Source organism: Bhargavaea cecembensis DSE10 (assembly GCF_000348905.1).
Classification (GTDB): domain Bacteria; phylum Bacillota; class Bacilli; order Bacillales_A; family Planococcaceae; genus Bhargavaea; species Bhargavaea cecembensis.
The window spans coordinates 1-57671 of the sequence record NZ_AOFT01000014.1 but is presented as its reverse complement, the minus strand read 5'-3'; the positions used below and the strand labels follow the sequence as shown (position 1 = coordinate 57671).

Below are 57671 nucleotides of genomic sequence, written 5' to 3'. Positions count from 1 at the left end.
CGTCGTGACCGCCCGCGCGGTCGCACGCCTTTCGGTACTTGCCGAACTGTGCCTCCCGCTTGTAAAGGAAGGCGGCCGCTTCATCTCCATGAAGGCGGCGGCTGCCGGTGAAGAAATGCGGGAAGCGGAATACGCCGTGAAACTCCTTGGCGGCCGCCTGAAGGAATCCCATTCGTTCCTGCTGCCGGTCGAAGACAGCGAGCGCAACATCTTCGTCATTGAGAAAGTTGCCCGCACCCCGAAAAAATACCCGAGGAAACCCGGCACCCCGGGCAAACTTCCGCTTGTTAAGCAATAGAATTGATGGTTCCGCGTGAATAGCATTCTGTGCTGTTCCACGTGGAACATTTTTTATATATTCTTACATTTGGACTCTCCGGGAAGGAATTTCCGGTCCCGCATCGAATTGTCTTGTAGTAGGATGTCCATAAGGGGGTGCCCGTTTTGAAAAGCACTTTCTCGCGCTTTTTCGGGAACAGCGATAAAGATGAATTATTTGAAGCGAGCGGGGCGGAACGTTCCGAAGACGTGATCAAGGTCCGCCTGGCCGATATCATACCTAACCGTTTCCAGCCGAGGACGATCTTTGATGAAGAGAAGATCGACGAACTGGCACGGACCATCAATATCCACGGCGTGATCCAGCCGATCGTCGTCCGCCCGATCGAAGACGGCAAGTTCGAGATCATTGCCGGCGAGCGGCGATACCGGGCGATGAAAAAGCTGAAGTGGACGGAAGTGCCGGCAATCATCCGGGACATGGACGACAAAGAGACTGCTTCCGTCGCCCTGATCGAGAACCTGCAGCGGGAAGAACTCACTGCGATCGAGGAGGCCATGGCGTACGACAAACTGCTGAAACTCCATTCCCTCACGCAGGAAGCACTCGCGCAGCGGCTCGGCAAGGGTCAGTCCACCGTTGCCAACAAGCTCCGGCTCCTGAAGCTCCCTGAACCGATCAGAAGGGGCATCCTTGACCGTGAGATTTCCGAACGGCATGCGCGTTCTCTGATTCCTCTCAAGGAAGAGGAACTGCAGCTTCAGGTTTTCGAAGAAATCAAGGAACATCAATATAACGTCAAGCAGCTGGAAGCAAGGATCCAGGAAATCCTGAATCCGCCTGAGGAAGAACCGGCACCCGAACAGAAGCCGAAAAAGCGGCGTAAGGCGGTCAGCAAGGACGTCCGCATCGCGCTCAATACGATCCGGCAATCCCTCTCCCTCGTCAACCAGAGCGGCATCCGCCTGCAGACGGAAGAAGAAGATGAAGAAGAGTTCTACAAAATCACAGTCCGGATCCCGAAACAGAAGTAACCGTCTCTTGCCGCTTCGGCAAGAGTTTTTTCTGTCGGCCGAAAGACCGTCACAAGGAAATTTGATAGAATATAAGAAACGGCCCGCTCTTTGCGGGCCCGGCCAATACCGCAACGAAGCAGTTGGAAAGCAGGTGCATTGTGGGAAGAATCATATCGATCGCCAACCAGAAGGGCGGAGTCGGCAAAACGACGACCTCTGTCAATCTGAGCGCTTGCCTCGCACATGTGGGCAGGAAGGTGCTGCTCATCGACACGGACCCACAGGGGAACGCGACGAGCGGGGTCGGCATCAACAAAGGCGATGTCCAGAACTGCATATACGATGTCCTGATCGATGACGCCGATGTCCGGAGTGCGGTCATGCCGACAAAGGTGGAAGGCCTAAGTGTCATTCCGGCGACCATCGCACTTGCCGGCGCGGAAATCGAGCTGGTCTCCACGATATCCCGTGAAGTGCGCCTCAAGCATGCGCTGGATGAGCTGAAGGATGACTATGATTACATCATCATCGACTGTCCGCCTTCACTCGGACTGCTGACGCTGAATGCGCTCACCGCATCTGACGGACTTATCATCCCGGTCCAGTGCGAATACTACGCACTGGAAGGCCTGAGCCAGCTTCTCTCGACCATCCGGCTCGTCCAGAAGCACCTCAACCAGGACCTGATGATCGACGGCGTTCTCCTGACGATGTTCGATGCGCGTACAAATCTCGGCATCCAGGTCATAGAGGAAGTGAAAAAGTACTTCCAGGACAAGGTGTACCACACGGTCATTGCCCGTAATGTCCGGCTGAGCGAGGCACCGAGCCACGGTGAACCGATTATTGTCTACGATCCGCGGTCGCGCGGAGCGGAAGTATATCTAGAATTGGCGAAGGAAGTGATCCGCAATGGCGAAGGGGCTAGGTAAGGGGCTGAACGCGCTCTTCCCCGGAGAGTCGCTCAAGCAGTCCGAACAAGTGGAACAGATCGACCTGAAACTTCTGAAGCCAAACCCGTACCAGCCAAGAAAAGTGTTCGAGGAGGAAAGCCTCAAAGAGCTGACCGAATCGATCCGTGAACATGGCATCCTCCAGCCGATCATCGTCCGGAAAAAAGGCCGGAAGTATGAAATCGTCGTCGGCGAAAGGAGATTCCGGGCTTCCGGAGAAGCGGGACTCGAGTCCGTGCCGGCAGTGGTTCGCGACATGACCGACCAGCAGATGATGGAACTGGCGATCCTCGAGAACCTTCAGCGCGAAGACCTGAATCCGGTCGAAGAGGCGGAAGCCTATAAGCAGCTGATGGATACACTCGGCCTGACACAGGAGCAGCTGGCCTTCCGTCTCGGAAAAAGCCGCCCTCACATCGCCAACCATCTCCGCCTCCTTTCTCTTCCGGAAGAAGTCCGTTCCATGCTTTCGGAGGGACGGCTGTCGATGGGCCACGGACGTGCGCTGCTCGGAATCAAAAAGAAAGCGCAGATCGGACCGGTCGCCCAGAAAACTGCAGCTGAAGGCCTGAATGTCCGGCAGCTTGAGGCGCTTGTCCAGCGGATGAACGAAGATGTTCCACGTGAAACAAAGAAAGAAAAGAAAGACATTTTCATCACCGAAAAAGAAACGGAGCTCCGGGACTTTTTCGGCACGAGCGTCAATATCAGGAAGACGAAAAACCGCGGCAAGATCGAGATCGAGTTTTTCTCGGATGAAGACCTTGAACGGATCCTCGAGCTTCTTGACCAGCAGCAATAACCACCTGCCCTTTTTCTGCGGAGAAAAAGGGCGGTCTATTTTTTGCAGAAAGGGGGATCCTTATGGCATTATTCGGCACACTGGTGAACGTGCTGCTCATCATCATCGGTTCGGTCATCGGCCGATTTCTCGGAAGGATACCCGAACGGATCAGGGAGACGGTGACCTACGCCATCGGCCTTGCGGTCATGGTCATCGGCATCCAGATGAGCTTCGCCACTTCCCAGATCATCATCGTCATCATCTCGATCGTCGTAGGGGCGGCCATCGGCGAATGGCTCGACCTCGACGGACAGCTGAACCGCCTCGGCCGCTGGATGGAGTCCAAGGCGGGCAAGACTCCGGGAGAAGATGGCCAGGGCGGCATCGCACAAGGGTTTGTCACGGGGACCCTCATCTTCGTGATCGGCTCGATGGCGGTCATCGGGGCGATCGACAGCGGGCTCCGCAACGATCATGACGTCCTGATCGCAAAAGGCATCATCGACGGGTTCACGGCACTGATCCTGAGCTCGACACTCGGCATCGGTGTCATCCTGTCCGCGGTGCCCGTCTTTCTCTACCAGGGTGCGATCACGATGCTCTCTTCCGTCATCAGCCGGTTCATCCCGGATGACATGCTGCAGTTTTTCATTGAAGAAATGACGGCGACCGGCGGCCTTATGATCATCGCGATCGGTCTAAACCTGATCGGGCTGACGAAGATCCGGGTGGCAAACCTCATCCCGGGCATCCTTGTCGTGGCTCTCGTGACCGGACTCCTGTACGGGTTTGGTCTCATGCCTGCAGCAGGCGAGTGAGATCGCCCTTGCAGTCACTCGGCTCATCATGAACGGAAGGTGGAGCCGGGTATTCTGGAGGACTTCCTGGCTGTTGGGCGCCGCGGCGTTGACAACTCCCTTGATCGACAGGTCCCCGATCGGCGGCAGCGTCTTTCCGACAGCCCGGCCCGGAAACAGCGGCCGGTCCTCGATGACAATCTGCCCGATATGCTCGGCTTTTCCGAGACAGGCATCGATTGCGACGGTGAATACATCTTCCCCGGCTTCGGCGATCCGCTGCAGGTTCAGCGCATGGACCGGCCTGTCGAGCGTTCCGAGGATCGGATGGCGGATGCTCCCCTGCTCGGTGAGCGAGGTGCCGGTCAGCGGACCGTAGGCGTCTCCTGTCGACCGGTCCGTCCCGATGCAGACAAACCGGATCGGCCGCTCGCCGAACGGTATGTGGCGGAGAAGGACGGTGGCGATCCTCCAGGCAGCCCCCGCCTCCGCGTAATGGAAACGTCCCTGTTCAGAACTCGTCCCGATGCGGATCATATGAACCTCTTTTCTATGCGTGTTTTTGGAAGTATACGCTGGAATCTGAGAGGATATACAGGAAACAGAGGAGGTGGGCACAGTTATGGCTGCCGAAAAAACGGAAATACCCGTAACAGAAGAACTCAGTGAGGAAATTCAACGTTCCTTTGATTTATTTGGAAAGGCTAAAGATGCGCTTCTGAGCGAGGCGCTCTGGATAAATGTCGGCCTGGTGGCCCTGAAGATTTTGCTCATCATCATCCTTGCGGGACTGGTCGTCCGGATCGGCAAGGCGGTTCTCCGGAGGGTCTTCAGCGTCAGGCTCAAGCGTCCGCTGTCAGACCGGAGGGAGCGCACGCTGCTCAAGCTGCTGGAGAACGTCATTTCTTACGTCGTCTACTTTGCGGCGATTCTTGCCATCTTGTCGACGTTCAATATCAATGTGGCCGGCCTTATTGCCGGTGCCGGGGTGCTCGGCCTGGCCGTCGGTTTCGGTGCGCAGAGCCTTGTGAAGGACGTCATCACCGGGTTCTTCATCATCTTCGAGGATCAGTTCTCTGTCGGCGACTATGTCCGGATCGGCGAAGCCGAGGGTACCGTCGAGGAGATCGGCCTCCGCACGACCAAGATCAAGGTCTATACGGGGGAACTGCACATCATCCCGAACGGCAACATCCAGGAAGTCGTCAACTCGTCCATCTACAATTCATTGGCGATCATTGACGTCAGGGTCTCTTATGAGACAAACATTCCGAAAGCCGAGTCACTGATCAAAGAATTCCTGGCGGGCCTCATGGATGATGAGAACTACGGTGACCTGCTGGCCCCGCCTGAACTGCTCGGCGTGCAGGCACTGGAGCCGAACCACGTCATCATGCGGATTTCCGCGGAAACCGCCCCGATGATGCATTTTGGCCTGGCGCGCCGGCTGCGCATGGACCTGAAGCAATTCCTTCAGGAAAACGGAATCGAGATCCCGTATCCGAAAATGGTCATGGTGGATTCGAAACCGCCGGAATGACATGTTAGAATCAGAGGAAAGCAATATCCCGGAGGTGGTCCCGGTGGAGCCGAAAGAATACGGCATCGGAGACGTGGTTGAGATGAAAAAGCCGCACCCGTGCGGCACAAATGCCTGGAAGATCATTCGTTTGGGAGCGGACATCCGGATCAAATGCACCGGATGCCAGCATAGCGTCATGATCCCCCGGCGGGACTTCGAGAAAAAGATGAAAAAAGTGCTTGAACGCGCAGAGGCAGGGGAATGATGGACATCCCTGCCTTTTCTTCTTATACTTATAAAGTTGTAGGGATTGAATCAGACTGTTTAATTATTTTGGATATAGATTGAAAGGTTGTGGAAACCCATGGCATTAACTGCCGGAATTGTCGGGCTCCCGAACGTCGGGAAGTCGACACTGTTCAACGCCATCACCAAAGCCGGAGCGGAAGCGGCCAACTATCCGTTCTGTACGATCGACCCGAACGTCGGGATCGTCGAAGTGCCGGACGCGCGCCTCGACAAACTGACAGAACTTGTCAAACCGAAGAAGACAGTGCCGACCGCATTCGAGTTCACCGATATCGCGGGTATCGTCAAAGGCGCCAGCAAAGGCGAAGGCCTCGGCAACAAGTTCCTCTCGCATATCCGCGAAGTCGACGCGATCTGCCAGGTCGTCCGCTGCTTCGCCGATGAAAACATCACCCACGTCTCAGGCAAGGTCAATCCGATCGATGACATCGAAGTCATCAACCTTGAGCTGATCCTCGCCGACCTGGAAAGCGTCGACAAGCGCCTGACACGCGTGTCGAAGATGGTCAAGTCGAAAGACAAGGAAGCGCTGCTTGAAGAGCCGATCCTGAAGCGCCTGAAAGAAGCGTTTGAAAGCGAGAAGCCGGCACGCTCGGTTGACTTCACCGAGGACGAGCTGAAGGTCATCAAGGGCATGAACCTGCTCACGATCAAACCGATGCTGTACGTTGCAAACGTCTCGGAAGACGAAATCTCGGATCCGGACAACAACGAATATGTCCAGCAGGTCCGCGAATTCGCAAAAGGCGACAATGCCGAAGTCATCGTCGTCTGCGCGAAAATCGAGGAAGAAATGGCAGAACTCGATGAAGACGAGAAAGCGATGTTCCTCGAGGAACTCGGCATCGAGGAAGCCGGTCTTGACCAGCTGATCCGTGCATCTTACAACCTGCTCGGACTGGCCACCTACTTCACGGCCGGCGAAAAAGAAGTGCGCGCCTGGACGTTCCGCAAGGGCATGAAGGCCCCGCAGTGTGCCGGCGTCATCCACACTGATTTCGAACGCGGGTTCATCCGTGCGGAGACGGTCTCCTACGAAGACCTGCTTGAAGCCGGATCGATGCCCGCTGCCAAGGAAGCGGGCAAGGTCCGCCTGGAAGGCAAGGAATACGTCGTCCAGGACGGCGACGTCATGCTGTTCCGCTTTAACGTCTGATTACACAAAAAAGCCCCGGCTCCGCTTATGATGCGAAGCCGGGGCTTTGGATTTGGCGGACATTTATAACCATACCGGGCAACGGTGCCGAATGACCAGGCAATGGCGGGCGGTCAGTCAGTCAGCTTTCATGAGTTGTGCCGTTTTCATGCGGCCCATCTTCTGTCCCCCCGGGTTCATCCGGTGTTGCCTCCTTTTCTTGCGGATCATAGGCATACAGCTTTGGCTTCTCGGGGTCATCCCGGATCAGCCAGTTGTCCGGAAGCTTCCTGAGCTGGCGGTTCATCTCCAGATCGCCTGCCGCCCCGCCGATCAGAAATGCCGACAGCAGAATCAGGAGATGGCTGTCCAGCCAGATGCCGATGATGCCCGGCAGGATTCCGGTGAGCCAGAGCGGCAGGAGCAGCGCGTCCCGCATCGGCTTGTTCCGGAGCGGGATTTCGGTCGTCGCATAAGCGATGCCCATCTCCAGGTTCACCCCGTAGGCCATTTTCCGGAACGGCACGCCGCCGAAAATCCGGAAACCGAGAAGGTGGCATGCCTCATGCAGCACGATAAGCACGACGTAGCCGACGGTGAACAGCAGCAACCCGAGCATAAAGCCCCCGAACGAGACGGATAACGAAATCTCTCCCCGGATGAGAAAACTGACCAGATAAAGAACAGCTGCACCCCCGCCCGTCAGCCAAAGACTCTGTTTCATCACCCGCCGGAGATCCAAATCAATCACCCGATCCGGCTCCCGCGAATCCAGTTCTTCTAGATTCAAATTGGTCATCCCCCTGAAATGATGTTTATTTAATTTCAAAAGATTTTGAAGTTGATTAGAGCAGAGGGCATAGCCCGAGGAGGCTCGCGAACCGCCCGCGGAAAGCGAGCGCCCGGCGCGTAAATCAACCTGCCCCATACAACAAATTATACGCCAACATCACTCTCCGAGCTTTCCATAGAAAATAGTTGAAACCGGACAGGCACCGTGGTAGAATAAACCGATGTGAGTAAGTATTGAATATTTTACTCCTTGCCTGCCGCATCGCGGCCGGCCACAAGTCCACAAGGAGGTGACATCTTGATGAACAAGTACGAAATCATGTACATCATCCAGCCAAAAATCGAGGATGAGGCCAAAAAAGCACTCGTTGAGCGCTTTGATGGAGTCCTCACTTCTGAAGGTGCGGAAATCATCGAGTCGAAAGAGTGGGGCAAGCGTCGTCTCGCATACGAGATCAACGACTTCCGCGAAGGGGTTTACCACATCGTAAAAACCAACGCGCCTACAACTGCGATCGATGAATTCACACGTCTTGCGAATATCAACGAAGACATCATCCGTCACATCGCGATCCGCGAAGACGAGAAGTGATTCTCCGTTAAACAGAATCCACAAAAGGGGGTTGTTGTCTGATGATTAACCGTGTTGTCCTGGTCGGCCGACTAACGAAGGATCCTGAACTGAAATACACGCAGTCGGGCATCGCCGTCACCCGCTTCACCCTTGCCGTGAACCGTCCGTTCACGAACCAGCGCGGGGAGCGGGATGCGGACTTCATCAACGTGGTGACCTGGAGGAAACAGGCAGAGAACGTGGCCAACTTCCTGCGGAAAGGCAGCCTCGCGGGTATCGATGGCCGCATCGAGACGAGCAGTTTCGACGGCCAGGACGGAAAGCGCGTCTTCATGACGGAAGTCGTGGCAGACAGCGTCCAGTTCCTCGAACCCCGCGGAGCGGGCGGCGACCGCGGCCAGCAGGCACCGCCATCCTACGGCGGTCAGCCTCAGCAGAGCCAGCCGTCCTACAACAATAACAATTATCAGGGGCAATCCCCGAATCAGAATAACTATACACGCACGGATGATGATCCGTTCTCGCCGGGCGGCGGACCGATCGAAGTATCGGACGACGACCTGCCGTTCTGATCATCACGCCGGTAAATCCACAAACAAAGGAGGCGAACCAGTATGGCACCACGTCGCGGACGCAGACGCCGTAAGGTCTGCTACTTCACGTCCAACAACATCACGCACATCGACTACAAAGACGTCGATCTGCTTAAAAAATTCATCTCCGAGCGCGGGAAAATCCTCCCACGCCGTGTGACGGGTACTAGCGCAAAATGGCAGCGCAAGCTTACAGTTGCCATCAAGCGTGCCCGGATCATGGGCCTTCTTCCATTCACAGCGGAAGAACGCTAATCATGAGAACGAAAGACGTTCCGGCCCTTGCCGGAATGTCTTTTTTTCTTTCGGGGGACAGGCACCGCGGGCAGCCGCCGGAGGCCCGTCCCTTTTTGGTCCCTGCAGCAAAACATGATACAATGATAGGAAGATTCCACTTGGAAATCCGGTGGATATCCTATCCGAAAGAAGGCTGACCATGGGTAATGACAACGCGAGAAGACTGACCTTCGGCGCGATGATGGCCGCCTTGTTCACACTGCTTACGGCCATCACTTACTATGTGCCGGTCCTCGGTGTGCTCACGGTGTTCTTTATCCCGCTTCCGGTGGCGCTCTACAGCGCGCGCTACAGCCGCGGACCGTCACTGACGGTGACGGGCGCCGGGGTCATCCTCTCCCTCCTGATCGCCGGTCCGGGCGGGCTGATCCTGGCCCTGCTCAACGCCCCCGTAGGATTCATCATCGGGGACGGCGTGAGGACCGGCAAATCCAAACTGTATATTTTCATGGCGTCGGGTCTTGCGGTCCTCATTACCGGGGTACTGCAATACGCAGCTGCCGCACTGTTGATGAACATGAATATCATCTCCGAGCTGACCGGCCAGATGCGCGAGATGTACGCGCAGGCAGGCGAGCTGATGGACCGCATGGGCCAGAAGCCGCCGGAATATGATGAGATGGTGTCTGACGCGCTTCTGCAGGTGCAGACGCTCATTCCTTCCGCCTTTATCTTCGTCTCCTACGGGACCGCCTTCGTGACGCTCGCCATCCTCTTCCCTGTCATGCGGAAGCTGGGCACGGCGGTGCCGAAGTTTGCCCCGTTCCGCGTTATGAAGCTGCCGGCGGTACTTCTCATCTATTACGTAATTGTCCTGATTGCATCACTGGTCGGGGAGTTCGAGCCCGGTTCGACGGGTTATCTGATCGTCATGAATGCGATGCTTATCCTGCGGACGCTGTTTTTCCTGCAGGGCCTGTCACTGATCGCATATCTTCTCCATGCCTCCGGCAAACCGGGCTGGCTCCTCGTGTTTGCAGTCTTCCTGGCGCCGCTGCTGTTCCCGATCATTTCTTTGCTCGGGATCATCGACATCGGCTTCAAGCTGAGGGGGTACATTACGGGAAGCAAAGGAAAGTGAGTGGCTGACGAATGGGAAGTTTTTTCAGACAACGGCCGATACGGTCACCGCTTGCGGTCCTGACGGTGATTGTTCTCGGGGCGACCGTCCCGATATGGCTTTACAATGAATGGGTGGCGGCAGCATGGCTGATCGTTGCCATCCTGGCGCTTGCAGCAGCATGGCGCACCGAGGCAAGAACTTATGCCGAGACCGAAAAGCATATCGAAAACCTGTCTGTCCGGATGAAGAAGGTCGGCGAGGAAGCCCTTCTCGAGATGCCGATCGGGATCATCCTCATCAATGACCAGTTCACGATCGAATGGGCGAACCCGTACATGTCCCAGCTGCTTGAGCACGATACGCTCATCGGCGAAGAGCTGTTCGGGCTGTCCGAGGATTTCCGCTCCTTCGTCAAGGAAGGCGCGGATCCGGAAGGGGTCATCTCCCTTGGCAACAGGCAGTACAAAGTCATCTATAAGCCGGAAGAAAAGCTGTTCTACCTGTTCGACATCACCGAACAGCTCGAGATCGAAACGCTCTACTATGCGGACCGGACGGTTCTCGGCATGATCCTGGTCGACAACTACGATGAACTCTCATCCGGAATGGATGACCAGACGAAAAGCCGCCTGAACAGTCTTGTGACCACACGGATCAATGACTGGGGAGCCGAATACGGCATTTATGTGAAGCGGTTCAGCTCGGACCGTTTCCTCGCCGTCCTGAACGAGTCAATTCTCCATGAGCTGGAAAAGGACAAGTTCCGGATCCTTGATTCAATCCGCGAAGAAACGGCTCGGGAAAGCTCGGCCCTCACCCTCTCCATCGGGATCGGGGCGGACTCGAATTCCCTTCCGGAACTCGGTGAACTTGCCCAGTCCGGCCTTGACCTCGTCCTCGGGCGGGGCGGCGACCAGGTCGCCATCAAGCAGCCGAGCGGCCGCGTGAAGTTCTACGGCGGCAAGACGAACCCTGTCGAGAAGCGGACCCGCGTCCGCGCGCGCGTCATTTCGCATGCCCTGCGCGACCTGATCCAGGAAAGCGACCAAGTGGTCATCATGGGCCATAAGCTTCCCGACATGGATGCCATCGGTGCGGCCGTCGGTGTGCGCAGGATGGCCCAGCTGAACGGCATCGAGGGCTATGTCGTCATCAACCCGGATGAGCTTGACGCAAGCGTCATCCGCCTCATGGAGGAAATCCGCTCGGAGCCCGACCTGTTCAGGCACTTCATCACGCCGGACGAAGCGCTTGGCATCATCACCGACCGGACGCTCCTCGTCATCGTGGATACGCACCGGCCGAATTTTGTCGTTGATGAGCGGCTTCTCGGCAAGGCGGAAAAGACGGTTGTCATCGACCACCACCGCCGCGGCGAGGAGTTTATCGAGGATACGCTTCTTGTCTACATGGAGCCGTATGCCTCCTCGACGGCCGAGCTCATCACCGAACTCCTGGAATACCAGCCGAAAGGCGAAAAAATCTCGCCGCTCGAAGCCACGACGATGCTTGCCGGCATCGTCGTCGATACGAAAAGCTTTACGCTCCGGACCGGCTCGCGAACATTCGAGGCCGCTTCCTATCTCCGCTCAAACGGTGCCGATACGGTGCTGATCCAGCGGTTCATGAGAGAGGACATCGGCACGTACCTTGAACGGGCGGACATCATCCGGACCGTCGAAGTACTGGAAGGCGGCATCGCGATCGCTTACGGTGCGGACGGGGAGCCCCACAGCCCGGTTCTTGTCGCCCAGACCGCGGATACGCTTCTTACAATGAAAGGCGTCGTCGCTTCGTTTGTCGTGGCGCTCCGGCCCGAAGGACGGGTCGGCATCAGCGCCCGCTCGCTCGGCGATCTGAATGTCCAGCTGATCGCCGAGCGGCTCGGCGGCGGCGGACACCTGACCAACGCCGCCGCGCAACTTGATACGGACTCCGTCAGAGAGGCACTTGTCCAGCTCAGGGAGACCATCAGTGAAATGACAGAAGGGGGAACTGAAGAATGAAAGTGATCTTCCTTAAAGACGTAAAAGGCAAAGCAAAAAAAGGTGAAATCAAAGAAGTTTCAATTGGTTATGCACAGAACTTCCTGTTCAAGAATAACGTCGCGGTCGAAGCGACGCCTGCAAACCTGAGCAAGCTGGAAGGCCAGAAAAAGCGCGCCGAAAAAGATGCCGCCCAGGAACTGGCCGAAGCAAAAGAACTGCAGGAAAAACTCGAGCAGCTGACCGTCGAGCTCAAGGCAAAATCCGGCGAAGGCGGCCGGCTGTTCGGCTCGATCACGTCGAAGCAGATTGCATCTGCGCTCGAGAAGCAGCAGGGCATCAAGATCGACAAGCGGAAGATGGACCTGCCGGATGCAATCCGCGCGCTCGGCTATACCAACGTTCCGATCAAGCTCCATCCGGACGTCACCGCGACGCTCAAGGTGCATGTGACGGAAGAATAAGGAGAGAACGGAATGGAACAGCAGTTTGACCGCATCCCGCCGCACAGCAATGAAGCCGAACAGTCGGTGATCGGGGCGATCTTCCTCGAGCCGCAGGCACTCATCACGGCGGCGGAGACGCTAGTGCCGGAGGATTTCTACCGGGTATCCCACCAGAAAATCTTCCGGACGATGGTGACGCTCAGCGACCGCGGTGAAGCGATCGACGTCGTCACCGTCACAGAAGAGCTTTCTGCGAAAAAAGAGCTCGAGGACGTCGGCGGCATCTCCTACCTCACGGAGATTGCCAATGCCGTCCCGACCGCGGCGAACGTCGCGTATTATGCGAAGATCGTCGAGGAGAAGGCACTTCTCCGGAGACTGATCCGGACTGCAACGGGCATCGTCGAGGATGGCTTCACCCGTGAGGATGAGGTCGATGCGGTGCTTGCCGAGGCCGAGAAAAAGATGATGGAGGTCGCCAGCCGAAAAAACGCGGGCGACTTCAAGCACATCAAGGATGTCCTCGTCCAGACGTACGACAATATCGAACTTCTCCATACACGGAAAGGCGAGGTTACCGGCATTCCGACAGGATTCCGCGACCTTGACCACATCACGGCGGGCTTCCAGCGCAACGACCTGATTATCGTTGCGGCACGGCCGTCCGTCGGGAAAACGGCCTTCGCGCTGAACGTTTCGCAGAACGTGGCGACGAAGGCCGGCGAGAATGTTGCCATCTTCAGTCTCGAGATGGGCGCCGACCAGCTGGTCATGCGGATGCTCTGCGCGGAAGGCAACATCGACGCGCAGGTGCTCCGGACCGGGGCGCTTGAGGCCGAAGACTGGCGCAAGCTCACGATGGCGATGGGCAGTTTGTCGAACGCCGGCATCTATATCGACGACACGCCGGGCATCCGGGTAAGCGAAATCCGCGCCAAATGCCGCCGCCTCAAGCAGGAGCACGGTCTCGGCATGATCATGATCGACTACCTGCAGCTGATCCAGGGCAGCGGAAAACCCGGCGAGAACCGCCAGCAGGAAGTTTCCGAGATCTCCCGCTCACTCAAAGGGCTTGCCCGTGAGCTGGAAGTTCCGGTCATCGCTCTGTCACAGCTGTCACGTGGTGTCGAGCAGCGCCAGGACAAGCGTCCGATGATGTCCGACCTTCGTGAATCGGGTTCGATCGAGCAGGATGCCGATATCGTCTCATTCCTTTACCGCGAGGATTATTACGATAAAGAGACCGAAGACCAGAACATGATCGAAATCATCGTCGCGAAGCAGCGTAACGGCCCGACCGGCACGGTAAAGCTTGCATTCGTGAAGGAATACAACAAATTCGTCAATGTCGATTGGAGCCAACATGAGGCACCGCCGGCATAACTTTAAAACCCGAACGTTCGATGCTGGAATGCATCCATGCGTTCGGGTTTTTCTTGACCCATTCTCGGATCATTGGTACACTATATCTGTTTGAAATCGGACGTGAACAATAGACCGTCCATCGGAGGTGCAGATCTATGCCATCAGTGGTGGTAGTCGGAACGCAGTGGGGAGACGAAGGTAAAGGGAAGATCACCGATTTCCTATCGGAAAACTCGGAGGTCATCTCCCGTTATCAGGGCGGTAACAATGCCGGTCATACGATCATTTTCGGCGGTGAGACATATAAGCTTCACCTGATTCCGTCGGGGATTTTCTATAAGGATAAAATCTCGGTCATCGGCAACGGAATGGTCGTTGATCCAAAGGCGCTTGTCACCGAGCTGGATGGGCTCCATGCACGCGGGGTGGAGACGGACAACCTCCGTATCTCAAACCGTGCGCATGTCATCCTGCCTTACCACATCAAGCTGGACGAAGTCGAGGAACTCCGCAAGGGCGACAACAAGATCGGCACGACCGGCAAGGGAATCGGCCCGGCCTACATGGACAAAGCCGGCCGGATCGGCATCCGGATCGCCGACCTTCTCGACAAGGAAGTGTTCGAGGAAAAGCTGACCCGCAACCTGAAGGAGAAAAACCGCCTGCTTGAGAAGTTCTATGAGACGGAAGGCTTCAAGGTGGAAGACATCCTCGACGAATACTACGAGTATGGACAAAAGATTGCACAATATGTGACGGATACATCAAAAGTGCTGAACGACGCGCTGGACGAAGGCCGCCGTGTCCTCTTTGAAGGCGCTCAGGGCGTCATGCTCGATATCGATCAGGGGACGTACCCGTTCGTCACGTCGTCGAACCCTGTGGCGGGCGGCGTCACAATCGGCGCGGGCGTCGGCCCGACGAAGATCGACCACGTTGTCGGCGTCTGCAAAGCCTACACTTCCCGTGTCGGCGACGGTCCGTTCCCGACGGAGCTGTTTGACGAAACAGGCGACCGCATCCGTGAAGTGGGCAAGGAATACGGCACGACCACAGGCCGTCCGCGCCGCATCGGCTGGTTCGACAGCGTCGTTGTCCGCCATGCGCGCCGCGTGAGCGGACTGACCGATCTGACGGTCAACTCCATCGACGTGCTGACAGGTCTCGAGACGGTCAAGATTTGCACCGCCTACCGCTACAAGGGTGAGCTGATCACCGAGTACCCTGCGAACCTCCGTGTCCTCGACGGCTGCGAGCCGGTCTATGAAGAGATGCCGGGCTGGAGCGAAGACATTACAGGTGTCCGTTCCCTTGACGAACTTCCTGAAAATGCACGCCACTACCTGGAGCGGATTGCCCAACTGACAGGCGTCCAGATCTCCATCTTCTCGGTCGGTCCTGACCGCACGCAGACCAACGTCATCAAGAGCGTCTGGCGCTAAGCCGCCGCTTCCGGCCACTCTCCGTCCAGGAGAGTGGTTTTTTGTGCTTCCATCGGAATTCCTTGCCTGTTTCTGTATTTCCTGCTGCTGTCACGGCTGTCACTTTACCGAAATAATCAACGAATATTTTGGAATGTTCGCTGGGTATTGGGTCCCACTTTACATTTGCATTACAAACGGCCCACATTTCTTGTACCTATATATATGAACTGTTAAAGTGGCTAAGGCTGAGTTTATAAATACAGAGATATAGATAGAGAAACACAGAAAGGACAAGGAAATGAGATGCAAGGAAACACAGATAAATCCAACATAAATTCTCCATCCTCCGGACACAGAAGGCTGGGTAAAATAAGGAAAGTATCGTTGGCGGTTCTCATGGGTTCCCTGCTCTTCACCGGGACGGGCTTCGCAAGTGAAAGCCTCCATAACCAATACCACGTCTATGAAGACGGCGAATACATCGGGACGGTCAAAAGCCCTGAAGTCATCGACCATGCGGTGGATGAGAAAAAAGCGGAGGCGGAAGCTGTCCATGAGGACCTTGACCTCGTCGTCGGCCGTGACCTCTCCGTCGTGAAGGAGAAAGTATTCGGAAACCCCAAGTCGGCCGACGAAGAATCCGTGAAGGAAACACTGGATGAGTCGCTCGCTGTCGAGGCGAAGTCGGTCGCTGTCCAAGTGGACGGAGATACCCTGTTCCATCTGAAGGATACCGGGGCATTTGACCGGCTGATCCGCGGTGTCAAGCTGACCCATATGACCGAGGATGAACTGTCGGCTTATGAAGCTGCACGGGAAGCCGGTGAATTCCCGGAGCCTGAAGCAGGACAGACACAGGTGACCCATCTTTCCCTGAAGGCGGACCTGCAGGCGAAAGAAGTGTATACCGACCCGGAGAACATCAAAACGGAAGATGAGGCTCTTGATCTCCTGCTCTCCGAAAGACCGGTTGAGCAGGATTATACCGCGACAGAAGGCGACACGCCTGAGACCGTCGCCAAGGAGCATGGCATGACCGTGGACCAGCTGCTCGGTCTGAACGACGGGATGGACGCACAGGGGCCTCTTGCAGCCGGTGACACGGTGAAGGTCCTTGACGAGGAACCTTTCGTGGAGGTCACCGTCACCCGGAAGCACCGTGAAGCTTCACCGATCGCACACGAAACGGTGACGAAGGATGACGATACGATCCTGAAGGGTGAGAAAAAAGTCGCCCAGGCAGGAAAAGATGGCCGGAAAGAAATGCTGTCGGTCACGGAAACCGTGAACGGGGAGAAAGTATCCGAGAAGGTACTGGAAGATCAGGTAGTTGAAGAGCCGGTTGACGAACTTATCCTGAACGGCACGAAAGCGGTGCCTGGCGTTGCCACCGGCAATTTCACATGGCCTGCACAGGGCGGCTACATTTCGAGCAAGAAAGGGCCTCGCTGGGGCCGCCAGCACAACGGCATCGACATCGCCCGCCCGAGCGGAAAGGCGATTCTTGCGGCTGATGCAGGGACCGTCACGGCAACAGGCCCTCAGGGCGGTTTCGGCAACCGGGTCGTGGTTGACCACGGGAACGGCTATACGACGCTGTATGCCCATCTTGCCTCAATCAGCGTCAAGCCGGGGCAAAAGCTTGCTCAGGGACAGAAGCTTGGCGTGATGGGGAACACAGGAAACTCCACCGGTGTGCACCTGCACTTTGAAGTGCGCAAGAACGGACAGCTGATCGATCCGCTCACCGTTGTGAGCCAGTAAACGAATGATGAGACGAAAGGACGGCAGGCCGGCGGGCTCGCCGTCCTTTTCGAACATGCGACATTTCCCGGCATATTCTCGGGAAATATGTCGTCCGGGGGCGATTATTGCCCGGGAAATGATGCAATTATTTCCCGGATTCGACATCATTGTCCGTTGTTATGCGAGTTCCGGACGGCGGACAGTTAAATAGGTTGAGACCTGACCTCACAAAGATGCGGAACTTGCAAACTCGTGATAGCATAAGGAAAACAGGAACGAACCTGATAATGAGAAGGGAAGACCATCATGGACAAGACGATTCTTGTAGTGGATGATGAAAAACCGATTGCGGACATCCTCCAGTTTAATCTGAAAAAAGAAGGCTACAACGTCATCACGGCCTACGACGGCGAAGAAGCCCTTGAGCGTGTGGAAGAAACTGTCCCGGACCTTGCGCTTCTGGATATCATGCTGCCTAAAAAGGACGGCATGGAAGTTTGCCGCGAGCTGAGGAAGAAATATGATTTTCCGATCATCATGCTGACCGCGAAGGATTCCGAGATCGATAAAGTCCTCGGACTGGAACTCGGCGCGGACGACTATGTCACGAAGCCGTTCAGCACCCGGGAACTGATTGCGCGGGTAAAGGCCAACATGCGGCGACACCAGGCTGCGCCGGCCGAGTCGGAGGAGGAAGTGTCCAACGACATCACTGTCGGCCATCTGACCATCCAGCCGGACGCCTACCTCGTCCAGAAACGCGGCGAGCAGATCGAGCTGACCCACCGGGAATTCGAGCTGCTCCACTATCTGTCCAAGCACATCGGCCAGGTCATGACGCGCGAGCACCTTCTCCAGACGGTCTGGGGCTATGATTACTTCGGTGACGTGCGGACGGTCGACGTGACGATCCGCCGCCTCCGCGAGAAAATCGAAGACAATCCGAGCCACCCGGCATGGATTGTGACACGGCGCGGCGTCGGGTACTACCTGCGCAATCCGGAACAGGAGTAACGTCCGATGCAGAAAGTCGGCTTTTTCCGGTCCATTCACCTGAAGTTCGTTCTGATGTACGTTCTCCTCATCCTGATCGCGATGCAGGTCATCGGCATTTACTTTGCCCAGGAACTTGAGCAGACGCTGGAGAAGAACTTTCAGGAATCGATTAAGGACCGGGTGAATCTCCTGGAATTCAGCGTCAGGGAGGAAATGACACGGCAGAGGACCGAGGAAGACCCCTCACCCGAGGAAAGTCTAAAATCGGTCCTTTCGGGTTTTTCCTCTGATGACATCCTTGAAGTGAGGATCATCGACTCCAAAATGCGGATCCTCGCCACATCCGAATATGAAAACCAGCAGCTGGTCAACCAGCCAATGGTGGATGAACTTGTCCAAAACTCGATTCAGTCCGGTGCCCAATACTCCAAAACGTATCTGAATGAAGATTCACAGCGGAGAATCTGGGTGCTTGCGATGCCGGTCATATCCGGAGGCGAGGTGATCGGCTCACTGTACATTGAATCGAACATCGAGAAGGTGTACAGCCAGATCAATGACATCAACCAGATTCTCGCCGGCGGGACAGCATTTTCCCTCGGGATCACGGTCATTTTGGGCATTCTCCTCGCCCAGACGATCACCCGTCCGATTGCCGATATGACCAAGCAGGCGAGCGCCATGGCCAAAGGAAACTTTGCCCGGAAAGTCCGGGTGTACGGCCAGGATGAGATCGGCGACCTGGCCAAGGCATTCAACCATCTGACGACGCGTCTCCAGGAGGCGCAGTCATCAACCGAATCCGAACGGAGAAAATTGGCTACCGTCCTCTCCAACATGACGGACGGTGTCATCTCGACCGACAGGAAGGGCCGCATCATCCTGATCAATGACACGGCGCTCGGCATGCTCGGCGTTCCCCGCGAGCACGTGCTGAACCGCCCCGTGCCGGCTGTGCTCGGCCTTGAACAGGAGCACACCTTTGAGGACCTGGTCGATATGCAGGATCCGGTCACAATCGACTTCAGTGATGAGGAACGGCCATATATCCTGCGGGCAAACTTCTCGGTCATCCAGAAGGAGACCGGGTTTGTAAACGGCCTGATCGTCGTCCTGCACGACATCACCGAGCAGGAAAAGATCGAGATGGAGCGCAGGGAATTTGTGTCTAATGTTAGCCACGAGCTGCGCACTCCGCTCACTTCGATGCGGAGCTATCTGGAAGCGCTGGCGGACGGCGCATGGAAGGACGAAGAAATTGCGCCTTCCTTCCTGCATGTCACGCAGACCGAGACGGAGCGGATGATCCGTCTTGTCACGGATCTCCTTCAGCTTTCACGGATGGACAGCCGGGAATATGAGCTGAACACCGACATCGTGGACTTCGTGAAATTCTTCCACCGGATCATCGACCGGTTTGAACTCATGAAATCGAAAGACGTCCAGTTCGTCAGGCTGATTCCGCCGGGCCCGCTGTACACGGAGCTCGACATGGACAAGATGACCCAGGTCATCGACAACATCATCTCCAACGCCCTGAAATACTCCCCGGACGGCGGCAATGTCCGGTTCAGTGTACAGGCGGAGGATGACCATATCAAAGTGGCGGTCTCTGACCAGGGGATGGGAATCCCGGAAGCGAATGTGAAACGGATCTTCGAGCGGTTTTACCGTGCGGACAAGGCCCGCTCGCGTGCGATGGGCGGAACGGGCCTCGGGCTCGCCATCGCCAAGGAAATGATCCAGGCGCACGGCGGCCACATCTGGGCGGAGAGTGAGGAAGGCAAGGGGACAACCATCTTCTTCACGCTTCCATTCGAGGTTGTAGAGGCGGGTGAATGGGATTGAAATTTGTAGAACCTATCAAGTCGGCAGTCCTCATCCTCCTGATCCTGATCAGCATTACGCTGACATTCTCGATCTGGACATCCCGTTCCAATTATCAGCCGATCGAATCGGCAACAAAGGCAGACGTCAAAATCGCGGATAAACAGACTCTGAGTCAGGTAATCCGGCCATATAAGATCCTCGCCATTTCTGATGACGGCCTGTCCGGAACCACGGACAAAGAGGACATCGAGTCACTGATGGACTTCATGAAGACATGGTCGTTCCAGAACCTGGCTGAGGCGGACAAGGAAGTCACTGCGGATGAGGCAGACGAAATCATCAGCCAGCCTGACTCCGTCACGCTCTTTTTCCGGTCCCCAATCCCGTTCGGAGTTGTGGACAGCCTGTTCCGGTTCGGTGATTCGGTGACTACGGAATCAAGCTTCAGCCAAATGGTCATCGAAACACAATCGGACATTGGCCGTGTCCACTTTATCGGTCAGGATGGCGGGAGAAGATTTACTGCGCATGCGACGAATGTAGATCCGGAACGGCTGAACAGTCTGCTGGAGGGATCGGAAGAGTTCGAGCCGTATGCGGCCATCGGGCGTGAAACAGCCAGGACCCTTTTCGTGCCATCAACAAGCAGAACGGTCAGTTATATGACGTTTTTCCAGCGGGAAGTCAGCCCTTCCGAGTTTATAAAGGCGCTGTTCCCCGACAAAAACAATGTCCAGCGAATACCGACCGGCGAGCATTCGCATTCGGAAAGGTACCATGACATCAACTGGCAGTTGAATGTCAATACGGAGATGAAAACACTTAGATTCAGAGATATGAAAGGAGACAGCAATGATGGCGTCTCCATCCCCAGTGAACTGCTTGTGGACAGTCTGGACTATGTCAATGAACATAGCGGATGGACCAATGACTTCGTCCTTTCCTCAATGGACCCGCTCCGCAAACAGATCAAATACCGGATGGAGGTAAGGGGTTATCCCGTATTCAGTGACAGCGACCTCACCCTGACCGAAATCACCCAGATCTGGGGCAACAGCCGGATCTCCAGCTATTCAAGGCCCTACTACCAGCTGAATGAACCGCTTCCGGAAAACACGGATAAGCGTCTTCCGGCAGGTACGGATGTGGTGGAAGAACTCCGCGCGAATCCGGAAGTTGAATTTAGCGAGGTAGACGACATTGTCCGCGGGTACGAACTCAAGCAGACCCAGCGAAACGGAGAAACGCTGTATGCGCTGGAACCGGCGTGGTTCTTTGAGGAAAGCGGGGAATGGCGTTCCGTGAAAAAAGCCGGAACAGGAGGTGGCATGGGTGGACTGGAGTAAGACAAAGACCATATTTATTGTCGTATTCGCCATTCTGAATGTTTTCCTGTTCTCACTTTATATGAACCGGACCAATGAGGATCTTGAGGTGCGTGGTGAAACGAGCATCGAAGACCGGCTGAAATTGGATGACATCACTTACGGCAATCTGCCGGACACCAAGGAAGCCTTTCGTATTTCCGGCGAATTGATGCCGGTCAGTTCCACTGGTCTGAGGGAACTGGAAGGCCAGACACCCAGAATCACAGGAGAACATACACTCATCTCAGAGATTGAAGAGCCGTTTGGACTGGAAGACAGTGAAGGCAAGCTGGATTTTGAAGAGTTCCTTGAGGAATACGTGACGAACGGCAAGGACTACACGCTGTGGGAAGTGGATGAAGAAAAGCGGACTGCGACTTTTTTCCAGCAGTTCGACGGCAGGACGATCTTCTACAACGAGCATTCGATGCTGACCGTCCATTGGAACGAAGAACGGGAAGCCATCCGGTACGAGCAGAGTATGCTGTTTAATCTGAAGGAAACGAATGAGAAAAGAAATCTCTACTCACCTATACAGACAATCAGCCTGCTGGTCCGGTCGGGCAGTGTGCAGCCGGGCTCCAACGTCAAGGAAGTAAAGCTGGGCTATTCTCCGCTTATCCAGCTTACACAAACGCAAGTGCTGGTACCAACCTGGCATATTCATGTAGAATCGGAGGATGGGGCTAAAACCGACCACTTCGTTAATGCAGTGGACGGCAAGATCCTGGACAAACTTTCCGAACCAGACACCGAAGAAGAACAGTAGGAGGCCGAAACGTGAGATTCAGTGTATTGGCCAGCGGCAGTACGGGCAATTCCATTTATATAGAAAACGACGAGCATGCCTTCCTTGTGGACGCGGGCCTGAGCGCCAAGAAGCTCGAGGGGCTTCTCGGAGGCATCGGCCGCAGCATGAAGCAGGTCGACGGCATCTTCGTCACGCACGAGCACAGTGACCACATCAGGGGACTGGGCGTGGCAGCCAGGAAGTACGGCATGCCGATCTACGCGAACGAAAAGACATGGAAGGCGATGGATGGCCTGGTCGGAGACATTCCGGTCGGCCAGCGGTTCACCTTCGACATGGAAACAGTGAAGTCGTTCGGCAGCCTGGATATCCAGTCGTTTGCGGTTTCGCACGATGCCGCTGACCCGATGTTTTATGTATTTCATGACAGCGGGCGCAAACTTGCCCTCATTACCGACACCGGCTATGTGAGCGACCGGATGAAAGGCTGGATTTCCGGAGCGGACGCATTCGTCTTCGAAAGCAACCATGATGTCGGAATGCTCCAGATGGGCCGCTACCCGTGGAACGTCAAACGGCGCATCCTGAGCGATGTCGGCCACGTATCCAATGAGGATGCGGCGGTCGCGATGAGCGAAGTGGTGGAGCAGAAGGAAACCCGCATCTACCTTTCCCACCTGTCGAAAGACAACAATATGAAAGACCTTGCGAGGCTGAGTGTTTCGCAGACGCTTGAAACGTGCGGCGTCCGGCCCGGCGAATTTGTGCATCTGTATGACACTGATGCAGCAGAACCGACCGAGCTGGTCACGGTCTGATCAGAATCCGTCCCCATAATGGGGGCGGATTTTTTGTTTCGGAAACACTCACTGATTCCGTGCTGTGTTCAATTTCCGTCAATCGGGTAGATTAACCGTAAATGCGGCTTTTTTCATGAAGAAAGGGTGGATCGGATGGTCAACTTGGAACCGGGAAAACGGAGACTGCGTTTTGCGGGCACGGCAGGCATCCTGTCGGCGGCGCTTCTCCTTCAGGGCTGTCTCTCGCCTGAACAGGAAGCGGAAGGCGAAGAAAACAATATCAATGCGGTTGCGGACACGAATGCAGCAGAGGGAGAAGAAAACGGGGAAGGCAGCAACGCGCCTGACACGGCGCTTGAACTCCAGGAAGGCATCGTCGGGGCGGTTGAAGAGGCATCGGCCGCTGTTGTCGGCGTGACCAATCTCCAGACCGCCGGAAACTACTGGACAGGCCCTGAAGAGACCGTTCCGGCAGGTGTCGGATCAGGCGTCATCTACAAGCAGGAAGAAGGCAAAGCGTACGTCGTGACAAACAACCATGTCGTAGAGGGCGCGTCGCAAATTGAAATCACACTGGAAGACGGCACGAAAGTTCCCGCAAAGCTGCTCGGTGCGGACATCTGGACCGACCTGGCCGTCGTCGAAATGGATGACGCAGACGTACAGGATGTCATTGAATTCGGGGACTCAGACGAACTGAAACGGGGGCAGACGGCAATCGCCATCGGCAACCCGCTCGGCCTCGGATTCTCGGGTTCGGTGACGGTCGGCGTCATCTCAGGGAAGGAGCGGTCCATTCCGGTCGATCTGAACGGGGACCAGTCGGTCGACTGGAACGCAGAAGTCCTGCAGACCGATGCCGCCATCAACCCGGGCAACTCGGGGGGCGCACTTGTCGATCTGAGCGGCCGGCTAATCGGGATCAACTCGATGAAGATTGCGGAAGCATCGGTCGAGGGAATCGGCCTGGCCATTCCGATTAATTCCGCTGTGCCGATCATCGAAGACCTGGAGCAGCACGGGGAGGTCCGCCGTCCTCAAATGGGTGTCACGCTGTTTGACCTGATGGACATCCCGGCTGTGTACCAGCAGCAGGAACTGAACCTTCCTGAGGATGTCAATGAAGGCGTGGTCGTGGACCAGGTGATGCAGGGCTCCGCGGCACAGGAAGCCGGCCTGCGCCAGTATGACGTGATCACGGCAATGGACGAAGAGCCCATCGCGAATTTGATCGACTTGCGGAAGTACTTGTATAATGAAGTGAAACAGGGAGACACGGTCAGGCTCGAGGTCTACCGGGGCGGAGAAGCAACGGAGATCGAGATCAATTTCTAGCAACTTGCAACTAAATAACTGAAATTTTGGTCTAGTGTTACAAATATAACTATCCACAAGGGGCAGCTCGGGAAGATTTCAACCGGCTGCCTGTGTTTTTTGGAGGAATAATTGCAATTGTCCACTAATGTGGATAACTATTTGCAAATGTTTATAACTTTCTGGAGTGGAAAAGGAGGGATCTGGATGGAAAACGTCACGAAAAAAGCGTGTGAAACCCATATATACCGGGCTTTGGACGAAGTAACTGCCAAAACAGCAGCCTTCCCGGTAATGGAAACAATCAACAATGACGAGGAGTTATCCACACCCTGTGACTATTGCCAACAGGCTGCAATATATGTGGTATCGAACATGCAGTCGCCCACCATATCTTGATTTCATCTGTGGATATGTGCATAATTCCTGTGAACAACCGATTTGGTAAAGGTGGACAAGCTGTGAATATTACAATTGTTACAGTCGGAAAGCTCAAAGAAAAGTATCTGAAAATGGGCATCGAGGAGTACGAAAAACGGTTGCGCCCCTATGCGAAAATCCAGCTGGCCGAGGTGCCGGACGAAAAAGCACCCGAGCAGCTGAGTGACGCGGAGATGGAAATGGTGAAGAAAAAAGAGGGAGAACGGATCTTGTCGAAGATCCCTGCCGATGCGCATGTCATCGCACTCGCCATCGAAGGCAAGCAGCGGTCATCGGAAGAGCTCGCGGCAAACCTGGAATCCCTGATGACCTACGGCAAGAGCAAAGTTGTATTTGTCATCGGAGGCTCCCTCGGCCTGCATGCAGATGTCCTGAAGCGGGCTGACGAAAAGCTGAGCTTTTCCAAGATGACCTTCCCCCACCAGCTAATGAAGCTGGTGCTGATGGAGCAGGTCTACAGAGCTTTCCGGATTATGAAGAATGAGCCATACCATAAATAATTGCGATGATATGAAAATAAAACCAAAGACGTAAGCGTTGATTACAAATGATGACACTGCTATATTTAGTTTGAATTAAAGATAATAGTAAAAGGTGGAGAGATCATGAAAGGTTGGCAGTTTACTAAAACACATGAACCACTTCAACTCGTAGAACTAGAAGATCCGAAAGCGGCTCCAGGACGTGTAGTGATCGATACAAAGGCAGTAGGCCTGTGCCACTCTGATGTTGGGTCTCTCGAGGATGAGGGCTGGATGGCATTGATGGATGCACCAGTCATTATGGGCCATGAGAATGCCGGAGTCATATCTGAAGTAGGCGAAGGCGTTACTGATTTTAAGGTTGGGGATCGTGTCGCGATATGCCCGACCGGACCATCCGGAACAGCTCCAGGATATGTTTATGATGGTGGTTTCGGGACCAAAATTCATGCGCCTGCAGAAGACTTGGTCCGTGTTCCGGATGAACTTTCCATGGAAATGGCCGCTTCGGCGACGGACGCGGGAATGACTTCTTACTCTGCATTATTTAATGTAGGACAAGCAAAACCCGGCATGAACATTGCCTTGATTGGTATCGGCGGACTTGGACAATTCGCACTGCAAGCGGCCGTAGCAAAAGGGAGCAAGAATATTTATGCTGCGGATGTAAGTGAGAAAGCGCGTGAATTGGCCAAGGAAATCGGGGCCGCGGAAGTGGTATCCGATATTAAAGATTTGGCAGACAAAGACCTGGACCTGATCGTGGATTATGCAGGATTCGGAGTGACCACTTCCGATGCATTGGAAGTAGTCAAACCAGGCGGAACAGTTGTATTGGTGGGTATGGGGAAACTGGAAACTACGATCAACACGACTTCGTTTATCACAGGCGCCAAGAGATTATTGGCGAATGTGGGTGGAACACCTCAGGATATTGCCGATATTTACGAATTGATGGCCGCGGGCAAACTGAATCCAAAACTCACGAAGATTAAATTTGAGGATATCCCTGAAGGCATTGAGAAACTAAAAGCCGGAGAAGTACAAGGCCGTTTAGTAGCTGTGTATGACGGGGATGAATAAATAAGGTAAATTAAAAGTCTCATGACATTTGCTCATGAGACTTTTAATTATAAAAGATGTAGCTGCCAGACTAAAATGGGCAGATCCTGCTTGATCGAATTGAATACTGCCTGCCCAGTTCACCCATGATGAGCTTTAACAAATAGGCAATTAAAAAGGATGTGATGAGATGCGATACAGCAAAACCGTCATGACAAAACTGATCAACCAGCACCGCGATTTGCATGATGAACTAAAGAAGATCAAAGTTGAAATGGGCCTGGAGAAAAACTTGGCCATCAAAGCGCTGTATCATTCAGCCGTAGCGGATGATGGCCCGTATATGAAGGAATACCAAGCTTTGGATCGCCAGCACGGGGAGTAAAGGCAGGCGGCCAAAAGAAATGATCATCGGATTTGTCCCTTTGACTGGACAAGGATCCGATGATCATTTTGTTTATTACGCCATTACCATTCTTTCGGCTCGTAATCCAGCTCTCTGAATAATGCAGTCCGTTCTTTTTTGGACAGGTCTTCCATTATTAAATGGAAACATAGTAAAAGATATTATATGAAATTTTTGAACTCGCTATGGTATTATTAGGAATAACAATGTTTCTAAAGGAGCACAGGATGAGCGGAATAAGAAGGATTAGTAAGCAGAAAATAGATAGTGTATTACAAAAGAATGAGAGACAGTATTTAGTGGGAAACTTAAAAACACCACAAGTTTTGCAACACATTCATGATGAAAATGTGGAGGTAGGGCTGTCTTATTATAAACAATTCACAGCTGATAAGCCCCATATACATAGAGAGGTAACAGAGTATCAAATGATTTTAGAAGGATATTCAGAGATCTTGAACCTTATAACGAATAAAGTTACTAAACTAAATGCTGGAGATTTTTATATTGTTGAAAAAGAAACTCCATATGCGCAAAAATCAGCAGCTAATACAAAAATCCTTTTTTTTAAACATCCTAGCGTAAATGATAAAAAAGTCATCGAAGCATCAAACGAATTAAAGGAATGGTTAAAAACAAAAATATAATAAGGAGTATTTATTGATGAATAAAATACTTAGAATCCCAGCGACAAGATTTTTTCTAATGATAAGCCAGTGGAGTTTGCTATTTTTTTTATTCAATATTTTTCGTGGCTATTTAAATGGGGATATACTGTCATTCGTGAAATATATTCTTTTTCTGTTTGCCGTAGGAATAGGTATTTATCACACGAAATCTGCAATTGAAGAATTAGTTAATCATTACCGTTTTAAGAAGAGTTATTCAAAAACTTTTTCAGGAAAAAAAGTATCAATAGGATATGAAGTAGGGTCTTTTTGGAAAGTTGTTGATAGGTATAAAGACAAAGAAAAAGTAGCAGTAATTATAGGTGTAAATAATCGTTTTTGTATTGATAGAAATTATATTAACCCTAATAGTTTAATTAGTGACTATATCTCATCAGTCTCAAAAAAAGAGGTGGATGAGATAAAAACAACAATACATAAACAATTAAATCATTTAAACACAAAACAAGATCATTTAATACATACTTACTATTTATTGTAGTTGTCGGAGCAATAATGCTGTTTGCATTTAGACATAGAATTAATTTTATGAGGGATTGGATATATAAAATCAGAAATGAATTTACCATGATAAAGGCACGTTACAATACTAAGAAATACAAAAATAATGGGAAATATTAAAAAGTATAAGAACAAACTTCTGGTGTTAAAATAACCGGAAGTTTTTTAATAAGTTTTTAACTTCTTCATCACGAATACCGGTATACGCTTTGTAGTAGCCTGATTGGAGTAGTGATTAAACACTTCCACTAGCGTTGCTACGTCTTTCGTGCATTGGTACCACTTCCTGTTTCAGCCCTTACTTTGGGAGCACTGAAATGGCGCTATCGCTTACGAACGAGAATTCCAATGTGTAGAAGATCATTAACATTGGATGAAATAACCGTTCCCCTTTTGTCTATTCAAGAACTTATATACACTTATACTTGCGAATATAAGTGTAATTGCACTTGTAAGTCTCTGCTTATATTCATTGATAGTTCTCTTCCCATTAATACTTCCATTAACCGGATATTAAGAAGTGAAAAAATAAGTTGGCATTCCTGTTTTATCCTTGATAGAATAAACTGACTCATTCATTGATGAGTATCAATCTTACCTTTGGACAGGCGGTGCATTTTCCTTACTGATGCCTACATACGGAATTCGGGTTCCGCTTGGAAGATAGTGTTTCTAAGCGATTGGGATGCCTGAGTTTTAGGCTTCACAAAGTACTTTAAATTGGATGTTAACTGAAAGGGTTGTCGGGATGATTTTAGATCCCGCTATTTTTTATGCATTTTTTACGCCTACTAATGATTTCCAAGGGAGAATGAAATGAATCCAACCAAACGATTAATAGCAGTATTAGTGGCGTTGTGTCTGATGATCAGCTCAATGCCATTCTATGGAATCGAAGCAACAGCGCAGAAACCGGAAGAAGTGGGAAAATCTTTGGAGAATAAATTCCAAGGGGATAACCAAAAGAATCTAAAAGAAATTCCTTCCATGCGGAACCGGCACGCCAAAGTGTTTAGTGATGAAGAAGGAATCTACTATGCGGAAGTTTACTTAGATCCGATTCATTATGAAGATAATGGTGAATGGGAGGAGATCGATAATACATTAATTGATTCAGAAACGGGAACGCACTATGAAAATACGGATAACGAGTTTTCTGTCGGGTTCCCCAAAAAGCTCTTCGGGGACACCTCAGAGCTTCTGACCTATGAAACAAGCGGGCATGTAATGGAATTGTCGCTTGTTACCGAAGAAATAGATGAAAAACAATTTAGTGAACCGCAGGAAGTCCTCCCGGTTATTGAAGAGAATCAATTGACGGCGGAAGAAGTATTTCCAAATGTCACAATGGAATACATTGTAGACGGCAGCAAGGTAAAGGAAAATATTATCCTGCATGAATATGAGGGGAAAAACCAGTTCCAATTTCATCTTAGGATCTCTGATGCGGACGCAAAGAAACAAGATGACGGAAGTATTCACTTCTTCGATGCAAACGGGGAATTTCTATTCTTGATCGAAAAGCCCTTCATGTATGACTCTAACCCTGACGTTGGTCCAGGAGGCGTTGTTTCCCAGGACGTGACACAGGAAATTGAGAAGGTGGATGATGGCTACACGCTCACGATCACTGCGGATGAAGCGTTTCTGGAAAGCCCTGAAACTGTCTATCCTGTGACCATCGATCCGTGGATCGATGTCTTTCAAGGAGAGGACACCTATGTGGCAAGCGGGACTCCCTATAACTACCACAACAACGATCACCTATTTGTTGGAAACCATTCCGCGATCGGAAAAACCCGTTCTCTCTTGAAATTCAGCCTTCCATCTGTTCCGAATGGCGTGGTAACCGGGGCTTCACTCGGCCTTTATCAGATAGCTGCCGGAAATGCCTCGCAGGTAGATATTCATCAGTTGTCTTCCACTTTCAATGCGACAACTGTGAACTGGACTAGCCAGCCATCTTATCAATCATCGGTACTTGCTTCATCTAAGCAGTCGACCGTAGGGTATCAGTACTTCACGGTTACCGATGCCGTCAAAGATTGGTATGCAAATCCTTCAACCAATTTTGGGTTGTTGGCCAAATACCCGGACAGCATCGAAGGAACAGCTGCGCGCAAAAGCTTCTACTCGTCTGAAGTGGTAACTGCTGACGGAAGTCCATTCGGAAAGCCGAAACTGTATATCGAATTCAGGCCAACTGAGTTGCTTGGTCTTACGGACTACTGGACTTACACGCCGGATGTGTTCCAAGGAGAAGGGACGGCAGTCGTCAACGTCATCAATGGCAATATGGTCTACGATCTGTCACTAATCGATGTAGCCGGACTGACCGAAGCATTTGATCTTGGGCTCACCTATAATAGCCGATCGAACTATAATACTCATTTCGGCACGGGCTGGATGTTCAATTCCTATGAGTCATTGGCTACTAACAGTGACCAATCGATCATTGAATACCGAACGGGTGGCGGGGTCCGTTATCATTTCGCTAAGCAACAGCATGATGACGAGATGACCTATAGCTCCCCGGAAGGTGTGGAGTATGAACTGATCCGGACGTCTTCGGGCTATGAACTGCGTGATACATCCGAAACAGTGAGGTACTTCGATCATTCGGGCCGTCTTTATGAGATCAAAGACGAAAAAGGGAACCAGGTGCTTTATACATTCGATGGCTCCTCAACACGCATTACAAAAATCACTGAGAAGACAGGCGCCTCGGTGCGAAGCATCGAACTGACTTATGATGTCAACGGCCGGCTGGATACAGTTAAGGATTTCAAAAACACTCCGGTAAAGTTTGCTTACGCAACCGTCAACAATCAGCCAGTCCTTCAAAAGATCACATTTGCGGTCGGAACGACTGCCGAGAAAACAGTCGAATTCGGCTATGATCCGACGACTGCCCGCCTGACTTCTGTTAAGGATGCCAACGGGAACACCGGCAAGATCGAATATGACAAAGTAAATAACCGGGTCACCAAACTGATTGACCCGAGAAGCTCATCCATCTATTCACAGCTGATTTATGCAAACCAAAAAACCACCTATGTGGATTCAAAAGGGAATAAGACGGAGTATACGTATTCAATTCCGGAAGCCCGCACAGTCAATGTGACGCAGATCATTGAAAATGCCGGCGGAGCCAATCAGAGCACCACTAAGTATGAGTGGAAAAACAACCTGCTTGAAAAGGAATATGAGCCGGATAAAGACACGGGTGCCGCTGCGACGGCCACAACCATCACTCAATACGACAGCAAGGGAAATGTCACCGGTGCTTCCACAACCGGCAACCAATCGTTTACCCAGACAATTGATGCCAAAAACAATGTGGTCAGTTCGAAGGAGTCCAGCGGTATCTTCGAAAACAATATATACGATGCCGTCAGCAATCTGATCTCCAGCACAACCAACTTTAACCTGACCGATTATAGCCAGTATGACAAGTTCGGCAACGTTACCCGGAGCGTTAGCCCAACCCGCGACATTTATAACCGGCTGGCCAACAGCCAGTTTGAAACTGCCGATGCTTCCGGGCTGCCTTCCGGATGGATACGTTTTTCAGCGTCCAATGCGGGCAGCCACACATTGTCAACCGACAGTAAGTTCGGCCAGAAAGCTGCGCAAATCAGCTTGTCCGGAACCGGAGATGCGGGTTACTTTAGACAGCAATTCAAGGTAGACCCTGCAGAATCCCAGCGGATCTACACTGTCTCAGCTCGTGTGAAGACGATTAATCTGACAGGTGAAGGCGCCCGTATCCGGATTTATCCGCTGGATAGTGCCAATGTCAACCTTAAAAACACTGACGGTTCCATCTATCAGGAGATGAGCGCCCCGCTGACTGGGACAACTGATTGGACAGAACTGTCCAAGACCGTCACTTTACCGGCAGGGACTGCAGCGGTTCGTGTGGACTTGCTGGCAAAGGGCCAGGGTACGGCACTGTTTGATGGGGTTCAGGCAGTTTACGGCACGACACTGCCGGAATACTCCGCCAATGAAAACACCGGTTTTGAAGCAGGGGCTTCTGCTTCCTTAGACGGCTGGACCTTGAATAACTTAGGGACAGGAGACGGTCCAAGTACTGTCGTCAAACAGTCGGGCGCTTCCAGTGTGCGTGTTACCGGCAATGGAACCCAGCGTTATGCGGGCCAGTATGTCGAAGTGAAGGGGAAGCAAAATGATCCGATTACATTCTCCGGCTGGGCGAACACGACAAGTGCCGCGGCCGCAGGGGATCTGAAGCTCCGGCTCTGGCTCACTTATACCGACGGAACTTCTGCTTCGTTCGACCTTCCGTTCATGAGCGGCAGCCATGCCCACAACAAGTGGCAGTTCGCCAAAAATACGATCCGTGCACCGAAAGACTTTAAACAGGCCAAAATCTATGCCATCTACAGCAAGACCTCCGGATATGCCTATTTTGACAACATCAAAGTCGAGCCGACCGGCTCTTCCGTAGGGAAGACATACGATGCAAATGGCGTCAACATGACATCGGAGACAGATGCTTTCGGCAACACGACCACCTATGTCTACGACGCAAACGGCAACGAGACGAAAGTCACCGATGCGGAAAACCGGGTGAAAGATCGTCAATACGACCCGATGAACCGGGTCACTTCGGTCAGCCTGGGCCCGACGAAAGGCATCCAGACGACCTATTCCTATGACAAGCAAGGCAATCTGCTCTCAAGGATTGATCCTCGCGGCAACAAAACATCGTTCTCATATAATGCCATTAATGAGGTAGAGCGAGAGACGGACCCGCTCGGGAAGTTCTATAGATACGAATACGATGGCGAAGCCAATGTCACAAAAATCGAGCGTGGCCAAAACACCACAGTCTCTTCCACGGTGACATTCGGCTATGATGCAAAAAATAACGAAGTGACCAAATCTGTCAACGGCGCGAAGCTTTATGACAAGACTTATTTCAAAAACAATCTTCTGAAGTCCATCTTGACGCCGGCCGACGGCACCTATACATTCGACTATGATTCAAGCCAGCGCTTGACCAAAGCCGTGTCGCCGGGGTATACAATCGAAAACATCTATGAAACAGCGTCGAGCAATCCGGCGAACGGGCTGAGGACCAGCTTTAAGGAAACACTTGGCACCAGCGTCTTTACAACGCGCTATGCCTACGACGGCAGTCAGCGTCTGACGACGCTGACTGCGCCGGACAACACAGCATACAACTACTTCTTCAATGAGAGAAGCCAGCCGGTCCGGCAGGAAAGTCCGAATGTTGTCCAGCTTCACGAATTTGATGAAGACGGGCAGCTCACCGCCCAGACGGTTCTTGGCCAGTCCTCTGTCCAATATCGCTACAGCTATGACCGAAGCGGACAAGTCATTTCATACGCAGCAGGCAACAAGACCCACCGGTACACGTATGACGAGTACAATCGGCTTGTGAAGTGGCACAATGGTTCAAAGGAGACTTCCTACCGCTACGACATTGCGGGCAATCTGGAGAATCCGCAAGGCCGCACCCTGTCCTTCAACACAGCGAACGAAGTGGCTGGCTTCACCTATGACTCGGAAGGCAACCTGTTGGACGACGGACGACTTACCTATACATGGGACGGCCTTGGCCAACTCGTATCCTCGACCGACCAGGCCACTGGAAGTCAGGTCCGCTACACGTATCATCCGGACGGCCTCAGGAAGACAAAGATCGTAGGAAGTACGATCCACCGTTATCACTATGACGGATCACAGCTCGTCCGCATCACAGACTCTAGCGGACGCACCGTTTGGGCCTTCACTTGGAATGCCAGCAAGCTCATCCAGGTGACGAACGCGGCAGGGGAGACCTTCGAAGCCGTCACAAACCACCGGGGCGACGTTGTTCGTCTTCTTGACAAGGCAGGGAACACAGTCGCCGAGTACGATTATGACCCGTGGGGCAACCTGGTCTCTCCTGAGCCATCCGACTCGCGCGTGAAAGGCCAGCCAATCCGCTATGCCGGCTACGTGTATGATACGGAAATGAAGCTCTACTACCTGCAAGCCCGATACTACGATCCAGCCACTTCCCGTTTCGTTTCTCGTGATCCTGATCCAGGAGACGAAGATGACCCTGCTACGATGAACGGCTATACCTATGCGGATGGGAACCCGGTCACGAAAATTGATCCAGATGGGCATTTTGCACAGTTTATTCCTATAGCAATTGCAGGCTATCGAGTATATAAAGCTTACAAGACCTATAAGAAGGTTAAGGGTCTTACTAAGGTTACCAATAAGACAGGTACCTATGTAATCTCCTATAGTAACGGTTATAAATACATTGGGAAGGGAAGCTTGAAAAGAGCGAGAAAGTCCGCAAAGCAACATCAAAAGAAAGACGGCGCGAAAATTAATACCATTGCATGGAGACCAGCTAAAAATTCAAGACAAGCTTTCATAAGAGAATATAAATTAATGAAAAAAAATGGTTTCTATTCAAATGTGGCAAGAAACAAAAAATCAAACAGGCACAAACTATATAACCAAATTAATAGTCCAGGGAGAAAATATCACAAAAGGGATTATGGTAGATATTAAAATACGTTGGAGTGAGTTGAATGTGGCAAGACTTAACCCTGATTAATGCAGATATTCCAAGTGAAATTTTCTATGGTGCAGATTTGAATGCTGAGAAAGCATATCATCCGAATTTTGAGGGAATTAAATATATACATCTTTATTCTTATAAAAAGAAAGAAAACAAATCCAGTAACTTTTTTAAATTTAATCAGTTTGAAAATCTGCTTAGCTTGGAACTAGTCCTTACAAATGTCACAGAATTTAATGATTTTAAAGGATGTCACTCATTGAAACGGCTTGGCCTTTGGCGAAATCGGAACCTACAATCATTCGAAGGTATCAGTGATCTTTCCAATCATCTTGAGGTATTAATTATCCAATACGCCAGGAAACTCAAAGTGGACGAAGAGCTATTTCAGATGAAGGAACTAAAAACACTGAGCCTTGTAGGAATCAGCCCACTTGAGAGCCTGGATTTTTTAAAACACTTTCCTAAACTTGAGAAGTTCGTCTTCGTGGACACGGATGTACTGAACGGAGACATGACACCACTTCTTGAACACCCGACCCTTCGTTATGCGGGCTATCTCGATAAACGGCATTACAACGTGAAAAGTGATGAGATGGAACGACTGCTTAAAGAAAAGAATGGAGGGATTTCAGGTGTTTCCAAATGATGACGATGGACTGGTTTTGCAAATGTTAAAGGACGAAGGTATTGATTTTAGCATTCCTCAGCCCCTAGATTTTGCAATATCCTGTCCCGACAAGCGAAGCGCAAAGAAAATCCTAAAAGCGCTCAAAAGAGAAGGTTTTACGGCCGAAATAGAAGAGGATGAAGGTGAGTGGAGTTGCTATGCCTTTGTTGTAACGCATCTCGACTACGACACGATTGTGGAGATTCAGGAACGCCTTCATCAGCTCGCCACACCTTTTGACGGTCAATCAGACGGATGGGGCGTTATGGTTGTACCAGAGGATTAACCCCCTAAGATTACGGAGTGTTCATTCCGGTTTATGAAGCAACACAGGAAGAGTACGGAGTGCCATGGAACCTTCTTGCGGCCCATCATCGGGTGGAAACCCGATTCTCGACAATTGAGCCGATGATCTCTCCCGTAGGGGCTACCGGGCATATGCAGTTCATGCCGTGTACCTGGGTCGGTTGGTCGCATCCGACATGTTCGGGATTAGGGAAGGGAGATATTTCACAATCTGAGTTGACCAGTAGCGCTGCTATAGCGCGATAGGGCGGTTACGGAGTCGATGGTGACGGCGATGGAAAGGCTGATCCGAATAATCTGGAGGATGCAGTTTTTGCAGCAGCCAAGTACCTGGCTGCGAATGGCGCCTCGGAAGGCCGGATCCGTGATGCAGTCTTCGCCTATAATCATGCGGATTGGTATGTAGAAGAAGTAATGGGCTTTGCAGATTCCTATGTAAAGGGCTACGTGGCCATTGGAGGAACGGAAGGGCTTAGCGGAGTTGAAGTGGTGGATGTCGGTCAAAAATGGATCGGCAACTCCCAATACATTTTCGGCGGAGGGAGAAACCAGAGTGATATCGCAAGGGGCAGATTCGACTGTTCCAGCTTTGTTCACTGGGCTTTCGCCCGATTGTAGCGGAGGGCCTGAGACACCTGCAGGAAAAGCGTTAACCGAAGACCCCGCAGAGCGGAGCTCGAGGAGGCTGAGGCAACGCCCGCGGTAGCGAGGGCCCGCAGCGGAAATCTAAAGGCGCAAAAAAATAAAATGATCATCGGATCTGTCCCTTTGACTGGACAAGAATCCGATGATCATTTTATGTTCTATGCCATTACCATTCTTTCGGCTCGTAATCCAGCTCTCTGAATAATGCAGTCTTTTCTTTTTTGGACAGGTCCCTCCATTGGCCGGGAGGAAGGTTGCCCAGATGGATGTTCATGATCCGGATTCTCTGCAGCCGGTACACTTCATAACCCAATGCCTCGCACATGCGGCGGATCTGGCGGTTCAGCCCTTGTGTCAAAATGATTTTGAAATCGTATTTGGACAATTGTTCTGTTTTGCATGGAAGTGTTTTGGTCCCTAAGATTTTGACCCCCTCTTTCATGTTCTTCAGGAATTCAGGAGTGATCGGCTTATTGACTGAAACGATATACTCTTTTTCATGCTTGTTTTCAGAACGCAGGATTTCATTGACGATATCACCGTCGTTCGTCAGAAGGATCAGGCCTTCAGAATCCTTGTCGAGACGCCCAATGTTAAACACTCTCAATGGATGGTTGACCAGATCGACAATATTTCCTTTTACACTCTTTTCAGTTGTACTTGTAATGCCTACCGGTTTATTCAGGGCCAGATAGACATTGTTTCTTGCTACACGGATGGGATTCCCGTCTACCCGGACATCATCCCCTGGTTCGACTTGGGTGCCGATCGAAACGCGTTTGCCGTTGATCGTCACCCGTCCTTCTTCAATGAGTTTATCGGCACCGCGCCTGGAGGTCTTTCCCGATTCACTGATGTATTTATTGATCCGCATATCTACACGTCCTTCATTGGAGGATGTTGTTATTTGATGCTAACTATACGTTGTTTTATGGGTGAATTACAAATTCTCATACCGGTACGTATTACCTGACTCCATGATTAAATATGTATGAAAAATGGGTTTCGGTAAAGGATAAATACGAATCAGGAAGGGAGGAGTTCATAGATGAGTGTGCTTTCACGGATTGCGTTGGCCCTATTGATCATCGGTGGGATAAACTGGGGATTGATTGGACTTTTTCAGTTTGATTTAGTGGCAACTCTGTTCGGCGGTCAGGATGCATTCTTGTCCAGGGTGGTTTATGGTCTTGTCGGGATCAGTGCCCTGATCTGTATCGGTCTGTTGTTTAAATCGGACGAAGAGGTTGATACCGTAGTTACCAGCGACCGAACCTCAAGAATCTCCAATCAGGATCTGCGCACAGAATTCGGGGAGGAGCCCGATTTCAGCAAAGAGCGGGATACTGAGGCAAACAAGGCGAACCGTAACAATGATCTAATGTAATCCCGCTTGGCCTCGCGCAGAATTCAAGATGCGACTGCATTAATGCGATCTCAAAGGCTTTCATCCGTATCATACGGATGAAAGCCTTTTCTATTCTGTACAGTTGAATGCTATTTCAGGCAGGGTGTTCCTTGTTCGGCCCGAGAGGCCTGATTCTGCCTGTGAAAAAGGTATAATTGTACTGTATGCAATCGTCAGTTAATAGGAAAGTCGATTGTCGAACTGTGTTATAATAAAGATTAAGAATGAACATTAATGTGTTCCCGGCCGGTGCCTGATGGTCACCGGGGCAGGAGCTCTGTTATTAAATTATAAATCCAGGGGATAAGGAAGGTTGTCATGAGCAGCATGCAAAAGCAGACAGATGTGATTTTGATTGGTGCCGGTATCATGAGCGCGACTTTGGGATCCTTGCTGAAAGAGCTCTCGCCGGACATGAAGATTAAAGTGTTTGAGAAACTTGATCAGCCGGGGGAAGAAAGCTCCAACGAATGGAACAACGCGGGCACAGGCCACTCTGCACTGTGCGAGCTGAACTATACGCCCCAGAAAGAAGACGGTACGGTCGAAACGAAGAAAGCGATCCGTGTCAACGAACAGTTCCAGCTTTCCCGGCAGTTCTGGGCTCACCTGGTCAAGAACAATCTGATCCAGGATCCTGAGAAGTTCATCATGCCGCTTCCTCATATCAGCTTTGTGGAAGGCGAGGACAATGTCTCGTTCCTGAAAAAGCGTTTTGAAGCGCTGTCCGGCAATCCGCTGTTCAAGGGAATGGAGTTCAGCGATTCTCCGGAGACCCTGAAGGAATGGATTCCTCTGATGATGGAAGGCCGCAATGTCGACGAACCGATCGCTGCAACGAAAATCGACTCCGGCACGGACGTCAACTTCGGCGCACTGACACGCATTCTCTTCGACCACCTGCAGCGGCAGGAAGTATCGGTCGATTACCGCCACAGTGTCGAGGACATCCGGCGCTCCGGCGACAAGTGGGAAGTGAAGGTCCGTGACCTCGACGGCAATAAGCTGGAGTACCATACGGCGAAGTTCGTCTTTATCGGCGCGGGCGGCGGCAGCCTGCACCTTCTCCAGAAGACGGGCATTCCGGAATCCAAGCATATCGGCGGCTTCCCGGTCAGCGGGCTGTTCCTCGTCTGCAACAATCCGGAAGTCATCGAGCAGCACCGTTCTAAAGTATACGGAAAGGCGAAGGTCGGCGCGCCGCCAATGTCGGTGCCTCACCTCGACACCCGCTATATCGACGGCAAGCGTTCCCTTCTCTTCGGGCCTTACGCGGGCTTCTCGCCGAAGTTCCTGAAGACAGGTTCCTATCTTGACCTCGTCAAGTCGGTGAAGCCGAACAACCTGCTGACGATGCTGTCCGCAGGCGCAAAGGAAATGAAACTGACGAAGTACCTGATCGAGCAGCTGATGCTGAACCAGGAACAGCGCATCGACGTGCTGCGCGAGTTCATCCCGAACGCGAAAAGCGAGGACTGGGATGTGGTCATCGCCGGCCAGCGCGTCCAGGTCATCAAAGACACCGAGCAGGGCGGCAAGGGCACGCTTCAGTTCGGCACGGAAGTCGTGACGGCCCAGGACGGTTCGGTTGCTGCGCTTCTCGGCGCATCTCCGGGCGCGTCCACGGCGGTCCATGTCATGCTGGAGATTCTCGAGCGCTGCTTCCCTGAGCAGTACGGCGGCTGGGAGCCGAAGATCAAGGAAATGGTGCCTTCCTACGGCATTTCCCTCTCGGAGAACCCTGAACTCTTCGAGAAGATCCATTCCGAGACTGCAGAAGTGCTCGGCCTGAATGAAACTGAAAAAGAGCCTGTTCATAACTGATATCAAAAGCGCGCCGTTCCACATGGGACGGCGCGCTTTCTTAGTGTTATTTAAATGCAGGAACTTTCTTGAGTGCGATGCAGACCGGGATGGCGACAATCAGCCCGACGACGTTCTGGGTGATGTTGCCCGGAATCGAAGCTGCCGGAATGATCCAGTTGCTGAACAAAACAGCTTCACACAGGTAGTAGCCGGCCAGCATGAACGGCAGGGAGACAATTGCCGCAATCGTGTTGAAGACCGGGCTTTTCCCTTCGCGACCGCCGGACCAGGCGATTTTCCCGACGATGTAGCCCTGCAGGCCCCGAGTGAGGAGCGTGAACGGTGCCCACAGTGTCCAGCCGGAGACCAGGTCGAACAGCCCCATACCGACGCCGCCTGCAATGGCGCCCTTTTTTGGGCCGAACAGTATGGAGGAGATAAAGAGCATCGCCGTCCCGAGATGGACGAGCCCGCCGTTCGCAGTGATCGGCAATTTAATATTGAGCAGCAGCGTTGCCGTGAAGACAAGGGCGATCAGCATGCCGGATACGATCATGTCATAAGTCTTGTTCCGTGTGACGGAAACCGGATGTGTTTTCTGCAAGATGATCCCTTCTTTTCTGAAAGATATGACTTATCATACCGGATGGCTGACTTATGAAAAGGTCCAATTCTGTATAAGTGAAAGGGGTCAGATTGGTGCAGATCGTGTCATCACTGACTTTGTATCGTACTTAAATAGAAAAGACTGGCCTCAAATTGAGATCAGTCTTTTTTGTATGTGCATCATTTCGTCTTTCCTATCATCTATAAGAAACTGTATTCGTCTATATACCTATATGATATTCGCTTCATGACAGACTTTTTTCCTGTGAAGATTCATTTAGTAACACATCCCTATTTCCTGTTTTTCAGAGGTGGTTTTTAATTCGATAGGCTTGCTGATCCATTTGTGCCATCTTTCTTAGGACCCAGCACCAATTTCCGGCGGATTTCCTGAACACCGGCCGTCCGCCATTTTCACGGCTATATTAACTTTGTAAATTCTCTTCATTTTCACATTAACAATCCCTTTACATTCTATTCATTTCCCCTCAATAACCCGTTGTTAAAGTAGGGACTGTAAACAAAACGACTACGACTAACAGGGGGAACATTTACATGAAAAGCTGGAAACACTATCTCGGACTCACTGTCGTCTCCTCGGCTCTGCTGCTCGGCGCTTGCGGCAGCGACGCAGAAGAAGATGCAGCAACAGATGAAGCAACTGAAGAACAGGCAGCAGAAAGCGACACGGCAAGCGAGTCTGCGGATCAGTCTTCCGAAGCAGCAGTTGAAGGCGAAGTTTCCGGCGATGGCTCGAGTACGGTCGCGCCGATCATGGAAGCCCTCGTCGAAGAATATTCCGCAAGCGGCACTGACGTCCAGGTAACGGTCGGCGTGTCCGGCACAGGCGGCGGAATGGAGAAGTTCATCGCAGGCGAAACGGACTTCTCAAACGCATCCCGTGAAATCAAAGACGAAGAAAAGCAGAAGCTTGAAGAAGCAGGCGTCGACTACACCGAATTCCTTCTCGCTTACGATGGCCTCACAGTGGTCGTCAACTCCGAGAACGACTGGGCAACAGAGCTGACAGTAGATGATCTGAAGAAGATCTGGGTTGAAGATGGCACGACGAAGAAATGGTCCGACATCAACCCTGAATGGCCTGAAGAAGAAATCGTCTTCTACTCCCCGGGCACAGACTCCGGTACGTATGACTACTTCAACGAAGTCATCCTTGAAGAAGAGGACATGGTCCAGAACGCAACACTTTCTGAAGACGACAACGTCCTCGTGCAGGGTGTACAGGGCGACAAGAACGCGATCGGCTTCTTCGGCTACTCGTACTACGTGGCCAACAAGGACACCATCACTGCTGTAGCAATTGATGGCGTAGAACCGACAAACGAAACGATCGAATCCGGTGAATACTCGCCGCTGTCCCGTCCGCTCTACACTTACGTAAGCAACGAGTCTCTCCAGAACGATCCGGCAACTTACGACTTCTTCGAGTTTGCCCTGGATAATGCAGGCGCAATGGCTGAAGTGGTCGGCTACGTCAGCCTTCCTCAGGAAGTAACTGATGAGCAGAAAGCCAAGCTGGAAGAATTCAAAAACTGACTTTAATCTTCAAATCTCTCTGCAGAGTAAATGAGCGGCATTCCGCTGCTCATTTCTTTCTGCTTTTCAAATAAATGGAGGTAAATGATGGTAAATCCGACTACCCGGGAACGGGCATCCGTACAGGAACTGATCGCCAAAGCGGGAAACAATAAACGAAAAAAAGTCATCGAGAAAATTATCCCGATCATCCTCTTCCTGATCGCCGGCGTCTCTGTGCTGACAACCATCGGCATTGTCGCCACGCTGATCTTCGAGACGGTGACGTTCTTCAGACAAGTGTCGCTCCTGTCGTTCATCTTCGGTACGGAATGGCTTCCGTTCTCCAATAAGGAACCGAAATTTGGCATCCTGCCACTGATTGTCGGTACGCTCAAGATCACGCTGATCGCAGTCGTCGTGGCTGTACCGATCGGTCTGGCAGCTGCGATCTACCTGAGCGAATATGCTTCGGATAACGCGCGCCGTGTCATCAAGCCGGTCCTTGAGGTATTGGCAGGCGTTCCGACGATCGTCTATGGATTCTTCGCTCTGACATTTGTGACGCCGGTGCTGCAAACGATCATTCCGGATCTGAAGATTTTCAATGCCCTCAGTCCCGGGATCGTGGTCGGTTTTATGATCATCCCGATGATCGCTTCTCTTTCCGAAGACGCCATGAGTGCCGTACCGAATGCCATGCGGGAAGGGGCCCTTGCAATGGGCGCGACGAAGTTTGAAGTCGCGATGAAGGTTGTCCTTCCGGCGGCCCTTTCCGGAATCCTGGCATCGGTCGTTCTGGCCACATCGCGTGCGATCGGAGAGACGATGATCGTGTCACTCGCAGGCGGTTCGACACCGCGCTTCGATGCTGATTTCACCGGTTCTATCCAGACGATGACCGCCTATATCGTACAGGTCTCCACGGGAGATGCAGGTTACGGCACACCGATCTACTATTCGATCTATGCGGTCGGTTTCACACTGTTCCTCTTCACACTCCTGATGAACTTCCTGGCAAGCCGCATCACGAAACGATTCAGGGAGGCGTACTAAGATGAGAATTACTGAACAGCAGCCCGGAGTCAGCAAACGCTATATCGACCAGACGTCCGTATCCAAACGGATGGACGGCAGGAAAATCACCAATACGGTTTTCAAGACATTGTTCTTCATGGCGACACTTGTGGCACTGCTCGTGCTCGGTATCCTGTTCTACAGGATCCTGTCGCAGGGGCTCGGCTTCCTGTCCGCCGACTTTTTCCAGAACTTCGCATCGCGCTTCCCCGAGAAGGCCGGCATTAAGGCCGCGCTCGTTGGATCGCTCTGGCTCATGGCGGTTGTCGCGCCGGTTTCCATGTTTCTCGGAATCGGCACGGCCATCTACCTGGAGGAGTACGCCAAGAAAAATCGGGTCAATGATTTTATCCGCATGAACATCTCGAACCTGGCCGGCGTTCCGTCCGTCGTCTTCGGTCTTCTCGGCCTGACAATCTTCGTACGGGCACTGGCCCTCGGAAACAGCATCCTGGCCGCCGGCTTCACGATGAGCCTGCTGATCCTTCCGGTCATCATCGTTGCCGCCCAGGAAGCGATCCGCGCCGTGCCTCAGCATGTGCGGGAAGCGTCCTACGGGATGGGCGCAACCAAATGGCAGACCATTACCCGCGTCGTGCTTCCGAGTGCGATCCCGGGCATCCTGACAGGCAGCATCCTTGCCCTGTCACGTGCAATTGGAGAAACCGCACCGCTTATTGTCATCGGTGTCCCGGTCATCATCCACTTCCTGCCGACGGGTGTCATGGATACGTTCACTGCGCTGCCGATGCAGATCTACGACTGGGCAAAGCGGCCACAGGCCGACTTCCAGCAAGTTGCCTCTGCGGGCATCATTGTTCTCATGGCATTCCTGCTTTTGATGAATTCGATTGCTGTCCTGATCCGGAATAAATTCCAGAAGCGATACTGAGAACTGGGAGGAAAAAAGGAATGGTACAACTTATGAACCGAACCGATAACGAGACGAAAGCAACCGTGAGCCCAATGGAAGCTCCTGTACGGGAAGCGGCAAAGCCGGTCGTCTATGATACAAAGCAGCTGAACCTCTGGTATGGCAGCCACCACGCCCTGAAGAACATCGACCTGCCGATCCGGGAAAATGAGGTCACCGCGATCATCGGGCCTTCGGGCTGCGGGAAGTCGACCTACATCAAGACGCTCAACCGGATGGTGGAACTCGTCGACGGCGTCCGCACCTCGGGAGAGATCCTCTACCGCGGCCGCAACATCTTCGATGCCAAGTATTCGGTCGAGGAACTCCGTACACGCGTCGGCATGGTGTTCCAGAAGCCGAACCCGTTCCCGAAGTCGATTTACGACAATATTGCCTACGGCCCGCGCATCCACGGCATCAAAAACAAAAAGATCCTTGATGAGATTGTTGAACAGAGTCTTCGCGGCGCGGCGATCTGGGATGAGGTCAAGGACCGCCTGAACACAAACGCCTACTCGCTCTCGGGCGGCCAGCAGCAGCGGATCTGCATCGCCCGCGCGCTGGCAATCGAGCCGGATGTCATCCTCATGGACGAACCGACATCTGCACTCGACCCGATCTCAACGCTGAAAGTCGAGGAGCTTGTCCAGGAACTCAAAGAAAACTATTCGATCATCATCGTCACGCACAACATGCAGCAGGCCGCGCGGATCTCGGACAAAACGGCGTTCTTCCTGAACGGTGAAGTCATTGAGTTCGATGACACGGATAAGATTTTCCAGAACCCGGCCGATCAGCGGACCGAAGATTACATCTCCGGCCGGTTCGGTTAAGAAGGGGGACACGAAGTTGAGGAATATGGGAAATGTACGGAAGACGTTTGAATCGGAACTGGAAGAACTGAAGGGCAAGCTGCTCCGGATGGTGGATCTTGCGGAGCGGCAGCTCGGGGATTCGATGTCTGCATTGCAGACGCAGAACCTGACCCTCGCGAATGCGGTAAAGCAAAACGACGCCGAGATCAATGCGCTGGACGATGAAATCAACCAAAAGGTGATCCAGCTGATCACCCAGCAGCAGCCTGTTGCGACAGACCTGCGCAAAATCATTGTGGCGCTCAAGATTTCGACCGACATGGAGCGGATCGGCGACCTGGCGGTGAACATCGCCAAGTCCACCCTCCATATCGGGGACGAACCGCTCATCAAGCCCATCGTCGACATCCCAAAGATGGGGGATGCCGTCCGGGTTATGCTCAGGAAGGCATTTGACGCCTATGACCTTGAGGACATCGACCTTGCATTCGAACTGGCAAAGGAAGATGATGCGATCGACGAGGCCTATGGCCGTCTGATCCGGGAACTGATGGGCTATATGCACCGGAACCCGGATTACGTGAACCAGATCACCCAGCTTGCCTTTATCAGCCGGCACCTCGAGCGTGTCGGTGACCATGTCACCAATATGGCCGAGAACATCATCTTCATGGTCAAAGGGAAAACACTGAATCTGAACGAATGATTAAAAGAGGCTCCTGTGGGGGCCTCTTTTTCCTATGCCCAATCAGGTGTACAATAAAGTCAGAACATTAAGAAGGTGAAGCCATGATCATCGAAATGGAAAACGTCTCCCGCAAGCGGGAGGGGAAATGGATTCTGCAAGAAATCAACTGGAAGGTCGAAAAAGGGGATCACTGGGTGCTGTACGGGCTGAACGGGGCAGGGAAGACCTCTCTGCTCGAGCTCATCAACGCCTATCTGTTCCCGACAACAGGCACAATCCGCGTCCTCGGGATGGAATTCGGGAAGACGTATCTCGCGGAGCGGCTGCGCAGGAGGATCGGCTTTGTCTCATCGCTGGTCCAGCAAAAGCTCGAGCCGGGTGACAATGCGTATGAGGTCGTCCTGAGCGGCGCATACGCCTCGTTCGGGCTGTACGAGGAGACGACGGAGGAGATTGACCAAAAGGGGGTCGACATCCTCAGGGAGCTCGGCTGCCTCGAATACGCGAACCGGGACTATGACACCCTTTCGCAGGGTGAAAAGCAGCGGGTGCTGATCGGCCGGGCGCTGATGGCAGATCCGGAGCTGCTGATCCTGGATGAGCCGACAAACGGGCTTGATTTCCTTGCTCGGGAGGAACTGCTGGAATCGATCGGCCGGATTGCGGAAAAACCGGATGCACCGACGATCCTGTATGTCACGCATCACATCGAGGAGATCCTGCCTGCCTTCAATAAGACACTGCTTCTGAAGGAAGGAAAGATTTTCGATGCCGGGGCCACGGAAGTTCTCGTCACGAAAGAACGCATGTCCGAATTCTTCGGCATTCCGGTCAATGTCATCTGGGACAATGGGCGACCGCTTCTCTCGAAAGCACAGGCGGTCAGGAACTGAACCTTACGACGCTTTATTGAGGAGGGGCTTGCCTTGAACATCGGCATCATGGGAACCGGAAATATTGCCAACTACCTGCTGGAGAGCATCAACGAAGAAAAACAGATCGGGGGAACTGTCACCGCCATATTCGGGCGCAACCGGGAGGCAGGCGGACAGCTGGAGGATAAGTATAAAGCCCGATTTTATCAGGACTTTGAATCGTTCATCGGATCGGACATCGACATCGTTGTCGAGGCGGCCGCGGTGGAAGTGGCAGCCGCCTATTCGTTACCGGTTCTGGAGAATAGAAAAGATCTGATCGTCAGCAGCATCGGCGCATTTGCGGATGGCGAATTTCTTGAGGTAGTCAGGAAAACCGCCGGGGCGAACGGCCGCACCGTCCAGCTGCCGTCCGGCGCGGTCGGCGGGCTGGATCTGCTGAAATCCGCCAATGCCACAGGCGGATTGGAAAAGGTGACGATCACCACGAGGAAATCGCCGGCGTCCCTCGGGCTTGAGGGGATCAGCGGAGAAAGGCAGCTGTTTGACGGACCTGCAGGCGAGGCGATCAGGAAGTTTCCGAAGAACGTCAACGTCGCGCTCGCCCTGTCACTTGCCGGCATCGGAACGGAAAAAACGAGGGTCATGGTCATCGCGGACCCGTCCGTGGAAAGGAACACCCATACAATTGAGGCGGAGGGAAGTTTCGGAAGTATGGCGGCGACCATCGAAAACCTGCCGATGCCGGGCAACCCGAAAACAAGCTACCTGGCGGCCCTCAGCGTCCTGGCGGCATTGAAAAACCAAGGGAATCCGATTGTCATCGGTTAAAAAAGGGGGGACGGCATGATCCGGGATGATTGGTTCACCGTTCAGCAGATTGATCCCGATACATATGCCATCAGCGAATATGGCCATTGGGAGAAAGTGCATTCATTTTTACTGGTTGGCCGAAACAGGGCCATCCTGATAGACAGCGGACTCGGGATCGGCAACATCCGGACGATTACCGACCGGCTGACGAAGCTGCCGGTTGAAGTGGTGACCACCCACGTTCATGCAGACCATATCGGGAGCCACGGAGAGTTTGACGCGTTCTATGTCCACGAAGAGGAAATGGACTGGATCGTCAATGGAATCAAAGGGCGGACTGATGAGCAGATCAGGAAAGAGATGACCCGCGACATCACCATCCCGACGCCGCCCGGCTTCGACCCGGCAGCGTATCGGCCGTTCCGCGGAACTCCTGCAGGCACACTGAAAGAGGGAGATGTCTTCAACCTTGGCAACAGGGTGCTCAGAATTTATCACACGCCGGGACATTCTCCGGGACACATCACCATCCATGATGAGACGAAGGGCTATCTGTTCACAGGGGACCTGCTGTACGATGAAACGCCGGTTTATGCGTTTTATCCGACCACGAGTCCGGAAGATCTGGTCCGTTCACTGGAGCGCATTGCGGAAATCCCCGGTGTGAACAGGGTCTTCGGTTCCCATAACACAGTGGGCCTGGACCCGCAGATTCTGGATGAAGTCCGATCAGCAGTCAGGGAGCTGCGGGAGCGGGGCTTCGTCAGGTTCGGCACGGGCACTCACCGGTTCAAAAGCTTCAGCGTGCAATTCTGATACACGGTCACACAAAAAACAACCCGCTCCGGATCCGGAGCGGGTTGTGTGATATCAAACTTGGATGAGGCCCATCAGGACAGCGATGAACAGCAGCACGAGGCTGAGTCCCCACATCCAGAAGAGGGAATAGCGCAGGTGCTTGCCCATTTCCAGGCCGGAGAGGCCGAGCGCGAGCCAGACGGCAGGCGCGAGCGGGCTGACAAATGTCCCGACGATGTTCCCGATGATCATCGCGTAGGCGGTGGACAGCGAAGGGACGCCGTAAGTCGCCGCGATCTGCTCGGCTACAGGGAACAGGCCGAAGTAGTAGGCGTCCGTGCTGAGTAGCAGGTCGAACGGAACACCGAGAATTCCGATGATGATATGGAGGTAAGGCGCGACCGAGGCCGGCAGGATATTGACCGCGTCTGTCGCGATGGCATTCAGCATGCCCGTCCCGTTCAGGATGCCGAGGAACAGTCCGGCCGCCAGGATGATGGAGGCCATCGTCAGCGCGCTTGGCGCGTGGGCGCGGATCCTGTCCATCTGGTCCTTCGTATTCGGGTAGTTGATCGGCAGGGCGATGGCGACACCGATCATGAAGGCCAGTCCTGCCGGAATGATGCCCGACATGAGCAGGGCGATGATGGTGACGGCAAGGATGGCGTTGACCCAGAGCAGTTTGGGACGTGCAAGAGAGTTGTCCGAAACTGCTGTCTCCGGACCGTCCTGGATCGCTTCATCCGCGGTCATGTCAATCGTGGCCGCCGCTTCGAGCGAGCCATACTTCTTGACGATGCGGCGCTGTTCCCTCATGCCGAGGAAGACAGCTAGAACAAGCATCAGCACCATGCCGATTGCCTGAATCGGGATGAGCGGCTGCCAAAGTTCCGTGACGTCCATGCCGAGAACGGACGCTGTACGTCCGAGCGGCCCGGCCCAGGGCAGCATGTTCATGATCGCCGCTGATCCGCCGACCAGGAGAAGAAGCAGGTACGGGTTCATTTTCAGCCGCTTATATAGCGGAAGAAGGGCAGGAATGGTGATCAGGAATGTAGACGCTCCGGACCCGTCCAGCTGGGCGACCGTGGCAATCAGGACTGTGGCGATGCTGACGAGGATGACATTTCCCCTCGACCAGGCCACCATTTTGCTGATGATCGGATCAAACAGCCCGACATCCTGCATGATGCCGAAGAAGATGATCGCGAAGATGAACATGACGGCGACCGAGATGACCGTGGCGATGCCGTCATCAAAGAAGGTCCCGATTTCGGAAAAGGTGAAACCCGCGATGAATGCGCCGACAATCGGCGGAAGAACCATCGCGACAATCGGAGTGACCTTCCCGCTGATCAGCAGGGCGACGATGAACAGTATGGTTATAAATCCAATGACACTCAGGCTCATTTATAAATCCCCTTCCGGTACATGTCTGAATGCGTTTGCAATAGATTGAATCATTTCGCGTTTCGCATTGTAGAAAAAATAGCACATGTTCGAAAAGGGAATAAAGATTACTGCGATAAAACGAATATTCCTCATAAGGAATAATAAAGTTCATAAGTTTCACAAAGGGGAGTATCGCCGCTCCGGCCGTCCGACCGTCCCATAGATCAGGTGAGTCCGGATCTTGCCGGCGGAGACCAGATACTCCAGGTATCGCCGTGCTGTTGAGCGGCTTGTCCCGATTTCCCTGCTGAGTTCGGCTGCAGTGATGCCCTCCGTTCCGGATTCTTCGAAAAAGCCGAGAATCTCACCGAGCGTGATCGGGTCAATTCCCTTCGGAAGGTGGTCTCCGCCGGCCGGGACGGATGGGGAGAGGCCCCGGAAACCGGTGAGCCGGTCAATTTCCTCCTGGCTAAACGACGTTGCGCCGTCGGTCTGCTCACGGAATGCCCGGTACCGTTCCAAGGTTTTTGCGAACCGGTCCGCATCAAACGGCTTGATGATGATATCGAAAATGCCGCCCCGGAGCAGGCCGCGGACTGTCCCGGCCTCATTGGCCGCGGTGACGGCGATCAGGTCGATGTCCGGATACAGATTCCGGATTGTGCGGAACAGCTCCAGGCCCTGCACATCCGGGATATAGAGGTCAAGCAGGGCCAAATCGGGAAGCGTGTCCGGCCGGGCAAGAAAGTCCAGCGCCTCGCGGCCGCTCCTTGCCGTGCCGGATACCCGGAATCCTTCCACGGCTTCGATGTACTGCCGATTGACATCGGCCACCCTGAAGTCGTCTTCGACGATCAGGACGGAGAAGTCCTTCATGATTGATCCTCCTTTTCTTTCGGGATACTGATGATGAAGCAGGCGCCGGCCTCCCCCTCTTCATAAGTGATTTCGCCGCCGGCCTCCGCAAGTGACTGCCAGGAGAGGGCAAGGCCGATGCCCCGGCCCTCCCCGGCCTTTGTGGAAAACCCCTGCTCGAACAGCCGTCCGAAGCCCCCGGGTGCGACGCCTCCTCCCGTGTCCTCGACCTCGAACAGCACATCGTTCCCCAGGTCGGTAAAATAAACCGAGACGGTACGCTTCCCGTCAGGCTTTCCGCGCACGGCGTCAAAGGCGTTTTCGATCACATTGCCGAGCGCGGTCAGGACGGCATCCTGACGCGCTTCGGACAGTTCCTGGGACAGTTTGCTGTCAGGGTCGATGGACAGCGTGATTCCGAGTTCCACCGCCCGGGTCTGCTTGCCCTGCAGGAGGGCCTGGATGAGGGGGTCGGACAGGCGGTCTTCCAGGAACTTCAGCTGACTGTGCCGGGCACTGTTTTCTTTGCGGATGTAGTCGATGGCTTCATCAGGACGGCCGTTCATCAGCAGCCCGAGAATGACGTGCATCTTGTTCGAGTGCTCATGCGTCTGCGCCCTCTGCGCGTTTGCATACTGGCGGATTCTGGAGAGTTCTTCCGTAATCTTCTGGATTTCACTTTTTCTTTGGAAGGTGATGACAGAGCCTGTATATGCCCCGCTTCCCGATAACGGTGTCTGATTGGCGATGACCGTCTGGTTGCCGAGCACCATTTCCCTTCCCTGATAGGCCTGGCCAAGGTCGGTATTCGGGGGGAGGAGCTGGTGGACAGAGCCCCCGGGAACAGCTTCCGGACTGCCGTTCAGGATCTCGCCGGCAGCCGTGTTGATGAGCGTGATCCGTCCGTGCGCATCCGTGGCGAGTATGCCTTCATGTGTAGAGCGGAGGATCGCTTCCTGCCGTGTATACAGTTCGGAGATTTCTTCCGGCTCCTTGTTGCCGAGCAGCCGCTTGATATAGCCGGAGATGAGAACGGCACCGATCGTCCCGATCAGCAGGACGAGACTGAGCGTCAGCCAGAGGGAACGGGCCCTCTGTTCGATCAGGGTCTGGACACTGTCATTCAGGATGCCGACCGAGACGACTCCGACAATCTCACCTTCATGATAGACGGGGACCTTTCCGCGGATCGACAGCCCGAGCGTTCCTCTTTTTTTGGATACATACGATTCCCCGTACCGGAGGGCACGCTCGTTGTCCCCGCCGACCATTTTGCCGCCGATCCTCTCCGGGTCGGGGTGGGAGTACCGGATGCCTTCCAGATTGCCCACGACGATGAACTCCGCTTCTGTCTTTTCCAGAATAGGGGTGACAATGTCCTGGATGACAGCGGATGGATCTTCCAGGGCAAAAGCGTCCTTCAGTTCGGGAATCTCCGCAACGGCGTTTGCAATACTGAGGGCCCGCTTGCCGGCCTGGTCCTCGATCGTATCCGAGATCAGGTCGTGCAGGAGAAAGGCGAACAGAAGGGAGACCGCCGCGATGAGCAGGCTGATCAGCAGAATCATTTTCCCTCTGAGGCTGAGCGGCCTGTTCCCGCGCCGCCCGGAAAAGGCTTTTTCTTTATCCAATGCTGGCGGCCTCCTTTCCGCTTCCGTGTCGGGAAGATTTATCTTTTAATTATAGCTGAACGTAACGGGATGATGGGACAAAGGAGGGGAAGTTCATTGAGAGAAGAAATCGGGAAGGCCGTACGGCTGCGGAAGGAAGGACGTTTAAAAGAATCGAATGCGCTGCTCGTGGAACTGGCGGAAAAACATCCGGATGATCCGGAAGTCCGATACCAGGCAGCGTGGAGCTTTGATGTAATCGGGGAAGAGGCTTCGGCGGTACCGCACTACGAGAAAGCCATCCAGAGAGGCCTTTCGGGAAAAGACCGGGAAGGTGCTTACCTCGGACTCGGCAGCACTTACAGGACGCTCGGTGAATACGTGAAATCCGACCGGGTCTTTTGCAGAGGAAGGGAAGAATTCCCGGAGAACCGCGCCCTTCAGGTATTCCATGCCATGACGCTTCACAACCTCGGACACCACGCGGCAGCGATGGAACTATTATTGGTGAACCTGGCCGATGCCACATCGGACCCGGGAATCAGGGATTACGGGAAGGCGATCCGCTTTTATGCGGACAAGCTGGACCAAACCTGGACGTAAAAAACCGCCCGGGCCTGCCGGGCGGAAGGATTCAGCGTGTTTTCCTCACAATAAAGCTCAGATGACGCCCCGCCTTCTTGTCCTCGCGATACGAGAAGCCGTCGGGGCTTTTGAACGTGCATGTACGGTCGATGCTGATCCGTCCGGCCGGAATGCCCGCCTGCAGGAGCTGGGCTTCGACTGTCTTCTGGTTATCGATATGCCATTTGCCGGTTGCTTCGTTGTAATCGATGAATTCGTCAGCATAGCTGAGTGCCTTAAATTTTTCATACACATCCCGGTCCACCTCGAACTTTTCCTGGCTGAGCGCGGCGCCGAGTTGCACGCGGAAGCCGTCAGGATCGCAGCCTTCCACTTCCCGGAGATGCCTGAACAGCTTCGGGGTGATCTCCTTCACGGTTCCCTGCCAGCCCGAGTGGATCACTCCGGTCAGGCCGGCCCCCTCATGGGAAAAGATGACCGGCACACAGTCCGCGGTAAAGCTGCCGATCAGCACATCCGTCTCGAAGGTGTAGAGCGCATCGGTGTCCGGTATCGCGGTATCCGCACGCTCTGCCCCTCGGCCGAAGTCGTCAGCGGTCACTTTGTGGAACCGGTCACTGTGCGTCTGATGGGCAAGAACAAACCGGGACAGCGGAACGCCGGCCCAGTCTGCAAGGGCGCGGCGGTTTTCCATGACCTTCTCCGGACTTTCACATGCGTGGAGCGCCATGTTGTTGGATTCCGGACGGGCCGGATCCTTTAACGTCATGCCCGCAAGGACATGGTCATTCATATAGATTTTCGGTTTCATATTTCATCACCTGCCTTCATCTTATCGAAAGTCGGGAGCCTCGCACAAGTTAAAATGTGTTAACCAAATAAAATAACAGGTTGACTAAAGAGATTTCTCTATCTATGATATTTGTGTTAACAAAATTTATATGGTGGTTAACCTAATCGTGGGGGGAAATGAAACATGCAAGCAACCGCAGCAACAAGATCTCAAGTAAGATGGCATCCCCTTGATCTCGTCCATTGCGCGCTGTTCGCGACGCTGATGATGATCGGGGCCAACATCACATCATTTGCGCCGTTTCTCGTCGTCGGGGGCGTGCCGATCACGCTGCAGACATTTTTCGCCGTCCTGGCCGGGCTGATCCTCGGCAGCCGGAAAGGGGCGATTGCCTGTACGGTGTATATGCTGATCGGGCTCGCGGGTGCGCCGGTCTTTGCCCGGTTCAGTGGAGGGGCTTCATCGCTCGTATCGCCGACATTCGGCTTTATCGTTTCATTTATCCTGATTGCCTATGTCGCAGGGCGGATCGTTGAGCGAAGGGGGACGCTCAAGTCATTTGTCATCGCGGCACTGGTAGCGACAGCGATCAACTATCTGTTCGGGACAAACTGGATGTACTCGGCATATAGCCTGTGGTTCAGCGCGCCGGAAGGCTTTTCCTACTGGATGGCGTGGGCCTGGATGATGCCTCCGCTGCCGAAGGATATCCTGCTTGCGGTATTGGCCGGAATCTTCGCTTTCAGGATGCAGAAAGTGCTGAAGATCATTCCGATTAAGACAAAAGAGGGGGAAGTGCGATGAACTGGCAGACGCTTGCAGAAGAAGTGATCGGGGGAAAGGTGCTGACGGATGAGGAGGCAATGACTATCCTCGAAACGGACGATGACGATCTCCTGCCGCTCCTGCACGGGGCGTTCACGATCCGGAAGCATTATTACGGGAAAAAAGTGAAGCTGAACATGATCATCAACGCGAAAAGCGGCTACTGCCCGGAAAACTGCGGCTATTGTGCGCAGTCAAGGGACTCCACTGCGCCGATCGACAAGTATCCGTTCATCACAAAGGAGCAAATCCTCGAAGGCGCGCGAAGGGCATATGAAAACAAGGCCGGCACGTATTGTATCGTTGCGAGCGGCCGCGGTCCGACGACCAAGGACGTCCGCGTTGTCAGTGAGGCGGTCGAGGAGATCAAGGAAACGTACGGCCTGACCGTATGCGCCTGCCTCGGTATCCTGAAAGAGGAGCAGGCTGCCAAGCTCAAGGAAGCAGGTGTCGACCGGTACAACCATAACCTGAACACATCCGAGCGCCATCACGATTTCATCACGACCTCACATACATACGAAGACCGGGTGGGCACGGTCGAGATGGCGAAGCGCAACGGCATGTCCCCGTGCTCGGGCGCCATCATCGGCATGAAGGAGATGAAGGAGGACGTCATCGATATCGCCCGGTCGCTGCGCGCACTGGATGCCGACTCGATTCCGGTCAACTTCCTCCACGCCATCGACGGGACCAGACTGGAAGGCACGGATGAGCTGAATCCGCGCTACTGCCTGAAGGTGCTTGCCCTCTTCCGCTATCTGAACCCGACAAAGGAGATCCGCATCTCCGGGGGCCGCGAAGTCAATCTGCGCTCCCTGCAGCCGCTCGGGCTGTATGCCGCCAACAGCATTTTTGTCGGCGACTACCTGACGACGGAAGGCCAGGAAGAAAACAGCGACTTCAAGATGCTCCAGGATCTCGGCTTTGAAATCGAGATGCCGAAAATGGCGGAGCCGGTCTGAGAAAAAGTGAAAAGAGACATCCGGGATGCTAATTTCCGGATGTCTCTTTTGGTTGGCGGGTTCTGACCCGATGGACCGACAGCAGCGCAAAGGCGGTATAAACTGACAGCAGCATCCATCCGGCTGCGGGAATTGATTGAAACGCGTTAGAAACCTGATTGCCGGCGAGAAAAACCAGGACGGCCAGGAGAATCCATCCGTTCCGCCGGCTTTTCAAAAAGACGGTCGTCCAGATAACTGCGGCGATGGCTCCAGAAACGAGCGCCATTGCCAATACTGAAACAAAACCAATCATCCCCATCCTGACCGCCCCCCTTTTTTCCAGTATAAAGAAAACGAGGCTGTCCAATAAGTCATTAACGCGATAAAAACAGCAAACGGCACGGACTCTGGTCGCTTACCGCGGGCCGGCGCCGAGCAGATGCCAATACGAAGATTGGCATCTGCGTGCAGCGCGAAGCGTTGCGCGGCAGCGCAGGGGTCTCGACAGCCCGGCTTTTCCCGCAGGTGTCTCCCGGCGTCCGTGCCGTTTGCTATATCATGTGCTGAATATGAGTTTTCGGACAGCCCCATCACAGATACAGATGGGTTATAGTGCTGTTTTGATCCCGAAGCCGACAAGCAGGGCGCCTGCCGCTTTCATGAACCCGTTCTGGAAACGGGCATTGTTCAGCCAGCGCTTGGCGTGGTCCATGATGAAGACGAGGATAAAGAACCAGCCAACCGCAAGCCCCGTCAGGATGAGGCCGAGGATAATCAGCTGCTCCGGCACATTGCCTTCCAGATTGATGAACTGTGGCATGATGGTCACATAGGCAATGACGGTTTTCGGGTTGAAGATGTTGCTGAAAAGTCCCTGTCTGAACGATTCCTTATGGTAGGATTTCTTCACGGCCGGAGTGTCCGCTTCCAGTTCTTCCATGGAAAGAAGGTTTTTCGCGAACAGGCTTCTGATACCGAGATAGATCAGATAAGCGGCACCGAGGTACTTGATGATGGTGAAGAGCACCACTGATTTCGCGATGACGACGGCCAGCCCGAGCACTGCGATGAGCGTCCAGAACAGGAGGCCCGTCGCCATGCCCAACGTCGAGTAACGGCCGGCTTTCGTCCCGTGACTCAGGGTGTTGCGGACAAGCAGAATCGTATCCGCACCCGGCATAATGACGATCATCGCCGCTATTGTAATGTATCCCAGGAGTCCGTCCATCTGAAAAACCTTCCTTCCGTTATGTGGTGGTTATGAATAATTATAACTGGGTTTTTCCGGAATCCGTATATGAAAGTGTTTTCAGACAATATATTGCATAATATCTTTGCGGGATTTAAGGTCGTATCTGCATCTGGTTGCATATTGTATACATTTCAATGAATAAAGAATTGTGGGGTGGGAGGCAGTATATGAAACCATTTAAGCAGTTAGCCGATCCGCCGCAGGAGTTTAGAGAACGGATGCTTGCCGTCTTCGGGCAGGCGGGGAGAACTTATCTGGAGGGGCTTGGAGAGACGATATTCCGTTACACGCGGGAGTGGGGGCTGACAGTGCAGGGTCCCGCACCGAATCTGTCTTACAACTATGTGCTCTTCGTGACATGTGCGGACGGGACAGAAGGCGTGCTGAAGATCAGTGTGCCGACAGAGGACAGCCGGAATGAGATTCTGGCCACGGCGGCTTATGGAGGAGACGGATGTGCCCGTCTCCTCCGTGCCGTCCCGGAAGACGGGGTGCAGCTGATCGAACGGCTATCGCCGGGGTTCATGCTTCGGACTATCCGGGATGAAAGGGAAGCAACGGAGCGCTTTTGCGAGGTGTGGTCGCAGATCCGCAGGCCGCTTCCCGATGGCACGGCCATCCGCCCGGTCGGAAAAATGGGGTTGGAGGCGTTCGCCAATTACCGGGCCTCGCATCCGGGTGGCGGTCCGGTTCCGGTGCGGCATGTCGCACTTGCGGAGGAATGCTTCCGCTGGCTGGCCGAGCATGGCCGGACAGAATTGCTCCACGGCGACCTCCATCACCAGAATATCCTGCTGGATAAAAAGCGAGGCTGGATGGCAATCGATCCGCACGGCTATGCGGGCGACCCCGCCTGTGACCTGGCGCCTTACCTCTACAATGAGCTGGAAGGAAAACCGCTCGAAGAAACGCTTGCCCTGCGCACGTCCGTCATGCTCGGGCGGCTCCCGGTCGGCAGGGAACGGCTTTTCCGGGCCTGCATCGCGATGACCGTCATGTCCGCCTGTTGGAATGCAGAGGAAGGGAATTTGACTGGAATCCGCCTGCAGAACAGGATGACCGATTGGTATCGAGGACAGCTCATTTAACAACACGAGCCGCCCGGAAGCATCCGGGCGGCCCATGTTAGTTTGCGCTAAATGCAAAGACGTCGAGCGGGCGGATGCCATGCCGCTCCGCCGCATCCCGGAGCAGCGCCTGTTGAGAACGGAGCAAAGGTCCGAGTGCGGTTGGGAGGCCGGAAAGTTGTACGATGTCCATCTCGAGATTTTGCAGCACGTACGCGGCTTCCCATTCGCCGTCCTGCATGCGTTCTGCCGTGAGGACATGCTCATCAGAAATGTGCCATCCCGCAGATCGGGCGATCTCCCTCAGATCATCAGCTGCAAACATCGTCCTGATATTTGACATGCTGTCCGTTTTAAATGCCTCCAGCTGCGCCTGGATGAGTACGGATAACAGATGAGCATATTGCCCGATATTGCCGATCCGGACATCCCATTCGGCAACTGAGAGTTTTGGTGCCCATTCTTTCGCCCGTTTCAGGATTTGTTCCAGCGTTTCTCTGGAGTCCATGTACCAGGAACTGTGCGCAAGCACGACGCGATCAAATGTGTTTTTCCCGAACGAAAGCTCCGGAGACAGTACGTCCGTGCTGAAATCCATCCGGATCCGTCCGCCCAGCGGGGAGGCGGACAGGACATCTGCCGCTTGCCCGAGCGTGAATGGGGCCCCGTAGGATTCCGGCCCGATATCAATGCCATGGACGAAACCTTCCGGCCCGGCAAGGTGGGCCAGCACCGCTGTCATATCCCCCTGGCCGCAACCGATCTCGAGAATCCGCTCGCCTTCCCGGATACCCCATGCCCGGGCAAGCCGCAGCCGGTGAGCCGTCTGAACTTCCTGGATTTCTGCGTTCTTCGGATCCGTCGCCATGCAGGCCATCAATTCTTTGATCAATCGAACTGTCAAAGAAGCCACCCCCTTTTCACTTCCAGTATACCGCCGGTCCGCAATGATGAATATCATGACTTTTGTCAACGGGTTCCATGACACAACCCACTGATCGGGGCACTGGCGATTCCTATAATGGAGATAACAAACCTAATCGGGGGTGCCGATTTTTGCCGTTCTGCTGTAACCTAAGGCATTCAAAT

58 protein-coding genes (1 of these 58 running past the window's edge) are annotated in these 57671 nt (G+C 53.3%); 46 read left to right on the top strand and 12 right to left on the bottom strand.

The window, feature by feature from the left end; translation table 11 throughout:
* The 5 genes from rsmG to C772_RS12455 all read left to right on the top strand — a co-directional run.
* Positions 1-298, top strand: partial view of a 16S rRNA (guanine(527)-N(7))-methyltransferase RsmG gene (gene rsmG / locus C772_RS12475; RefSeq protein WP_035002384.1) — the 3' portion only. The gene continues 425 nt to the left of window position 1, outside the view; the window shows 298 of its 723 coding nt (coding positions 426-723); its start codon lies off the left edge, out of view; it ends in the stop codon at positions 296-298.
* 146 nt (positions 299-444) lie between these two features.
* Positions 445-1314, top strand: coding sequence for a nucleoid occlusion protein (noc, locus tag C772_RS12470; RefSeq protein ID WP_008300456.1), 870 nt, complete (start codon positions 445-447; stop codon positions 1312-1314).
* A gap of 140 nt (positions 1315-1454) precedes the next feature.
* On the top strand, positions 1455-2228 hold the full coding sequence (locus C772_RS12465; RefSeq protein ID WP_008300454.1) for a ParA family protein: 774 nt from the start codon (positions 1455-1457) through the stop codon (positions 2226-2228).
* Positions 2209-3051 (top strand): ParB/RepB/Spo0J family partition protein, encoded by an 843-nt coding sequence (locus C772_RS12460; RefSeq protein WP_008300452.1) that lies wholly within the window; start codon positions 2209-2211, stop codon positions 3049-3051. The genes C772_RS12465 and C772_RS12460 overlap by 20 nt, the downstream gene beginning before the upstream one ends.
* A 62-nt stretch (positions 3052-3113) precedes the next feature.
* A complete protein-coding gene (locus C772_RS12455) occupies positions 3114-3851 on the top strand; it encodes a DUF554 domain-containing protein (RefSeq protein WP_008300450.1) in 738 nt (245 codons plus the stop codon).
* Here the strand turns inward: C772_RS12455 and yyaC are convergent.
* Positions 3732-4367, bottom strand: a complete 636-nt coding sequence (gene yyaC, locus C772_RS16420; protein ID WP_008300448.1) for a spore protease YyaC — start codon at positions 4365-4367, stop codon at positions 3732-3734. The two genes, C772_RS12455 and yyaC, sit on opposite strands and share 120 nt — an antisense overlap.
* A gap of 85 nt (positions 4368-4452) precedes the next feature.
* On the opposite strand from yyaC, the gene C772_RS12450 reads away from it, so the two are divergent.
* From C772_RS12450 to ychF, 3 genes are all read left to right on the top strand, one after another.
* Positions 4453-5370 (top strand): mechanosensitive ion channel family protein, encoded by a 918-nt coding sequence (locus C772_RS12450; protein WP_008300446.1) that lies wholly within the window; start codon positions 4453-4455, stop codon positions 5368-5370.
* A gap of 43 nt (positions 5371-5413) precedes the next feature.
* Complete coding sequence (locus C772_RS12445; protein WP_035002395.1) at positions 5414-5617, top strand: DUF951 domain-containing protein; 204 nt, start codon at positions 5414-5416, stop codon at positions 5615-5617.
* Positions 5618-5716: 99 nt separating this feature from the next.
* A complete protein-coding gene (gene ychF / locus C772_RS12440; protein ID WP_008300441.1) occupies positions 5717-6817 on the top strand; it encodes a redox-regulated ATPase YchF in 1101 nt (366 codons plus the stop codon).
* 121 nt (positions 6818-6938) lie between these two features.
* On the opposite strand, the gene C772_RS12435 is transcribed toward ychF, so the two are convergent.
* Positions 6939-7595, bottom strand: coding sequence for a DUF3267 domain-containing protein (locus C772_RS12435; RefSeq protein WP_051059449.1), 657 nt, complete (start codon positions 7593-7595; stop codon positions 6939-6941).
* Positions 7596-7889: 294 nt separating this feature from the next.
* Here C772_RS12435 and rpsF point away from each other — a divergent pair, with 294 nt between their 5' ends.
* From rpsF to C772_RS12315, 24 genes are all read left to right on the top strand, one after another.
* Positions 7890-8180 carry a 30S ribosomal protein S6 gene (gene rpsF / locus C772_RS12430; RefSeq protein ID WP_008300436.1) on the top strand — a complete coding sequence of 97 codons (291 nt, stop codon included), beginning with the start codon at positions 7890-7892 and terminating at the stop codon, positions 8178-8180.
* A gap of 41 nt (positions 8181-8221) precedes the next feature.
* Entirely contained in the window at positions 8222-8734 is a 513-nt protein-coding gene (gene ssb, locus C772_RS12425; RefSeq protein ID WP_008300435.1) for a single-stranded DNA-binding protein, read from the top strand.
* Between the two features lie 42 nt (positions 8735-8776).
* Positions 8777-9010 (top strand): 30S ribosomal protein S18, encoded by a 234-nt coding sequence (gene rpsR / locus C772_RS12420; protein ID WP_008300433.1) that lies wholly within the window; start codon positions 8777-8779, stop codon positions 9008-9010.
* Between the two features lie 181 nt (positions 9011-9191).
* On the top strand, positions 9192-10133 hold the full coding sequence (locus tag C772_RS12415; RefSeq protein ID WP_008300431.1) for a YybS family protein: 942 nt from the start codon (positions 9192-9194) through the stop codon (positions 10131-10133).
* 11 nt (positions 10134-10144) lie between these two features.
* On the top strand, positions 10145-12121 hold the full coding sequence (locus tag C772_RS12410) for a DHH family phosphoesterase (RefSeq protein WP_008300429.1): 1977 nt from the start codon (positions 10145-10147) through the stop codon (positions 12119-12121).
* Positions 12118-12564, top strand: coding sequence for a 50S ribosomal protein L9 (gene rplI, locus C772_RS12405; protein ID WP_008300427.1), 447 nt, complete (start codon positions 12118-12120; stop codon positions 12562-12564). Before C772_RS12410 ends, rplI begins: the two co-directional genes overlap by 4 nt.
* 12 nt (positions 12565-12576) lie before the next feature.
* Positions 12577-13929 (top strand): replicative DNA helicase, encoded by a 1353-nt coding sequence (dnaB, locus tag C772_RS12400; protein ID WP_008300426.1) that lies wholly within the window; start codon positions 12577-12579, stop codon positions 13927-13929.
* Between the two features lie 137 nt (positions 13930-14066).
* Positions 14067-15353, top strand: coding sequence for an adenylosuccinate synthase (locus C772_RS12395; protein WP_008300424.1), 1287 nt, complete (start codon positions 14067-14069; stop codon positions 15351-15353).
* A 366-nt stretch (positions 15354-15719) separates the two neighbouring features.
* Positions 15720-17099, top strand: a complete 1380-nt coding sequence (locus C772_RS16180) for a peptidoglycan DD-metalloendopeptidase family protein (protein WP_051059448.1) — start codon at positions 15720-15722, stop codon at positions 17097-17099.
* Between the two features lie 288 nt (positions 17100-17387).
* Positions 17388-18095, top strand: a complete 708-nt coding sequence (gene yycF, locus C772_RS12385; RefSeq protein WP_008300420.1) for a response regulator YycF — start codon at positions 17388-17390, stop codon at positions 18093-18095.
* Positions 18096-18101: 6 nt separating this feature from the next.
* Complete coding sequence (gene walK / locus C772_RS12380; RefSeq protein ID WP_008300418.1) at positions 18102-19925, top strand: cell wall metabolism sensor histidine kinase WalK; 1824 nt, start codon at positions 18102-18104, stop codon at positions 19923-19925.
* Entirely contained in the window at positions 19916-21253 is a 1338-nt protein-coding gene (locus tag C772_RS12375) for a YycH family regulatory protein (protein ID WP_008300416.1), read from the top strand. The genes walK and C772_RS12375 overlap by 10 nt, the downstream gene beginning before the upstream one ends.
* Positions 21240-22043 (top strand): two-component system regulatory protein YycI, encoded by an 804-nt coding sequence (locus C772_RS12370; protein WP_008300414.1) that lies wholly within the window; start codon positions 21240-21242, stop codon positions 22041-22043. The genes C772_RS12375 and C772_RS12370 overlap by 14 nt, the downstream gene beginning before the upstream one ends.
* Before the next feature lie 11 nt (positions 22044-22054).
* Positions 22055-22843: an MBL fold metallo-hydrolase gene (locus C772_RS12365; protein ID WP_008300412.1), complete on the top strand. Its 789-nt coding sequence runs from the start codon at positions 22055-22057 to the stop codon at positions 22841-22843.
* Between the two features lie 135 nt (positions 22844-22978).
* Positions 22979-24160, top strand: a complete 1182-nt coding sequence (locus tag C772_RS12360) for a S1C family serine protease (protein ID WP_008300410.1) — start codon at positions 22979-22981, stop codon at positions 24158-24160.
* Positions 24161-24346: 186 nt separating this feature from the next.
* Entirely contained in the window at positions 24347-24538 is a 192-nt protein-coding gene (locus C772_RS12355; protein WP_008300408.1) for a CxxH/CxxC protein, read from the top strand.
* Positions 24539-24600: 62 nt separating this feature from the next.
* On the top strand, positions 24601-25080 hold the full coding sequence (gene rlmH, locus C772_RS12350) for a 23S rRNA (pseudouridine(1915)-N(3))-methyltransferase RlmH (protein ID WP_008300405.1): 480 nt from the start codon (positions 24601-24603) through the stop codon (positions 25078-25080).
* A 105-nt stretch (positions 25081-25185) separates the two neighbouring features.
* Positions 25186-26145, top strand: coding sequence for a zinc-binding dehydrogenase (locus C772_RS12345; RefSeq protein WP_008300404.1), 960 nt, complete (start codon positions 25186-25188; stop codon positions 26143-26145).
* A 169-nt stretch (positions 26146-26314) separates the two neighbouring features.
* On the top strand, positions 26315-26509 hold the full coding sequence (locus C772_RS12340) for a hypothetical protein (RefSeq protein WP_008300401.1): 195 nt from the start codon (positions 26315-26317) through the stop codon (positions 26507-26509).
* A 248-nt stretch (positions 26510-26757) separates the two neighbouring features.
* Entirely contained in the window at positions 26758-27177 is a 420-nt protein-coding gene (locus C772_RS12335; RefSeq protein ID WP_008300400.1) for a hypothetical protein, read from the top strand.
* Between the two features lie 16 nt (positions 27178-27193).
* A complete protein-coding gene (locus C772_RS12330; protein ID WP_008300399.1) occupies positions 27194-27700 on the top strand; it encodes a hypothetical protein in 507 nt (168 codons plus the stop codon).
* A gap of 836 nt (positions 27701-28536) precedes the next feature.
* Complete coding sequence (locus tag C772_RS12325) at positions 28537-34287, top strand: DNRLRE domain-containing protein (RefSeq protein WP_008300397.1); 5751 nt, start codon at positions 28537-28539, stop codon at positions 34285-34287.
* Between the two features lie 20 nt (positions 34288-34307).
* Positions 34308-34946, top strand: a complete 639-nt coding sequence (locus C772_RS12320; RefSeq protein WP_008300396.1) for a hypothetical protein — start codon at positions 34308-34310, stop codon at positions 34944-34946.
* The gene (locus C772_RS12315) at positions 34933-35253 is read left to right on the top strand and encodes a ribonuclease E inhibitor RraB (protein ID WP_008300395.1); all 321 of its coding nucleotides are present in this window, start codon (positions 34933-34935) and stop codon (positions 35251-35253) included. The genes C772_RS12320 and C772_RS12315 overlap by 14 nt, the downstream gene beginning before the upstream one ends.
* Positions 35254-35477: 224 nt before the next feature.
* Here the strand turns inward: C772_RS12315 and C772_RS16985 are convergent, their stop codons facing one another.
* A complete protein-coding gene (locus C772_RS16985) occupies positions 35478-35870 on the bottom strand; it encodes a hypothetical protein (protein ID WP_322787464.1) in 393 nt (130 codons plus the stop codon).
* 214 nt (positions 35871-36084) lie between these two features.
* The gene (gene rluF / locus C772_RS12305) at positions 36085-36792 is read right to left on the bottom strand and encodes a 23S rRNA pseudouridine(2604) synthase RluF (RefSeq protein WP_008300394.1); all 708 of its coding nucleotides are present in this window, start codon (positions 36790-36792) and stop codon (positions 36085-36087) included.
* A gap of 174 nt (positions 36793-36966) precedes the next feature.
* Here rluF and C772_RS12300 point away from each other — a divergent pair, with 174 nt between their 5' ends.
* Entirely contained in the window at positions 36967-37305 is a 339-nt protein-coding gene (locus C772_RS12300; RefSeq protein ID WP_008300393.1) for a DUF378 domain-containing protein, read from the top strand.
* Positions 37306-37644: 339 nt separating this feature from the next.
* Positions 37645-39150, top strand: coding sequence for a malate:quinone oxidoreductase (locus C772_RS12295; protein WP_008300391.1), 1506 nt, complete (start codon positions 37645-37647; stop codon positions 39148-39150).
* Between the two features lie 46 nt (positions 39151-39196).
* Here C772_RS12295 and C772_RS12290 read toward each other — a convergent pair whose 3' ends face one another.
* The gene (locus tag C772_RS12290; RefSeq protein ID WP_008300390.1) at positions 39197-39736 is read right to left on the bottom strand and encodes an ECF transporter S component; all 540 of its coding nucleotides are present in this window, start codon (positions 39734-39736) and stop codon (positions 39197-39199) included.
* Between the two features lie 557 nt (positions 39737-40293).
* Here C772_RS12290 and C772_RS12285 point away from each other — a divergent pair.
* From C772_RS12285 to C772_RS12250, 8 genes are all read left to right on the top strand, one after another.
* Positions 40294-41295, top strand: coding sequence for a PstS family phosphate ABC transporter substrate-binding protein (locus C772_RS12285; RefSeq protein ID WP_008300387.1), 1002 nt, complete (start codon positions 40294-40296; stop codon positions 41293-41295).
* Between the two features lie 87 nt (positions 41296-41382).
* On the top strand, positions 41383-42330 hold the full coding sequence (gene pstC, locus C772_RS12280; protein ID WP_008300385.1) for a phosphate ABC transporter permease subunit PstC: 948 nt from the start codon (positions 41383-41385) through the stop codon (positions 42328-42330).
* Positions 42331-42400: 70 nt separating this feature from the next.
* On the top strand, positions 42401-43243 hold the full coding sequence (gene pstA / locus C772_RS12275; protein WP_407637220.1) for a phosphate ABC transporter permease PstA: 843 nt from the start codon (positions 42401-42403) through the stop codon (positions 43241-43243).
* Positions 43244-43317: 74 nt separating this feature from the next.
* Complete coding sequence (gene pstB, locus C772_RS12270) at positions 43318-44100, top strand: phosphate ABC transporter ATP-binding protein PstB (protein WP_051059450.1); 783 nt, start codon at positions 43318-43320, stop codon at positions 44098-44100.
* 25 nt (positions 44101-44125) lie between these two features.
* The gene (phoU, locus tag C772_RS12265; protein WP_035002388.1) at positions 44126-44788 is read left to right on the top strand and encodes a phosphate signaling complex protein PhoU; all 663 of its coding nucleotides are present in this window, start codon (positions 44126-44128) and stop codon (positions 44786-44788) included.
* Between the two features lie 83 nt (positions 44789-44871).
* Positions 44872-45663 (top strand): ABC transporter ATP-binding protein, encoded by a 792-nt coding sequence (locus tag C772_RS12260; protein WP_008300378.1) that lies wholly within the window; start codon positions 44872-44874, stop codon positions 45661-45663.
* Positions 45664-45696: 33 nt separating this feature from the next.
* On the top strand, positions 45697-46476 hold the full coding sequence (nadX, locus tag C772_RS12255) for an aspartate dehydrogenase (protein WP_008300377.1): 780 nt from the start codon (positions 45697-45699) through the stop codon (positions 46474-46476).
* A 15-nt stretch (positions 46477-46491) separates the two neighbouring features.
* The gene (locus C772_RS12250) at positions 46492-47274 is read left to right on the top strand and encodes an MBL fold metallo-hydrolase (protein WP_008300375.1); all 783 of its coding nucleotides are present in this window, start codon (positions 46492-46494) and stop codon (positions 47272-47274) included.
* A 54-nt stretch (positions 47275-47328) separates the two neighbouring features.
* On the opposite strand, the gene C772_RS12245 is transcribed toward C772_RS12250, so the two are convergent.
* From C772_RS12245 to C772_RS12235, 3 genes are all read right to left on the bottom strand, one after another.
* Positions 47329-48666, bottom strand: coding sequence for a CitMHS family transporter (locus tag C772_RS12245; protein WP_008300373.1), 1338 nt, complete (start codon positions 48664-48666; stop codon positions 47329-47331).
* A 159-nt stretch (positions 48667-48825) separates the two neighbouring features.
* A complete protein-coding gene (locus C772_RS12240) occupies positions 48826-49524 on the bottom strand; it encodes a response regulator (RefSeq protein ID WP_008300371.1) in 699 nt (232 codons plus the stop codon).
* A complete protein-coding gene (locus C772_RS12235) occupies positions 49521-51134 on the bottom strand; it encodes an ATP-binding protein (RefSeq protein WP_008300369.1) in 1614 nt (537 codons plus the stop codon). Before C772_RS12235 ends, C772_RS12240 begins: the two co-directional genes overlap by 4 nt.
* A gap of 96 nt (positions 51135-51230) precedes the next feature.
* Here C772_RS12235 and C772_RS12230 point away from each other — a divergent pair, with 96 nt between their 5' ends.
* Positions 51231-51716, top strand: a complete 486-nt coding sequence (locus C772_RS12230; protein ID WP_008300367.1) for a tetratricopeptide repeat protein — start codon at positions 51231-51233, stop codon at positions 51714-51716.
* A gap of 31 nt (positions 51717-51747) precedes the next feature.
* Here the strand turns inward: C772_RS12230 and pgeF are convergent, their stop codons facing one another.
* On the bottom strand, positions 51748-52509 hold the full coding sequence (gene pgeF, locus C772_RS12225; RefSeq protein ID WP_008300365.1) for a peptidoglycan editing factor PgeF: 762 nt from the start codon (positions 52507-52509) through the stop codon (positions 51748-51750).
* 165 nt (positions 52510-52674) lie between these two features.
* Here pgeF and C772_RS12220 point away from each other — a divergent pair, with 165 nt between their 5' ends.
* Positions 52675-53295 (top strand): biotin transporter BioY, encoded by a 621-nt coding sequence (locus C772_RS12220; protein ID WP_008300364.1) that lies wholly within the window; start codon positions 52675-52677, stop codon positions 53293-53295.
* Positions 53292-54281 carry a biotin synthase BioB gene (bioB, locus tag C772_RS12215; RefSeq protein WP_008300361.1) on the top strand — a complete coding sequence of 330 codons (990 nt, stop codon included), beginning with the start codon at positions 53292-53294 and terminating at the stop codon, positions 54279-54281. Before C772_RS12220 ends, bioB begins: the two co-directional genes overlap by 4 nt.
* A gap of 28 nt (positions 54282-54309) precedes the next feature.
* On the opposite strand, the gene C772_RS12210 is transcribed toward bioB, so the two are convergent.
* Positions 54310-54582: a hypothetical protein gene (locus tag C772_RS12210; RefSeq protein ID WP_008300360.1), complete on the bottom strand. Its 273-nt coding sequence runs from the start codon at positions 54580-54582 to the stop codon at positions 54310-54312.
* 288 nt (positions 54583-54870) lie between these two features.
* Positions 54871-55491 carry a LysE family transporter gene (locus C772_RS12205; protein WP_008300359.1) on the bottom strand — a complete coding sequence of 207 codons (621 nt, stop codon included), beginning with the start codon at positions 55489-55491 and terminating at the stop codon, positions 54871-54873.
* Between the two features lie 191 nt (positions 55492-55682).
* Here C772_RS12205 and C772_RS12200 point away from each other — a divergent pair, with 191 nt between their 5' ends.
* On the top strand, positions 55683-56603 hold the full coding sequence (locus C772_RS12200; protein WP_008300357.1) for an aminoglycoside phosphotransferase family protein: 921 nt from the start codon (positions 55683-55685) through the stop codon (positions 56601-56603).
* 37 nt (positions 56604-56640) lie between these two features.
* On the opposite strand, the gene C772_RS12195 is transcribed toward C772_RS12200, so the two are convergent.
* A complete protein-coding gene (locus C772_RS12195) occupies positions 56641-57495 on the bottom strand; it encodes a class I SAM-dependent methyltransferase (RefSeq protein ID WP_407637218.1) in 855 nt (284 codons plus the stop codon).
* Between the last annotated feature and the right edge of the window lie 176 nt (positions 57496-57671).

Coding starts and splice junctions, on each gene's coding strand:
- C772_RS12460 (WP_008300452.1), top strand. CDS start 2,209: ATGGCGAAGGGGCTAGGTAAGGGGCTGAACGCGCTCTTCCCCGGAGAG.
- C772_RS12455 (WP_008300450.1), top strand. CDS start 3,114: ATGGCATTATTCGGCACACTGGTGAACGTGCTGCTCATCATCATCGGT.
- yyaC (WP_008300448.1), bottom strand. CDS start 4,367: ATGATCCGCATCGGGACGAGTTCTGAACAGGGACGTTTCCATTACGCG.
- C772_RS12450 (WP_008300446.1), top strand. CDS start 4,453: ATGGCTGCCGAAAAAACGGAAATACCCGTAACAGAAGAACTCAGTGAG.
- ychF (WP_008300441.1), top strand. CDS start 5,717: ATGGCATTAACTGCCGGAATTGTCGGGCTCCCGAACGTCGGGAAGTCG.
- C772_RS12435 (WP_051059449.1), bottom strand. CDS start 7,595: ATGACCAATTTGAATCTAGAAGAACTGGATTCGCGGGAGCCGGATCGG.
- rpsF (WP_008300436.1), top strand. CDS start 7,890: ATGAACAAGTACGAAATCATGTACATCATCCAGCCAAAAATCGAGGAT.
- ssb (WP_008300435.1), top strand. CDS start 8,222: ATGATTAACCGTGTTGTCCTGGTCGGCCGACTAACGAAGGATCCTGAA.
- rpsR (WP_008300433.1), top strand. CDS start 8,777: ATGGCACCACGTCGCGGACGCAGACGCCGTAAGGTCTGCTACTTCACG.
- C772_RS12415 (WP_008300431.1), top strand. CDS start 9,192: ATGGGTAATGACAACGCGAGAAGACTGACCTTCGGCGCGATGATGGCC.
- C772_RS12410 (WP_008300429.1), top strand. CDS start 10,145: ATGGGAAGTTTTTTCAGACAACGGCCGATACGGTCACCGCTTGCGGTC.
- rplI (WP_008300427.1), top strand. CDS start 12,118: ATGAAAGTGATCTTCCTTAAAGACGTAAAAGGCAAAGCAAAAAAAGGT.
- dnaB (WP_008300426.1), top strand. CDS start 12,577: ATGGAACAGCAGTTTGACCGCATCCCGCCGCACAGCAATGAAGCCGAA.
- C772_RS12395 (WP_008300424.1), top strand. CDS start 14,067: ATGCCATCAGTGGTGGTAGTCGGAACGCAGTGGGGAGACGAAGGTAAA.
- yycF (WP_008300420.1), top strand. CDS start 17,388: ATGGACAAGACGATTCTTGTAGTGGATGATGAAAAACCGATTGCGGAC.
- walK (WP_008300418.1), top strand. CDS start 18,102: ATGCAGAAAGTCGGCTTTTTCCGGTCCATTCACCTGAAGTTCGTTCTG.
- C772_RS12375 (WP_008300416.1), top strand. CDS start 19,916: ATGGGATTGAAATTTGTAGAACCTATCAAGTCGGCAGTCCTCATCCTC.
- C772_RS12360 (WP_008300410.1), top strand. CDS start 22,979: ATGGTCAACTTGGAACCGGGAAAACGGAGACTGCGTTTTGCGGGCACG.
- C772_RS12355 (WP_008300408.1), top strand. CDS start 24,347: ATGGAAAACGTCACGAAAAAAGCGTGTGAAACCCATATATACCGGGCT.
- C772_RS12345 (WP_008300404.1), top strand. CDS start 25,186: ATGAAAGGTTGGCAGTTTACTAAAACACATGAACCACTTCAACTCGTA.
- C772_RS12340 (WP_008300401.1), top strand. CDS start 26,315: ATGCGATACAGCAAAACCGTCATGACAAAACTGATCAACCAGCACCGC.
- C772_RS12335 (WP_008300400.1), top strand. CDS start 26,758: ATGAGCGGAATAAGAAGGATTAGTAAGCAGAAAATAGATAGTGTATTA.
- C772_RS12330 (WP_008300399.1), top strand. CDS start 27,194: ATGAATAAAATACTTAGAATCCCAGCGACAAGATTTTTTCTAATGATA.
- C772_RS12325 (WP_008300397.1), top strand. CDS start 28,537: ATGAATCCAACCAAACGATTAATAGCAGTATTAGTGGCGTTGTGTCTG.
- C772_RS12320 (WP_008300396.1), top strand. CDS start 34,308: ATGTGGCAAGACTTAACCCTGATTAATGCAGATATTCCAAGTGAAATT.
- rluF (WP_008300394.1), bottom strand. CDS start 36,792: ATGCGGATCAATAAATACATCAGTGAATCGGGAAAGACCTCCAGGCGC.
- C772_RS12300 (WP_008300393.1), top strand. CDS start 36,967: ATGAGTGTGCTTTCACGGATTGCGTTGGCCCTATTGATCATCGGTGGG.
- C772_RS12295 (WP_008300391.1), top strand. CDS start 37,645: ATGAGCAGCATGCAAAAGCAGACAGATGTGATTTTGATTGGTGCCGGT.
- C772_RS12285 (WP_008300387.1), top strand. CDS start 40,294: ATGAAAAGCTGGAAACACTATCTCGGACTCACTGTCGTCTCCTCGGCT.
- pstC (WP_008300385.1), top strand. CDS start 41,383: ATGGTAAATCCGACTACCCGGGAACGGGCATCCGTACAGGAACTGATC.
- pstA (WP_407637220.1), top strand. CDS start 42,401: ATGGACGGCAGGAAAATCACCAATACGGTTTTCAAGACATTGTTCTTC.
- pstB (WP_051059450.1), top strand. CDS start 43,318: ATGGAAGCTCCTGTACGGGAAGCGGCAAAGCCGGTCGTCTATGATACA.
- phoU (WP_035002388.1), top strand. CDS start 44,126: ATGGGAAATGTACGGAAGACGTTTGAATCGGAACTGGAAGAACTGAAG.
- C772_RS12260 (WP_008300378.1), top strand. CDS start 44,872: ATGATCATCGAAATGGAAAACGTCTCCCGCAAGCGGGAGGGGAAATGG.
- C772_RS12250 (WP_008300375.1), top strand. CDS start 46,492: ATGATCCGGGATGATTGGTTCACCGTTCAGCAGATTGATCCCGATACA.
- C772_RS12245 (WP_008300373.1), bottom strand. CDS start 48,666: ATGAGCCTGAGTGTCATTGGATTTATAACCATACTGTTCATCGTCGCC.
- C772_RS12240 (WP_008300371.1), bottom strand. CDS start 49,524: ATGAAGGACTTCTCCGTCCTGATCGTCGAAGACGACTTCAGGGTGGCC.
- pgeF (WP_008300365.1), bottom strand. CDS start 52,509: ATGAAACCGAAAATCTATATGAATGACCATGTCCTTGCGGGCATGACG.
- C772_RS12220 (WP_008300364.1), top strand. CDS start 52,675: ATGCAAGCAACCGCAGCAACAAGATCTCAAGTAAGATGGCATCCCCTT.
- bioB (WP_008300361.1), top strand. CDS start 53,292: ATGAACTGGCAGACGCTTGCAGAAGAAGTGATCGGGGGAAAGGTGCTG.
- C772_RS12210 (WP_008300360.1), bottom strand. CDS start 54,582: ATGGGGATGATTGGTTTTGTTTCAGTATTGGCAATGGCGCTCGTTTCT.
- C772_RS12205 (WP_008300359.1), bottom strand. CDS start 55,491: ATGGACGGACTCCTGGGATACATTACAATAGCGGCGATGATCGTCATT.
- C772_RS12200 (WP_008300357.1), top strand. CDS start 55,683: ATGAAACCATTTAAGCAGTTAGCCGATCCGCCGCAGGAGTTTAGAGAA.